At 41.2% G+C, this 56,587-nt stretch carries 64 protein-coding genes, 1 tRNA gene and 1 other annotated feature (2 of these 66 cut by a window edge); of the genes, 16 read left to right on the forward strand and 49 right to left on the reverse strand.

Annotated elements, in window-relative coordinates:
• The 3 genes from OC529_RS00805 to gmk form a co-directional block, all read right to left on the reverse strand.
• Positions 1–602, reverse strand: the beginning of a protein-coding gene (locus OC529_RS00805) for a primosomal protein N' (RefSeq protein WP_262081278.1). Its footprint begins 1,795 nt before the window's first position; the window shows 602 of its 2,397 coding nt (coding positions 1–602); the start codon lies at positions 600–602; the stop codon falls past the left edge of the window.
• Positions 603–667: 65 nt separating this feature from the next.
• Positions 668–982: a DNA-directed RNA polymerase subunit omega gene (gene rpoZ, locus OC529_RS00810; RefSeq protein ID WP_000979235.1), complete on the reverse strand. Its 315-nt coding sequence runs from the start codon at positions 980–982 to the stop codon at positions 668–670.
• Between the two features lie 24 nt (positions 983–1,006).
• Positions 1,007–1,633 (reverse strand): guanylate kinase, encoded by a 627-nt coding sequence (gene gmk / locus OC529_RS00815; protein ID WP_000775041.1) that lies wholly within the window; start codon positions 1,631–1,633, stop codon positions 1,007–1,009.
• A 245-nt stretch (positions 1,634–1,878) separates the two neighbouring features.
• Between gmk and OC529_RS00820 the strand changes: the two genes are divergently transcribed.
• Entirely contained in the window at positions 1,879–2,691 is an 813-nt protein-coding gene (locus tag OC529_RS00820) for a DUF4839 domain-containing protein (RefSeq protein ID WP_173233167.1), read from the forward strand.
• A gap of 70 nt (positions 2,692–2,761) precedes the next feature.
• Here the strand turns inward: OC529_RS00820 and OC529_RS00825 are convergent, their stop codons facing one another.
• From OC529_RS00825 to OC529_RS00885, 13 genes are all read right to left on the reverse strand, one after another.
• The gene (locus OC529_RS00825) at positions 2,762–4,375 is read right to left on the reverse strand and encodes a ribonuclease Y (protein ID WP_049511849.1); all 1,614 of its coding nucleotides are present in this window, start codon (positions 4,373–4,375) and stop codon (positions 2,762–2,764) included.
• Positions 4,376–4,577: 202 nt separating this feature from the next.
• Positions 4,578–4,832, reverse strand: coding sequence for a Txe/YoeB family addiction module toxin (locus OC529_RS00830; protein ID WP_218764346.1), 255 nt, complete (start codon positions 4,830–4,832; stop codon positions 4,578–4,580).
• Positions 4,833–4,835: 3 nt separating this feature from the next.
• The gene (locus OC529_RS00835; protein WP_218764345.1) at positions 4,836–5,090 is read right to left on the reverse strand and encodes a type II toxin-antitoxin system Phd/YefM family antitoxin; all 255 of its coding nucleotides are present in this window, start codon (positions 5,088–5,090) and stop codon (positions 4,836–4,838) included.
• Positions 5,091–5,221: 131 nt separating this feature from the next.
• Positions 5,222–6,319: a nucleotidyltransferase gene (locus OC529_RS00840; RefSeq protein WP_112443863.1), complete on the reverse strand. Its 1,098-nt coding sequence runs from the start codon at positions 6,317–6,319 to the stop codon at positions 5,222–5,224.
• Positions 6,320–6,328: 9 nt separating this feature from the next.
• Positions 6,329–7,069, reverse strand: a complete 741-nt coding sequence (locus tag OC529_RS00845; RefSeq protein ID WP_306416186.1) for a class I SAM-dependent DNA methyltransferase — start codon at positions 7,067–7,069, stop codon at positions 6,329–6,331.
• A 108-nt stretch (positions 7,070–7,177) separates the two neighbouring features.
• Positions 7,178–7,531, reverse strand: a complete 354-nt coding sequence (gene rsfS, locus OC529_RS00850; RefSeq protein ID WP_112443861.1) for a ribosome silencing factor — start codon at positions 7,529–7,531, stop codon at positions 7,178–7,180.
• Entirely contained in the window at positions 7,532–8,125 is a 594-nt protein-coding gene (gene yqeK / locus OC529_RS00855) for a bis(5'-nucleosyl)-tetraphosphatase (symmetrical) YqeK (protein ID WP_112443860.1), read from the reverse strand.
• Complete coding sequence (locus OC529_RS00860) at positions 8,125–8,754, reverse strand: nicotinate-nucleotide adenylyltransferase (RefSeq protein WP_112443859.1); 630 nt, start codon at positions 8,752–8,754, stop codon at positions 8,125–8,127. Before OC529_RS00860 ends, yqeK begins: the two co-directional genes overlap by 1 nt.
• 52 nt (positions 8,755–8,806) lie before the next feature.
• On the reverse strand, positions 8,807–9,118 hold the full coding sequence (gene yhbY / locus OC529_RS00865; protein ID WP_000060169.1) for a ribosome assembly RNA-binding protein YhbY: 312 nt from the start codon (positions 9,116–9,118) through the stop codon (positions 8,807–8,809).
• A gap of 212 nt (positions 9,119–9,330) precedes the next feature.
• Positions 9,331–10,437 (reverse strand): ribosome biogenesis GTPase YqeH, encoded by a 1,107-nt coding sequence (gene yqeH, locus OC529_RS00870; protein ID WP_112443858.1) that lies wholly within the window; start codon positions 10,435–10,437, stop codon positions 9,331–9,333.
• Positions 10,438–10,439: 2 nt separating this feature from the next.
• Positions 10,440–10,967 (reverse strand): YqeG family HAD IIIA-type phosphatase, encoded by a 528-nt coding sequence (locus OC529_RS00875; protein ID WP_112443857.1) that lies wholly within the window; start codon positions 10,965–10,967, stop codon positions 10,440–10,442.
• Between the two features lie 16 nt (positions 10,968–10,983).
• Positions 10,984–11,889: a magnesium transporter CorA family protein gene (locus OC529_RS00880; RefSeq protein WP_112443856.1), complete on the reverse strand. Its 906-nt coding sequence runs from the start codon at positions 11,887–11,889 to the stop codon at positions 10,984–10,986.
• Between the two features lie 63 nt (positions 11,890–11,952).
• Positions 11,953–12,513, reverse strand: a complete 561-nt coding sequence (locus OC529_RS00885) for a mechanosensitive ion channel family protein (RefSeq protein ID WP_172922536.1) — start codon at positions 12,511–12,513, stop codon at positions 11,953–11,955.
• 138 nt (positions 12,514–12,651) lie between these two features.
• Between OC529_RS00885 and sstT the strand changes: the two genes are divergently transcribed.
• The 9 genes from sstT to queF all read left to right on the forward strand — a co-directional run bounded on the left by sstT (position 12,652) and on the right by queF (position 18,675).
• Positions 12,652–13,857 (forward strand): serine/threonine transporter SstT, encoded by a 1,206-nt coding sequence (gene sstT, locus OC529_RS00890; RefSeq protein ID WP_262081279.1) that lies wholly within the window; start codon positions 12,652–12,654, stop codon positions 13,855–13,857.
• 173 nt (positions 13,858–14,030) lie between these two features.
• Positions 14,031–14,984: an aromatic acid exporter family protein gene (locus tag OC529_RS00895; protein ID WP_262081280.1), complete on the forward strand. Its 954-nt coding sequence runs from the start codon at positions 14,031–14,033 to the stop codon at positions 14,982–14,984.
• Positions 14,985–15,126: 142 nt separating this feature from the next.
• Complete coding sequence (locus OC529_RS00900; protein WP_112443854.1) at positions 15,127–15,507, forward strand: MarR family winged helix-turn-helix transcriptional regulator; 381 nt, start codon at positions 15,127–15,129, stop codon at positions 15,505–15,507.
• A 99-nt stretch (positions 15,508–15,606) separates the two neighbouring features.
• Positions 15,607–15,828 carry a DUF4649 family protein gene (locus OC529_RS00905; RefSeq protein WP_000570253.1) on the forward strand — a complete coding sequence of 74 codons (222 nt, stop codon included), beginning with the start codon at positions 15,607–15,609 and terminating at the stop codon, positions 15,826–15,828.
• Between the two features lie 15 nt (positions 15,829–15,843).
• Positions 15,844–16,158, forward strand: coding sequence for a thioredoxin (trxA, locus tag OC529_RS00910; protein ID WP_001029581.1), 315 nt, complete (start codon positions 15,844–15,846; stop codon positions 16,156–16,158).
• A gap of 201 nt (positions 16,159–16,359) precedes the next feature.
• Positions 16,360–17,013, forward strand: coding sequence for a 7-cyano-7-deazaguanine synthase QueC (gene queC / locus OC529_RS00915; RefSeq protein ID WP_112443853.1), 654 nt, complete (start codon positions 16,360–16,362; stop codon positions 17,011–17,013).
• Positions 17,013–17,456, forward strand: coding sequence for a 6-carboxytetrahydropterin synthase QueD (gene queD, locus OC529_RS00920; protein WP_112443852.1), 444 nt, complete (start codon positions 17,013–17,015; stop codon positions 17,454–17,456). Before queC ends, queD begins: the two co-directional genes overlap by 1 nt.
• Positions 17,449–18,165: a 7-carboxy-7-deazaguanine synthase QueE gene (gene queE / locus OC529_RS00925; RefSeq protein ID WP_173277561.1), complete on the forward strand. Its 717-nt coding sequence runs from the start codon at positions 17,449–17,451 to the stop codon at positions 18,163–18,165. Before queD ends, queE begins: the two co-directional genes overlap by 8 nt.
• A gap of 18 nt (positions 18,166–18,183) precedes the next feature.
• Complete coding sequence (queF, locus tag OC529_RS00930; RefSeq protein WP_000082584.1) at positions 18,184–18,675, forward strand: preQ(1) synthase; 492 nt, start codon at positions 18,184–18,186, stop codon at positions 18,673–18,675.
• A 253-nt stretch (positions 18,676–18,928) separates the two neighbouring features.
• Here queF and OC529_RS00935 read toward each other — a convergent pair whose 3' ends face one another.
• Entirely contained in the window at positions 18,929–19,597 is a 669-nt protein-coding gene (locus tag OC529_RS00935) for an MIP/aquaporin family protein (protein WP_262081281.1), read from the reverse strand.
• A gap of 254 nt (positions 19,598–19,851) precedes the next feature.
• Between OC529_RS00935 and OC529_RS00940 the strand changes: the two genes are divergently transcribed.
• Positions 19,852–20,616 carry a (S)-acetoin forming diacetyl reductase gene (locus OC529_RS00940; protein WP_000048147.1) on the forward strand — a complete coding sequence of 255 codons (765 nt, stop codon included), beginning with the start codon at positions 19,852–19,854 and terminating at the stop codon, positions 20,614–20,616.
• Positions 20,617–20,723: 107 nt separating this feature from the next.
• On the opposite strand, the gene OC529_RS00945 is transcribed toward OC529_RS00940, so the two are convergent.
• Together OC529_RS00945 and OC529_RS00950 are read right to left on the reverse strand one after the other, a co-directional pair.
• Positions 20,724–21,515: a DUF2785 domain-containing protein gene (locus tag OC529_RS00945; RefSeq protein WP_262081377.1), complete on the reverse strand. Its 792-nt coding sequence runs from the start codon at positions 21,513–21,515 to the stop codon at positions 20,724–20,726.
• 11 nt (positions 21,516–21,526) lie between these two features.
• On the reverse strand, positions 21,527–21,859 hold the full coding sequence (locus OC529_RS00950) for a winged helix-turn-helix transcriptional regulator (protein WP_000182730.1): 333 nt from the start codon (positions 21,857–21,859) through the stop codon (positions 21,527–21,529).
• Between the two features lie 150 nt (positions 21,860–22,009).
• Between OC529_RS00950 and OC529_RS00955 the strand changes: the two genes are divergently transcribed.
• Entirely contained in the window at positions 22,010–22,399 is a 390-nt protein-coding gene (locus OC529_RS00955) for a nuclear transport factor 2 family protein (protein WP_049511481.1), read from the forward strand.
• Between the two features lie 168 nt (positions 22,400–22,567).
• On the opposite strand, the gene pepF is transcribed toward OC529_RS00955, so the two are convergent.
• From pepF to OC529_RS00990, 7 genes are read right to left on the reverse strand one after another with little or no spacing between them, the layout of a single operon-like run.
• Entirely contained in the window at positions 22,568–24,364 is a 1,797-nt protein-coding gene (pepF, locus tag OC529_RS00960; RefSeq protein ID WP_262081282.1) for an oligoendopeptidase F, read from the reverse strand.
• Between the two features lie 10 nt (positions 24,365–24,374).
• A complete protein-coding gene (locus OC529_RS00965) occupies positions 24,375–25,118 on the reverse strand; it encodes a 16S rRNA (uracil(1498)-N(3))-methyltransferase (protein ID WP_262081283.1) in 744 nt (247 codons plus the stop codon).
• Between the two features lies 1 nt (position 25,119).
• Complete coding sequence (prmA, locus tag OC529_RS00970; protein ID WP_262081284.1) at positions 25,120–26,070, reverse strand: 50S ribosomal protein L11 methyltransferase; 951 nt, start codon at positions 26,068–26,070, stop codon at positions 25,120–25,122.
• Positions 26,071–26,100: 30 nt separating this feature from the next.
• Positions 26,101–26,859, reverse strand: a complete 759-nt coding sequence (locus tag OC529_RS00975) for a hypothetical protein (protein WP_175880548.1) — start codon at positions 26,857–26,859, stop codon at positions 26,101–26,103.
• Position 26,860: 1 nt separating this feature from the next.
• Positions 26,861–27,952, reverse strand: a complete 1,092-nt coding sequence (locus OC529_RS00980) for an AAA family ATPase (RefSeq protein WP_262081285.1) — start codon at positions 27,950–27,952, stop codon at positions 26,861–26,863.
• Positions 27,934–29,418: a DUF262 domain-containing protein gene (locus tag OC529_RS00985; protein WP_175880546.1), complete on the reverse strand. Its 1,485-nt coding sequence runs from the start codon at positions 29,416–29,418 to the stop codon at positions 27,934–27,936. The genes OC529_RS00980 and OC529_RS00985 overlap by 19 nt, the downstream gene beginning before the upstream one ends.
• 35 nt (positions 29,419–29,453) lie before the next feature.
• Positions 29,454–29,924 carry a DUF3013 family protein gene (locus OC529_RS00990; protein WP_049531867.1) on the reverse strand — a complete coding sequence of 157 codons (471 nt, stop codon included), beginning with the start codon at positions 29,922–29,924 and terminating at the stop codon, positions 29,454–29,456.
• Between the two features lie 115 nt (positions 29,925–30,039).
• Here OC529_RS00990 and OC529_RS00995 point away from each other — a divergent pair, with 115 nt between their 5' ends.
• On the forward strand, positions 30,040–31,311 hold the full coding sequence (locus tag OC529_RS00995) for a replication-associated recombination protein A (RefSeq protein ID WP_262081286.1): 1,272 nt from the start codon (positions 30,040–30,042) through the stop codon (positions 31,309–31,311).
• 264 nt (positions 31,312–31,575) lie between these two features.
• A tRNA-Lys gene (locus tag OC529_RS01000) sits at positions 31,576–31,648 on the forward strand.
• A 207-nt stretch (positions 31,649–31,855) separates the two neighbouring features.
• Here OC529_RS01000 and OC529_RS01005 read toward each other — a convergent pair.
• The 6 genes from OC529_RS01005 to OC529_RS01030 form a co-directional block, all read right to left on the reverse strand.
• Complete coding sequence (locus OC529_RS01005; RefSeq protein ID WP_173213093.1) at positions 31,856–33,175, reverse strand: glycoside hydrolase family 32 protein; 1,320 nt, start codon at positions 33,173–33,175, stop codon at positions 31,856–31,858.
• Positions 33,176–33,184: 9 nt separating this feature from the next.
• Positions 33,185–34,030 (reverse strand): carbohydrate ABC transporter permease, encoded by an 846-nt coding sequence (locus tag OC529_RS01010; RefSeq protein WP_000819520.1) that lies wholly within the window; start codon positions 34,028–34,030, stop codon positions 33,185–33,187.
• A gap of 1 nt (position 34,031) precedes the next feature.
• Positions 34,032–34,934: a carbohydrate ABC transporter permease gene (locus tag OC529_RS01015; protein WP_262081287.1), complete on the reverse strand. Its 903-nt coding sequence runs from the start codon at positions 34,932–34,934 to the stop codon at positions 34,032–34,034.
• Between the two features lie 97 nt (positions 34,935–35,031).
• Positions 35,032–36,342 (reverse strand): ABC transporter substrate-binding protein, encoded by a 1,311-nt coding sequence (locus OC529_RS01020; RefSeq protein WP_060628702.1) that lies wholly within the window; start codon positions 36,340–36,342, stop codon positions 35,032–35,034.
• Positions 36,343–36,468: 126 nt separating this feature from the next.
• Positions 36,469–37,464: a LacI family DNA-binding transcriptional regulator gene (locus OC529_RS01025; protein ID WP_173213096.1), complete on the reverse strand. Its 996-nt coding sequence runs from the start codon at positions 37,462–37,464 to the stop codon at positions 36,469–36,471.
• 181 nt (positions 37,465–37,645) lie between these two features.
• Positions 37,646–38,101, reverse strand: coding sequence for a GNAT family N-acetyltransferase (locus tag OC529_RS01030; protein ID WP_262081288.1), 456 nt, complete (start codon positions 38,099–38,101; stop codon positions 37,646–37,648).
• A 69-nt stretch (positions 38,102–38,170) separates the two neighbouring features.
• Here OC529_RS01030 and OC529_RS01035 point away from each other — a divergent pair, with 69 nt between their 5' ends.
• Positions 38,171–38,830: a prepilin peptidase gene (locus OC529_RS01035; RefSeq protein ID WP_262081289.1), complete on the forward strand. Its 660-nt coding sequence runs from the start codon at positions 38,171–38,173 to the stop codon at positions 38,828–38,830.
• On the opposite strand, the gene trpA is transcribed toward OC529_RS01035, so the two are convergent.
• The 17 genes from trpA to OC529_RS01120 all read right to left on the reverse strand — a co-directional run bounded on the left by trpA (position 38,802) and on the right by OC529_RS01120 (position 55,701).
• Positions 38,802–39,578, reverse strand: coding sequence for a tryptophan synthase subunit alpha (gene trpA / locus OC529_RS01040; protein WP_262081290.1), 777 nt, complete (start codon positions 39,576–39,578; stop codon positions 38,802–38,804). The two genes, OC529_RS01035 and trpA, sit on opposite strands and share 29 nt — an antisense overlap.
• Positions 39,571–40,794 (reverse strand): tryptophan synthase subunit beta, encoded by a 1,224-nt coding sequence (gene trpB, locus OC529_RS01045; protein WP_262081291.1) that lies wholly within the window; start codon positions 40,792–40,794, stop codon positions 39,571–39,573. Before trpB (OC529_RS01045) ends, trpA begins: the two co-directional genes overlap by 8 nt.
• Complete coding sequence (locus OC529_RS01050) at positions 40,772–41,371, reverse strand: phosphoribosylanthranilate isomerase (protein ID WP_262081292.1); 600 nt, start codon at positions 41,369–41,371, stop codon at positions 40,772–40,774. Before OC529_RS01050 ends, trpB (OC529_RS01045) begins: the two co-directional genes overlap by 23 nt.
• Entirely contained in the window at positions 41,358–42,125 is a 768-nt protein-coding gene (gene trpC, locus OC529_RS01055) for an indole-3-glycerol phosphate synthase TrpC (RefSeq protein WP_262081293.1), read from the reverse strand. The genes OC529_RS01050 and trpC overlap by 14 nt, the downstream gene beginning before the upstream one ends.
• Complete coding sequence (trpD, locus tag OC529_RS01060; protein ID WP_262081294.1) at positions 42,122–43,126, reverse strand: anthranilate phosphoribosyltransferase; 1,005 nt, start codon at positions 43,124–43,126, stop codon at positions 42,122–42,124. Before trpD ends, trpC begins: the two co-directional genes overlap by 4 nt.
• Before the next feature lie 10 nt (positions 43,127–43,136).
• Positions 43,137–43,703 carry an aminodeoxychorismate/anthranilate synthase component II gene (locus OC529_RS01065; RefSeq protein ID WP_262081295.1) on the reverse strand — a complete coding sequence of 189 codons (567 nt, stop codon included), beginning with the start codon at positions 43,701–43,703 and terminating at the stop codon, positions 43,137–43,139.
• Complete coding sequence (gene trpE, locus OC529_RS01070; RefSeq protein WP_262081296.1) at positions 43,700–45,061, reverse strand: anthranilate synthase component I; 1,362 nt, start codon at positions 45,059–45,061, stop codon at positions 43,700–43,702. Before trpE ends, OC529_RS01065 begins: the two co-directional genes overlap by 4 nt.
• Before the next feature lie 293 nt (positions 45,062–45,354).
• On the reverse strand, positions 45,355–46,533 hold the full coding sequence (trpB, locus tag OC529_RS01075; protein ID WP_262081297.1) for a tryptophan synthase subunit beta: 1,179 nt from the start codon (positions 46,531–46,533) through the stop codon (positions 45,355–45,357).
• A gap of 65 nt (positions 46,534–46,598) precedes the next feature.
• Positions 46,599–46,829, reverse strand: a binding site (T-box leader).
• A 34-nt stretch (positions 46,830–46,863) separates the two neighbouring features.
• A complete protein-coding gene (locus OC529_RS01080; RefSeq protein ID WP_262081298.1) occupies positions 46,864–48,093 on the reverse strand; it encodes a DegT/DnrJ/EryC1/StrS family aminotransferase in 1,230 nt (409 codons plus the stop codon).
• A 42-nt stretch (positions 48,094–48,135) separates the two neighbouring features.
• Positions 48,136–48,828, reverse strand: a complete 693-nt coding sequence (locus OC529_RS01085) for a sugar transferase (protein ID WP_262081299.1) — start codon at positions 48,826–48,828, stop codon at positions 48,136–48,138.
• Positions 48,829–49,011: 183 nt separating this feature from the next.
• Entirely contained in the window at positions 49,012–50,754 is a 1,743-nt protein-coding gene (locus OC529_RS01090; protein ID WP_262081300.1) for an ABC transporter ATP-binding protein, read from the reverse strand.
• The gene (locus OC529_RS01095) at positions 50,744–52,489 is read right to left on the reverse strand and encodes an ABC transporter ATP-binding protein (RefSeq protein WP_262081301.1); all 1,746 of its coding nucleotides are present in this window, start codon (positions 52,487–52,489) and stop codon (positions 50,744–50,746) included. Before OC529_RS01095 ends, OC529_RS01090 begins: the two co-directional genes overlap by 11 nt.
• A gap of 205 nt (positions 52,490–52,694) precedes the next feature.
• Positions 52,695–53,330: a DUF421 domain-containing protein gene (locus OC529_RS01100; RefSeq protein WP_112443820.1), complete on the reverse strand. Its 636-nt coding sequence runs from the start codon at positions 53,328–53,330 to the stop codon at positions 52,695–52,697.
• Positions 53,327–53,782 carry a DUF3290 domain-containing protein gene (locus OC529_RS01105; RefSeq protein ID WP_262081302.1) on the reverse strand — a complete coding sequence of 152 codons (456 nt, stop codon included), beginning with the start codon at positions 53,780–53,782 and terminating at the stop codon, positions 53,327–53,329. Before OC529_RS01105 ends, OC529_RS01100 begins: the two co-directional genes overlap by 4 nt.
• 126 nt (positions 53,783–53,908) lie before the next feature.
• Positions 53,909–54,550: an SdpI family protein gene (locus tag OC529_RS01110; protein WP_262081303.1), complete on the reverse strand. Its 642-nt coding sequence runs from the start codon at positions 54,548–54,550 to the stop codon at positions 53,909–53,911.
• Entirely contained in the window at positions 54,531–54,818 is a 288-nt protein-coding gene (locus OC529_RS01115) for an autorepressor SdpR family transcription factor (RefSeq protein ID WP_262081304.1), read from the reverse strand. The genes OC529_RS01110 and OC529_RS01115 overlap by 20 nt, the downstream gene beginning before the upstream one ends.
• Positions 54,802–55,701, reverse strand: coding sequence for a CPBP family intramembrane glutamic endopeptidase (locus OC529_RS01120; RefSeq protein WP_262081305.1), 900 nt, complete (start codon positions 55,699–55,701; stop codon positions 54,802–54,804). The genes OC529_RS01115 and OC529_RS01120 overlap by 17 nt, the downstream gene beginning before the upstream one ends.
• Before the next feature lie 220 nt (positions 55,702–55,921).
• On the opposite strand from OC529_RS01120, the gene OC529_RS01125 reads away from it, so the two are divergent.
• On the forward strand, positions 55,922–56,587 hold the 5' portion of the coding sequence (locus OC529_RS01125; RefSeq protein WP_119947589.1) for an exodeoxyribonuclease III. 162 nt of this gene lie beyond the right edge of the window; 666 of the gene's 828 nt are visible here — the first part of the coding sequence; the start codon lies at positions 55,922–55,924; the stop codon falls past the right edge of the window.

Below are 56,587 nucleotides of genomic sequence, written 5' to 3' on the forward strand. Positions count from 1 at the left end.
AACTTTTTCTTAGCACGTGTAGAAATCTCTACATCTTCTAATTGAGCAAGATTCACCTCATACCAAGACTGGGTCTTGACCTTCTTTTGATCAATCGCCTGATATTCTAGACCAAGCAAGCCTTTTCTAGTCAAACGCATCATTTCAGCTTGCTTAGCTAAATCTAGAGAAGAAAAGGCTAGCGAATCTTCTGAACCAAACAAGCGCTCTCGGTCTTCCTGACTTAGGCCTGCCAGAGGATAGAGAATCTTGTCATAGCTGGAGTTCAGAAATCCTGGTAACATAGCCTTTAGGATAGAGATTTTGTAGGAGAAGACAGATTTGCGTAACTCCTCAGCCAGCCAGAGTTGTTCTTGCGTGAGAACAGGAGAAAAATCCAGTACCTCGGCAATATCTTTTAAATCTTGCTCAATCTCTTCTTCATCTGATTGGGATTCCAAACCAAGCACAATCCCTTGAATCAGGCGATTACCCTTACCAAAAGGCACATGAACCCGCATCCCAACTTCTAGCATTCCCTCAAATTCCTCAGGAATCCTATAACTATAGGGCTGGTCCGTCTGCATCAAGGGCACATCTACAATAATCTTGGCTATAGCCATCTTCTCACCTCCTCCTTGTCAGTACATTCTTGCAATAGAAAAAATAAGATTGAGTCCCCCCAACCTTAAATTTTTTCACCATCTTCTTTTTCTTTAGCAATTTGCTCTTTGATTTTCTTTTCTTCTTCTTCTTTGCGGCGTTTTTCTTCTTCGATACGGCGACGCACTGCTTCACGTTTTCCTTCTGGATCTGGGTGAATTGTAACGTTTCCTGATTCGATTTCTTCTAAAGCGCGAAGAGTTGATTTTTCAGACTTGAAACCTTGAGTTGCTGGCGCACCTGCTTCCAATTCGTGGGCACGCTTTGCTTCCAAGATTACGAGTGAATATTTTGAAGGAACCTTGTCAAGCAAGGTATCAATAGAGGGTTTTAACATCATTTGCTTGTACCTATTTTCTAAATTTTATCGGGTAGTTGGAGATTTCGGTAACATCTCCTGATAGTGACCAATGACACGATCCACACGGAAGTGCTCTGCTTCGATCACACGTTTGACACGCTCAGCAGCTAGGGGCACCTGATCGTTGACAATCGCATAATCATACTCACGCATAAGAGCAATTTCTTCCTTGGCTTTTTCGATTCGTTGGGCAATTACTTCTGCACTGTCTGTTCCACGTCCTACCAAACGATCTTGCAATTCATCCAAATCTGGTGGTGTTAGGAAGATAAAGACAGCATCTGGAACCTTTTTCTTGACCTGAAGAGCACCTTGAACTTCAATTTCAAGGAAAACATCGATTCCCTTGTCCAAGGTTTCATTGACATAGGTCAGAGGAGTTCCATAGTAGTTGCCGACATATTCTGCGTATTCCAACATCTGTCCTTGACGAATCAGCTCTTCAAACTCTTCACGAGTACGGAAGAAATAGTCAACACCGTCCACTTCTCCAGGACGTTGTGCACGTGTCGTCATCGATACAGAGTATTGAAATTGGTTTTCAGAACTCTCAAAAATCTCTCTTCTAACCGTTCCTTTTCCAACCCCTGAAGGACCAGAAAAAACGATTAGTAAGCCTCGGTCTGCCATTGTGTCTCCTTTTAGTCAGTCTGTGAAATAACATTTCTCTAGAATAATGGCAAAAGCCAGATTATCCTTTACAGTCTTTCTATCTAGTGTAACAAAAAAGCAGTAATTTTTCAACTGCTCTTTCTTATTTATTTAGCATAATCTATGATAATCTATGATTTATACAAGGTAGCCCCCTTAAAAAAGACTTGCCTTTTTATTCCATTTAAGAGATAATGAAACTACTAATATAAAAGGAGAGATTTATGCCAATTTATAAAGGAAAAAATATCGATGAAGCTATTGAAAATGGCTTGTATGAACTCAATCTCAAAAAAAATGAGGTTAAAATCAATATTATTGAAGAAGGAAATGCTGGAGTATTTGGTTTTTTTGAAAAAGAAGCTGAGGTTGAAATTACACCATTAAGCCCACTGGAATTAAAGGTAAAAAAACTAATTCCATATTTAATTGGTGTTGCTGTAATATTTATTATTCTTCTGTTGGTTCTATTTGGAGGAAACTCAGATAAGTCAACTTCTGTTCCTACTTCTACATCTACAGAAACTAGTTCCATTGTGGAAAAATCCGTCGAAAAAACAAATGAGGCATCATCTACATCACAAAGTTCTACATCTATTTCCTCTAGTTCAACTAGTACCTCATCAAGTTCTACCGAATACTCATCAACAAGTCCAGCTCAATCAGCTGTAATCACGACTGAAAATAATGAGGAATTTAAAGCACTATTGCAGACTGAAGATTCAAACACAATAATAGATTTTGTTAAAAAACATAAAAATCAAACTATTGAATTCGATGGAAATATTGCCTATCTATCCAAATTAAAATCAAAGTATGATGTTCTCATACATTCTGGAGATTATCATCCTGATGAAGCTTCAGGTCCTAATTTCAAAATTCCTCAAATTACTATAATATCAAACCCTATATTTAATTCATTTAATGGTGACGATATTAAGATAGGGCAGAATATACATATAAAAGCAAAAATCGGAAATTATAACTCTACTCAAGATTTAATCTATATATCCCCAATTGAGATTTCACCTCGATAATATAACGAATTATTTTCAAATAATTTATTCAAAAAAACTGAAGTCAGATTGCACTGACCTCAGTTTTTTATTATTTAGCATAATCTACTGCACGAAGCTCGCGAATCACGGTTACCTTGATATTTCCTGGGTAATCGAGATTGTTTTCAATTTTCTCACGAACTTTATGAGCCAAGATTGTGACTTTGTCGTCCTTGATTTGTCCTGGATTGACCATGATGCGGATTTCACGACCTGCTTGAAGGGCAAAGCTAGTTTGTACCCCTTCAAAGCCGTTAGCAATTTCTTCCAAATCATGAAGACGCTTGATGTAGCTTTCAAGAGACTCACTACGAGCACCTGGACGGGCTGCACTCAAGGCATCTGCCGCAGCAACGATCACTGCAATGACGCTTTCAGGTTCTACATCGCCGTGGTGACTAGCAATCGTATTCACTACAACTGGGTGTTCCTTGTACTTACGGGCCAATTCCATACCGATTTCAACGTGGCTACCTTCAACCTCGCGGTCAATGGCTTTCCCGATATCGTGAAGGAATCCAGCACGACGGGCAAGAGCCGCATTTTCACCAAGTTCGCTCGCCATGATACCAGCCAACTTAGCAACCTCAATCGAATGACGCAAGACATTTTGTCCATAAGAAGTACGGAACTGCAAACGTCCCATAATCTTCATCAAGTCTGGATGAAGGTTTGGCGCACCAATCTCATAGGCCGCTGCCTCACCGTATTCACGGATCTTATTGTCAATCTCTTGACGGTTTTTCTCAACCAACTCTTCGATACGAGCTGGGTGGATACGACCATCTTTGAGCAACATTTCCATAGTCATACGGGCAATCTCACGACGAATCGGGTCAAATCCTGACAAGGTTACCACTTCCGGTGTATCGTCGATAATGACATCAACCCCTGTCAAACTTTCAAAGGTACGAATGTTACGACCTTCACGACCAATAATGCGTCCCTTCATAGTATCGTCTGGCAGATGAACCGTTGAGTTTGTTGACTCCGCTACATATTCACCAGCGATACGTTGCATAGCTTGAACCAGGATGTCCTTGGCCATTTTGTCAGAACGTTCCTTAACCTCTTGCTCAGCTTCGCGAATACGGCTAGCAATCTCCTTGGTCAAGTTTTCCTCTGTCTGAGCCAAGATAATATCTCGTGCTTCTGCCTGAGACAGGGCACCAATACGCTCTAACTCTGCTTCTTTTTGTCTTTCGACTTCCTCTAATTGCTCTTCACGCGCATCAAGGTTTTTCGCTCTATCAGAAATACTTTGTTCTTTTTGTTCAAGTGTTTGTTCTTTACTCGTCAAATTGTCGTCCTTACGGTCGAGGCTAGTAGCTCTCTCTGTCAAACGACTTTCGATTTGTTTGAGTTCTTGACGTTCTGATTTGAATTCAGCGTCCACTTCTTCACGGTATTTTCTGGCTTCTTCTTTGGCCTCCAATAGTGCTTCTTTTTTAAGAGACTTGCTTTCACGCTTGGCTTCATTAACAAGTAAATCTGCTTCACGCTCAGCTTGTCCACGTAAATTAGTTGCTTCTTGTTCAGCATTTAAAAGCATCAACTCTGCAGCTTCCTGAGATGATTTCATCTTAGCTGAGATGCTGACATATCCAATGACTAAACCAATGATGACGGCAAAAACAGCAATCGCAAGCGACATGATTTCCATGTTTTTACCTCATTTTATTGTTATTCCGAATGACATACATTCTTTTACATTCTACCATAAAAAAGTGATTTTCACAAACCTAAAATAGAATATGTTTTGGGGAAATTGGAGTTTAATTACCTTTAATTTATTAGCGTAATCTCTATTTCTTAGAAATCCTAGTTTAGTAAAGATTTGAGAAAAAGCCTACTTCACAGTAGACTTAGTAATGATCTTTGAAAGACAAGAAAGCCACGCTATCCCCATCCATCATATAAATCAAGCGATTTTCTGCGTCGATACGACGTGACCAGGCTCCTTGGTAGTCATACTTGAGTGGTTCTGGCTTACCTATTTCTGTAAAGGGATCACGTTGAATATCCTTGATTAGTTTATTGATTCTTTTTAACGTTTTCTTGTCCTGAGTTTGCCAGTAGCAATAATCTGCCCAGGCATCTTCTGTAAACTTGAGCAGCATTTCTTACTCCTCAATAACATGGATCTGAGTACTTCCAGCACGGACTTGAGCCATTCCTCGCAAAACCTTATCTGATAACTCCTTATTTTGAGTGATTCTCAAGGTTTCCTGAATACTGTCCCATTCGCTCTTTGAAAGAACTACAATGTCCTCGTTTGGATTTTTATTGACCACCGTCAAAGGCTCAAATTCATCATTTACCTTTTTCATGTAGTCTTTTAAATGATTTCGGAATGTTGAGTAAAGAACTGCTTCCATAACCATACCTCGTTTTACCTCTTTTCCACTATTATACACGAAAAGAAAGAATTTGTCAGGAACTTGTACAAGATTTTCTTTTCTATCTATTTATTCGTAAAAAATCTCAAAAAGTCCACCTTTCAGTAGACTTAGTTTGTTTCTATTCTTATCGGCACTCTTCCAAAATTCTGGTCTGCTATACTTGGATTTCCTAGTTGGTAAATCTGGTCTGCTTTTTGGGTCATAGCATCCCAAGGTTCTCTGCCAATTCGGCTGACTAGATTGACCTGTCCCTTCAAGGACTTGAGGTGTTGCCTGCCTTTTTCAGTAAAGCCAAGGACATGAATGGATTCTGGCAAGTCATTTTCTCTAGCCTGCACCAAGATATAGGTCAAGAGGCGTCTGACACGCGCCTTGGTGTAGCGTTTGGTCGCAACCGCCTCGACCAATTCGTCAACAGACTGAGCTTTTTTGATAGCTTCCTTGATGCGCACTGCCATTTCTTGATTGACCTGATAGATAGTGGTTAGGTCTGGATTGGACAAGATTTGATAATGGAGCAAGGGAAAATAGTCTTCCCAGTTCACCTTACTGGCCTGCTCAAAAAGGGTAACAGAAGGCATAAAGCGTTCTAAGAAATCTTGGTCCTTCTGGTGCTGACGGAGGGCTGTTGCCGAGGCAAAGTCCACATCCTTGTCCACAGAATGATAACCTGCCCCCTGACGCTGAATTGGATGCAGTTTGATTTTACGTCCTGCAACTGCCTTGGCATAGGCCAGAGCAAGGACATGATTAGGCGTATTGCCTGAAAAATCAAGACCTGCAAATTCCTGCCACATGGCTTGGGTTTTCTGTGGATAGGAGAGGGCATCTGGCAGATTTTCCACAAATTTCTCCATCTCAGTAGCTTGCTCTGTGTATAAGTCAGCGATTTTCTGGTAATCCAGAACTTCCTCTGTCCCAAAAGCTAAAGTATCAATGCCCAACCGAGCCAAGATATCCACAGCTCCTTGACCGAAGAAATCCGCAGCCTGAACACTGACTAAAAAGGGCAATTCCACTACCAGATCCGCTCCATTTTCCAGTGCCATCTGGGCCCGTGTCCACTTGTCAACGATAGCAGGCTCTCCACGTTGCATGAAATTTCCAGACATGGCTACGATTTTCAGTCCCTCAGCCTGATCCAGCAGGTATTTATGCCCATTATGAAAAGGATTAAACTCCGCGATAATACCTGTGATGGTCATAGTGATCTCCTACTTCTGCGCGACAAAAAACCAACGGGTACTTGTCTCTGTCGGCTCCTTGTCCTCAAAGTCTGCATAGAGTTTGAAAGACTTAAATCCAGCCTGTTCCAGCAAAATATCATAGGTCAAGACTTCATAGGTCCGCTCCTCATGCACCTCATCGTGACGACTAAAGGAGCCGTCAGCCTCCTTGACAAAGAAAGTCAGCTCATGCACGATGGAGTGAGGCGCCGCGTCCTCATAGGTGTCCCAAAGCATAGCGAAATCTTCCGCATTTTCATGGTAGGAATAGCCTGGAAAAACCTCATCCGTCTGGTAAGTCGAATGCACATCAAAGATGAAAACTCCGTCTTCGTTGAGGGCATTATACACTTCCTTAAAGACGTCCCCTACTTCCACCTCATCCTGCATGTAGCAGATTGAGTCTGAGTAACACGTGACAAAGTCGTATTGACCTGCCTTAGACAAATCCAGCATATTGCCTTCCATAAAATCAATCTTTTGTTTGGCTGAAGAAGCTCTCTTCTCAGCAATCTTCAACATATCCGCACTCAAATCAAGCCCAGTCACATCAAAACCAGCTTGAGAAAAGCGAACAGACTGGATACCTGTTCCACAAGCCAATTCCAAGAGTTTCTTTCTCTCCTTAGTTTTTGGCAAATGACGCAGCGAAAAATCAGTCCATTTGTCGTATAAACTGTCATCCATGACCGCATCATAGACCGCCGCAAAAGTTTCATAAGTTGCCATAATCATGATACCAAGAGCCTACATGGCAAACACCACTCGCCCTCACCTTTCTATCCAATTTTCTAAAATAAGCAAAGAAACCCAGTTGACTACAACTAAGTTCATCTTCTAAGCAAGAGCTTCTGAAATATCTACTGAATTTGCCTCATGCCATAGTTTTTCTAGGTTATAGTGGGCACGCATTTCTTCTGAGAAGATATGCACAACGACAGCACCGAGGTCTAGCAAGACCCATCCCCCAGCTGCATCGCCTTCGATATGGCTGCCTTTAAAACCAGCTTCCGCTACTTTTTCACGGATATTGTCAGCGATAGCATCCAACTGACGGCTATTCATTGAACTAGTAATAACAAAGTAATCCGTCACGCTAGTCAAATCTTGTACATCAAGTGCGAGGATATCCTCCGCACGTTTCTCATCAGCCGCTTTCACGACTAGTTCTAGTAATTCTTTTTCGTTCATTTAGTCCTCTTTCAAATAGTACACAAAGGCGTTATAGGTTTCAAGAGTTTGGGGATAGATGGGGAATCCCTGATGAGCTAGATGCTCTACGGTACGAGATGTTTCATAGGCCACTGCCTTATCAAGCGATAGACTTGCAATCTCACGCGCCACATTTACTCCAGGAAAGGCTCGATTGTGCTCGATATAGTCTGCGACGTAGATGACCTTATCAAGATCTGTCATCTGACCAGCCCCAACTGTATGGATTTCAATGGCTCGTATAATTTCAGAATCATGCAAATCCAAGTCTTCTTGAATCTTGTAAATTCCGACCATACCATGCCAGACATTATTGCCCCAGTTTTTGAGGTCAGGGTCTAGCTGATAACGGTCAATCAAATCCAGAAATTCCTGATCTGACAACTTCTTAGCATAGTCATGAAGAAGGCCTGCTAGACCTGCTTTCTCGGTATCGACTCCAAATCGCTGAGCTAATTCCATAGCGGCACGCTCCACACCTAGACAATGGGTTAGACGTTTCTCAGGTAGAAGCTCTGCCATTTTTTCCAACAAAGCCTCACGAGAGCAGTTGATATGGTCTTGATAGGCCATCAGTAAAGCCCCTCCTTCTCGATATAGTCTAGCACTGGCTGAGGTAGGAGAAAGTTGGGTTTCCGTCCTTGGGCAAGGAAGTCACGCACCATGCTGGATGAGATATCCATGAGAGGTACATCCACCCAGATAACTGGATAGGAAGTCCCTGCCTTGTAGCGTGGGCGCTGAACTCCCACAAACTGAACCATATCTACCAGTTCATCAATTCGGTACCACTTGGGCAGATAGTCCACCATGTCGGCACCGATGATAAAATAATAATCTGTATCTGGATTCTTCTCAGTTAGAAGCTTCATGGTGTCGTAGGTGTAAGAAATGCCCTTGCGCTCCAACTCAATGGTTTCAATGGCTAGTCCTTCAATCCCCTCAATCGCCAACTCAAGCATCTTGAGACGATGGTGTTCAGGGATGGTTTCCTTTTTATCTACATGAGGAGGTTGGTATTCAGGCATGAGCAGAACCTGGTCCAATCCCAACTGCTGGCGTACTTGATCCGCAACAATAAGATGGGCATTGTGAACAGGGTTAAAATTCCCCCCTAAAATCCCAACTTGTTTGCGTTTTTTCTCCTTGATTTCTGGCTCCAACTCTATCTTAGTAAAGGGAGTCAATAATTCGATTGCCATAGGCTAGTCTCCTTTATTTCTCTGTAAAAAACAGTTGTTTGGAGTATGGGGGTCAAATTTCTTTGACTTTTTTAGAAATCTTGCGATTCTCTTTCTTGCTGGATTGTTTAAACAAAATCAAGATGCGTCCGATTTTTTGGACTGTATCCACACCGATTTCTTCTTCCAAAATTTCAGCTACTTCGTGGATATTTTCATCGGTGTTTTGCAAAAGAGTAACCTTGATCAATTCACGGGCATCAAGAGCCTGACGGACGCTGGTTTTGATTTGGTCGTTGAGTCCATTTTTCCCGATTTGGATGATGGGTTTGAGGGTGTGTGCCTGACTGTTGAGGAAGGCACGTTGTTTTGATGTTAATGACATAATTTTCTTCCTTGTTTTTTGATAGTTATTTTAGGTGGTGAGGGACGGTCGGAACTAATTTTCCAAAGATCTCATCTTTGAAAAATGGATTTCCTGACCTCACAATTGAGCCTTGGTCTCAATTATGCCCCTTGCCAATCTACAGATTGGCAAAACACCACGGCAATAACTATCTTTTTATGAGCTCACTTTGTTCGCTCAGTGATTTTGTTTTAAATTATTGCTTTTCGTGTGACGACGGCAACGCCTTCTGGTGCCCAGACGGCGACTTTGGCGGTGCCTGTTACGCGGATCCAGCCTAGGCCTGAGATGACTAGGTCTGTCTTTTCCTTGATATTAAAGACATGTTGGACCAATTTTGGAAAATCTTCTTTTTCCTTGCTATTTGGTGGTGTCAAAAGGCTTCCGACGTGCTTATCGTAAAAGGCACTAGCACCTTCTAACTTGGTACGATGGAGTTTTAATTCATTGTCAAAGAAGGCTGTGAAACCTTGCTTTTCTCCCGCAATGAAATCAAATCGTCCGAGACCACCTAGAAATAGGGTTTGTTCAGGATTGAGCTGATAGGTTTTAGGTTTGATTTCCTTTTTAGGGCTGACATACTTGAGGTTTTTAGCCGTCAAGTAGTGGGCCATCTGGTGACGGTGGATGATTCCCGGCGTATCGTAGATATAAGATCCGTCGTCAAGAGGAATCTCAATCTTGTCCAAGGTTGTCCCTGGGAAGCGTGAAGTCGTGATGACATTCTGGTTACCCGTGATTTCTTGGATGATGGCATTGATTAGAGTTGATTTTCCAACGTTTGTCACACCGACCACATAGACATCGCGGCCCTTACGGTAGTGTTCAATCTTGTCAATGACTTCCTTAATGGCATGTTTGTTTTGGGCTGAAGTTAGGACGACATCGACTGGACGAAGACCTTCTTCGTGGGCACGTTCCATGAGCCACTGGCTAATCTTGCCTGGTTTAACAGACTTGGGCAAGATATCTTTTTTATTTCCCACCAAGAGGACATCATTGCCCGATACAAAGCGTGGCAAGCCTGGGATGACAGAGCCATTAAAATCAAAGATATCAATGACATTGACCACTAAGGCATCGCTGTCTCCCACCTCGTGCAAGAGCTTGAGGAAATCATCGTCTGTCAACTGGACATCCGTGATTTCATTGTAATGACGGAGACGGAAACAGCGTTGGCAATAGACTTCGCCAATCTCCAAACCTTTTTCAAGTGCCGACTGGGGGGTAAAACCAAGACCAGACTTGTCTGTCGTCTGAATGGTTGCTCCACAACCAATACAGAGAATTTCTTCCATAGTTAAATTCCTTTTTTATATGTAATCGGTCCGTACTTTTCAGTGATTTTTCGCATGACACGACGCTCACGAGCTCGGTTAATCTGCGTTTTAATCGAGTCATGTTGGACCAAGGGTTTGACTAAAATCGAGCGAATGCCAGCACGGTGAGCTGCTCGTATATCTGTCATGAGCTGGTCGCCAACCATGACCACTTCACTTTTCTCATAGTGGAATTCCTTCATGGCACGGTCAATTCCAAATGTGAAGGGCTTCAGAGCCCAATAAACGTAATCAATCCCAAACTTCTCAACTGCACGTTGGACCCGTTTTTTGGTGTTATTTGATACCACAATGATGCGAATACCCACGTCCCGAAGGTCATGTAGCCATTGTTTCATCTCTGGCGTACCATCAGGATTGTTCCAAGCAATGAGAGTATTGTCCAAATCGACCAAAACAGCCTTGATTCCCTGCGCCTGCAGGCTTGGGACTGTCAGATCATAAACTGCTTCCACAGCAAAATCTGGCATGTAATTTTCAATCGCCATTCTGGCTCCTTCTCTTTTATTTTCTAGTAATTTTCTTCATCCATTGAGATAAGGCTGCCCATAAAATCAAGCTAGCCATTAAGATATAAATCCAAGCATTTGGCTCTTCTGTAAATGGTAGAGGAACATTCATTCCGAAGAAACCTGTAATAACCGCAAGTACTGCTAGTAAGACGGAGATAATAGTCAAAATTGACAAACTATCATTCAAGTTATTGTTTAGGATGTTGTTGTAAGAAGCTGAGAGTTGTTGCAAGACTTGAGAAATCAAGTCTGTCATAGACACCAACTGATGGGCTTCAATCATGGCATCATCAAACTGCTCTCGTTCGACATCATTAAATCTCCGATAAAGAGCATGGCCCTGGATATGTTCCAAGAGGAGTCGATTTTGTTTTGCTGCTGCTGTCAAGTAAACCATACCAGTCTCCAAGTCAGAGAGGGCGAAGAGATTTTTCTTTGTTGTAGTTTGACGTAGCAAGGCACTAATTTCGTCCTTACTTTTATCCATCTCTTCAATGACAGGATAATAAGCGTTACTGATAATCTCTAAACCAGAAAAGAGAAACTTGTAAATAGAAAGCGACTCATGGCTATCCAGATAAGCTGACATCTGATCAATGACATAAGCATTCTTATGGTTGCTGATGGTAATCATTCGTTGTTTTTCAACGATAAAGGTCATCGGAATCGCTTCATAATATTCTTTGTCTTTTTCTAAATCAAGAACATTATAAATAAAGGTTACCGTCTCCGTTTCACGGTTATAATCCATATGAGCTCGTTCATTTCTATCCAGAGCATACTCAATGGTTTCCTTGTCCAATCCATAGATGTCAGAAAGATCTTCCATATTTTTAATCTTATCCACATCAAGGTCTATCCAGGTACAACCATTGCCCAACTGCTTTTCTAAAACCATCTTTTCTCCTTTATTAAAATTAAACTCTTTCTATTGTACCACAAATTACTTAAAATAACAGGTCTAGTCTGTGCGTGAGAAATTGCTAACAACTGTGATATTTCGGTTAGGGACAAAGTGAAGGGCTTGCTCCTCACTACGAAGCTGGGTCGTACGAATTCCCACGCTGACGACCTTGCCCGATACAGTAATAGGACCATTTGTCAGAACGACCTCATCTCCCACATCCAGTTGACGTTCAAAGAGGATGAAAAAGCCATTAATGACATCAGACAGAAAACCTTGGGCTCCCATCCCAATGGCCACCCCAGCAATCCCAGCTCCAGCCAACAAACTAGATACAGGTAAGCCTAAAATCGACAAAATGCAGTAAAGTAAAAAGAAATATAGCGTATAATTAAACACATTTTCTAGTAAACGCGCAATAGTCTTTTGGCGCCCGACATCATGATGAGACATTTTTAGAGAAGGTTTGACAATTCTCTGAACCATAGTATGAAGCATTTTTTTAGCAATATAAAATACAATCAAAAGCAGTAAAAGAGAAATGACCTTGGTTAGAATATTCTCGATAATGGTTGTCACATCTAGCTTTTCAATATAAGCTTGAATAAATTTTTGCATATAAAACTCCTTTATTTCATTATACCATATTTTCATCAGTCTCATTCTCCATAAATATTCAAAAAATAGACAGAAAATTCTTGATTTTGTCTATCATTTATACTATAATCATAATCACTACATAAAAAGGAGATTATTATGAAAAGAATCATTCATGCTTGGAATAAGGCAAGCCTTGTCAAGCGTATCTTGATTGGTATGCTTTGTGGGGGAATCCTAGGACTGACCCTTCCTAATCTCTCAGGAATTGGTCTACTCGGGGATTTATTCGTCGGAGGTCTAAAAGCTGTTGCTCCTATCCTAGTCTTTGCCCTCGTTGCCAATGCCCTTTCCCAACATCAAAAGGGGCAAGATAGCAATATGAAAACTGTTATTTTCTTGTATATCCTAGGGACTTTCGCTGCTGCTCTTATCGCTGTACTAGCAAGTTTCATCGTACCTGTTGAAATTACCCTAAATAGTGCCAATACTGAAATTGCACCACCAGATGGGATTGGGCAGGTCCTCAGCAACCTCTTGCTCAAACTGGTTGACAATCCAGTCAATGCCCTCATTACTGCCAACTACATCGGTATCCTATCTTGGGCAGTTGTTTTCGGGATTGCCATGAGAGAAGCCAGTAAAAATAGTAAAGAATTACTAAAAACTATCGCTGACGTGACTTCTAAAATTGTCGAATGGATCATTAACCTAGCCCCATTTGGTATCCTTGGTCTTGTTTTTAAAACCATTTCTGACAAGGGAATCGGAAGCCTTGCCAACTACGGTATTTTATTGGTTCTATTAGTAACGACTATGCTTTTTGTTGCCCTTGTGGTCAACCCTTTGATTGCCTTCTTCTTTATGAGACGCAATCCTTACCCTCTAGTTTGGAACTGCCTTCGTGTCAGCGGTGTGACAGCCTTTTTCACTCGTAGTTCTGCGGCTAACATTCCTGTCAACATGAAACTCTGCCATGACCTTGGACTCAACCCAGATACCTATTCTGTTTCTATCCCACTTGGTTCTACTATCAACATGGCAGGGGCAGCGATTACCATTAACGTTTTGACCCTTGCTGCAGTTAATACTCTTGGAATCCCTGTTGACTTTGCGACAGCCTTTGTCCTCAGTGTAGTAGCAGCTATCTCAGCCTGTGGTGCTTCAGGTATTGCCGGAGGTTCCCTCCTTCTTATCCCAGTTGCTTGTAGTCTTTTCGGTATTTCTAACGATATTGCCATGCAAGTTGTCGGAGTTGGTTTTGTGATTGGGGTCATCCAAGACTCATGTGAAACAGCCCTTAACTCTTCTACAGATGTCCTCTTTACCGCCGTTGCCGAATACGCAGCAGCCCGTAAAAAATAACTCATAAAGGCAAGCCTGCTCAGGTTTTGTCTTTTGCTCTTTTATTCTAACTTATACTCTTCGAAAATCAAATTCAAACCACGTCAGCTTCGCCTTGCCGTACTCAAGTACTGCCTACGGCTAGCTTCCTAGTTTGCTCTTTGATTTTCATTGAGTATTATCAGGAAATTTTTATGTCTATTAGCCAACGTACGACCAAGCTCATCTTAGCTACCTGCCTTGCCTGCCTGCTTGCTTATTTTCTCAATCTTTCCTCAGCAGTTTCGGCCGGAATTATCGCTCTCTTGAGCCTATCTGATACGCGTAGAAGTACCTTAAAACTGGCCCGCAATCGGCTCTTTTCCATGCTTCTGGCTCTGGTTATCGGGGTTTTGGCTTTTCACTTGAGCGGATTTCATATCTGGAGCCTTGGCCTCTACCTAGCCCTTTATGTGCCCCTAGCCTACAAGATGGGCTGGGAAATTGGTATCACACCAAGCACGGTTTTGGTTAGCCATCTCTTGATTCAAGAGTCAACCTCTCCAGACCTTCTAGTCAATGAATTCCTTCTCTTTGCTATCGGTACAGGATTTGCCTTACTGGTCAATCTCTACATGCCTTCACGAGAAGAGGAAATCCAGCACTACCACACGCTGGTAGAAGAAAAGCTAAAAGATATCCTCCAGCGCTTCAAATATTATTTATCCAGAGGGGATGGACGCAACCGAGCACAGCTGGTGGAAGAATTAGACACGCTTTTAGAAGAAGCACTCAGACTGGTCTATTTGGATCACTCTGACCACCTCTTTCACCAAACCGACTACCATATCCACTACTTTGAGATGAGACAGCGACAAAGTCGTATCCTGCGAAATATGGCCCACCAAATCAACACCTGTCACCTAGCTGCCAGTGAAAGCCTGATTTTGGCCCAACTCTTTTCAAAAATTGCTAGTCAACTAAGCCAGACCAATCCTGCTTCTGATTTGCTAGATGAAATTGAACGCTATCTGGAAGTCTTCCGGAACCGCAGTCTGCCCAAGACAAGAGACGAATTTGAAACCCGTGCCACCCTTCTTCAACTCCTACGTGAAGCCAAAACCTTCATCCAAGTAAAAGTTGATTTTTACCAAAAATATGGACAGTAAAAAAGAAAACCACTAAAAAACAGAACTTGCTAGCTCTTTTGAAAAGTAGTATAATTATTGCATGCACAATCATCTTGTGATGCAGAGACTGTCCGTAAATGGACTTTCTTCTATTTACAACTCTAAAAAGAAAGGAGATACTATGACCTATTTGGAAAAATGGTTTGACTTCAATCGGCGTCAGAAAGAAATTGAAAGTCTCTTGGAAGAGACCATTGCCCAGAAGAGCGAGCAAAGTCTGACCTTGAAAGAGTTTTACCTGCTCTACTATCTGGACTTGGCTGAAGAAAAATCTCTACGCCAGATTGACCTGCCAGATAAGCTTCATCTGAGCCCGAGCGCTGTTTCTCGGATGGTGGCTCGTTTGGAAGCTAAAAATTGCGGTCTGCTCAGTCGCATGTGTTGCCATCAAGATAGACGCTCTAGTTTTATCTGCCTGACAAGTGATGGGCAAAAGACACTGACCTCGCTACAAAAGGCTGTCGAAGCAAGCTTGGAAACTGGTTTGGATTTCTTGATTTGAGATGATTTTAGAAAAAAGTTGCGTGCGCAATCATTTTTCTTGACATTCTCTTCTACAAGGAGTAAAATAAAGTCATCATTAAACAAAGGAGTTTTAAACATGATTGAAATCACCTATTTAGATGCCAGCAAGAACGAAAGAACTGTGACTTTCGAGTCTTATGAAGACTTTGATCGTTCGCAGCAAGCTTGCCTTATCGGCGTCGCAGACTACTACCCTGTCCAAAAATTGACTTATAAGGGTCATGATTTGGACTACCATGGGACTTATGGAGACATCTTCTTCTATCTCAAGAAACAAGATTTAAGCCAATATAACTAAAAAAGGAGAAATACAATGGCAAAAGCAATTACAGATGCAACATTCGAACAAGAAACAAAAGACGGTTTGGTCTTGGTAGACTTCTGGGCAACTTGGTGTGGTCCATGTCGTATGCAAGGTCCAATCTTGGATAAATTGTCTGAAGAACTTTCAGAAGATGTCTTGAAAATCGTTAAAATGGACGTTGATGAAAATCCAAACACAGCTCGTGCTTTTGGAATCATGTCTATCCCAACTCTTCTCTTCAAAAAAGACGGCCAAGTTGTCAAACAAGTTGCTGGTGTTCACACAGCAGAACAAATCAAGGCCATCGTTGCTGAATTGAGCTAATCGCACTAGAGACCAAGTACTTTCTTTGGTCTCTTTTTTCTTGCCCTTTGCCATTTTTCAAAAAATATGCTAGACTGTAGATAGAATATTACGATGTTTGGGACACGCCATCGCTAAAAAAAACCTTGACTTGGTATTTTTTAGCTCCCTCATGGGAGCTTTTTGCGTGCTCTGAACATTTCCCATTTTGGAAGGAGTACTATGAAACGTCAATCTGCCTTGGTCGTCTTTAGTGGCGGTCAAGATTCTACAACCTGCCTCTTTTGGGCTAAAGAACACTATGAAACAGTCGAAGCCGTTACCTTTGCCTACGGCCAACGCCATCATCTCGAAATTCAAGTCGCTAGAGAAATCGCTAAGGAACAAGGGATTCGTCATCATATCCTAGATATGTCTCTGCTGGGGCAAATCACTGAGAATGCCTTGACCTCTGATTTGGAAATCGAACAAAAAGAGGGTGAGGTTCCCAATACCTTCGTTGACGGTCGCAACCACCTCTTTCTGTCCTTTGCGGCAGTCCTTGCTAAGCAACGAGGCATTACAGACATCGTGACAGGTGTCTGCGAGACAGACTTCTCAGGCTACCCCGATTGTCGGGATGTCTTTATCAAATCTCTCAATGTTACCCTCAACCTTGCTATGGATTACGACTTTGTTATCCAAACACCTCTCATGTGGCTAGACAAGGCTGAAACTTGGGAATTAGCCGACCAACTCGGTGCCTTTGACTATGTTCGTGAAAAGACCTTAACCTGCTACAACGGGATTATCGGAAGTGGCTGTGGAGATTGCCCAGCCTGCCACCTACGTCAACATGGTCTGGATGTTTATCTCTCACAGAAAGGAGAGGCCTAATGTTTTTTGCACCCAAAGAAATCAAACAGGAAACCGGGGAGTCTCTTGTCTACAATCCTCACAGAACCTTGGTATCAAAAGAATTTACCTTTGATGCTGCCCACCACCTCTTTCACTATGAGGGAAAATGCAAATCCCTGCACGGCCACACCTATCATCTGCAGATTGCTGTCAGTGGATTTTTAGATGAACGGGGTATGACCTACGATTTTGGAGACATCAAAGCCATCTACAAGAACTACTTAGAGCCCCACTTGGATCATCGCTATCTCAATGAAACCCTGCCCTATATGAACACGACTGCTGAAAATATGGTTTACTGGATTTTCCAAACCATGAACCAAGAGTTGCCAGACGAGCGCGGTCTCCATTTGGAATACGTTCGCCTCTATGAGACTCCGACTGCCTTTGCGGAGTTTAGACGGGAGTGGTTAGATGACTAGGGAACGTGTCCTCAAACTACCAGTTCTGGAAATTTTTGGTCCAACCTTTCAAGGCGAAGGCCGTGCTATCGGGCAGAAAACCATGTTTGTCCGCACTGCAGGTTGCGACTACCACTGCGACTGGTGCGATTCTGCCTTTACATGGGATGGCTCTGAAAAACCGACTCGTATGACAGCTGATGAGGTCATTGCTGCCTTGGATAAATTGGGGAGCTACGACTATGTAACCCTATCTGGGGGAAATCCTGCTATCCTAGCAGCTAACATGGCCGAACTCGTCACCAAACTCAAGGAACGCGGTGTCACCCTTGCTGTCGAGACTCAAGGTTCTCGCTGGCAAAATTGGTTAAAAGATATTGACCAGGTCACTCTGAGCCCCAAACCTCCTTCATCCAAGATGGAAGTCAACTTTGAGACCTTGGACTTTATCGTTTCCCAACTGGATCCAGATAAGGTCACCTTTAAAATCCCTGTCTTTGACGATGCAGATTTGGCCTTTGCCAGAGGAATACAAGAACGCTACCAACCAGATGTTCTCTTTTTATCAGCAGGAAATCCTGAACCCAAGACTAGAGGCAATATTGTCCAAGACCAACTGGACCGCCTCAAAGAACTCTGGGAACGCATCGCTGCCGACGATAGCTGGGGCAATGTCCGCGTCCTTCCTCAACTCCATACCCTCCTCTACGATAACCAACGTGGTGTTTAAGATTAGAAAGAAAAAATTATGTCACAACAAGAAGAAATGAAAAACCTCAGCCTACTAGGCAACAAAGAAACCAACTACATTTTCGAGTATCAACCAGATGTCCTCGAATCCTTTGACAATCGTCATGTGGAAAATGACTATTTCATCAAGTTCAACTGCCCTGAATTTACCTCACTTTGCCCCATCACTGCTCAGCCAGACTTTGCAACTATCTATATTTCCTACATCCCTGACAAGCTCTGTGTTGAGTCAAAATCCCTCAAACTCTACCTCTTTAGTTACCGAAATCATGGAGATTTTCACGAAAACTGTATCAACACCATCGGTAAAGACTTGGTCAACTTGCTAGACCCTCGCTATTTGGAGGTTTGGGGAAAATTCACTCCTCGCGGTGGCATCTCAATTGACCCCTACTACAACTACGGTAAGCCAGGAACTAAGTATGAAGGCTTGGCAGAACAACGCCTCTTCCAACACGATCTTTATCCAGAGAAAATTGACAATCGTTAAACTCATACTCAATGAAAATCAAAAAGTAAACTAGGAAGCTAGCCGCAGATTGCTCAAAGCACTGCTTTGAGGTTGTAGATAATACCGACGAAGTCAGCTCAAAACACTGTTTTGAGGTTGTAGATAAGACTGACGAAGTCCGTCACATATATAATCCAAGGTGAAGCTGACGTGGTTTGAAGAGATTTTCGAAGAGTATCATACGAAAAAACCCTGTTCCTCAAGATGAGGAGCAAGGCTTTTTGAGTTTCAATTATTCTTCTGTTCCAAGGAAGTTTTTCGCAACGAGGGCTGCAAGAACTCCACCAACAATTGGTGCAAGGATGAAAATCCAAACTTGTTGAAGGGCTGCACCACCTACCAAGACAGCTGGTGCCAAGCTACGTGCTGGGTTTACTGAAAGTCCAGTGATGTTCAAGCCAGCTAGAATCAAAGCTGTCAATGACAAACCAATCACCAAACCAGCGATTGCGCCATTACCTTTGCTTGCTGATGTTACAGTCATGATAACCAAAACAAACAAGAAGGTTGCGATTGTTTCAAACAAGAAACCACCAAAGACAGTTACACCGTTTGCCAAGGCATTTTCACCAAGACTTGCAGTTGACATACCTGAATTTGCCAAGAGGAAGAGTACAGATCCAGATGCAAGGAAAGCTCCAACTACTTGTCCAAGGATGTAGTTGACAAGGTCTTTTGATGACAAACGTTTGTTAACAAACATAGCAATAGAAACAGCTGGGTTCAAGTGAGCACCTGAAACAGTTCCGATTGAGTAGGCTGCAACTACGATTGCCAGACCAAAGGCAAAGGCGATTCCAAGGTGTCCAAGACCTTCAAGACCATTTCCAAAAACAACAGCTCCTGTTCCGATGAACACAAGCATGAACGTACCGATTAACTCAGCAACAAATTTTTTCATTTTCTTTCTCCTTTTTTCAAAAACTAGATACTAGTCTATCAAAAGAGGGAAAGGGTTTCAAGAAAATTGATTGGAAATTTTCAGGATAGAATTCTATAAAAACGGTAGCATTTATTTGAAACATTTTTTCTAAAGTTATATAATGTCAATATAGTTCTAATTAGTTATTCATTCCCTAATTTGAACTAATTTTACAACTTTGCTGTTCTTTTATGAACGTTTGAATGGTATCGTGGATACCAAGGAGGAATCATATGTCTAAAGTTGCTATTGTCACAGGTGCAGGTCAAGGAATCGGTTTTGCAATCGCAAAAAGATTGGTTCAAGATGGCTTTAAGGTAGGAGTCTTAGACTACAATCCCGAAACAGCTGAAAAAGCTGTTGCCGAATTATCAGCTGAAAATGCCTTTGCTGTCGTGGCCGATGTTTCGAAACAGGCCGAAGTTGCACAAGCATTTCAAAAGGTTGTTGACCATTTTGGTGATTTGAATGTTGTCGTAAATAACGCTGGTGTTGCTCCCACTACTCCTCTTGATACAATTACTGAGGAACAATTTACACGCACTTTCGGTATCAACGTTGGTGGTGTCATTTGGGGTTCACAGGCTGCACAAGCACAATTTAAAGCACTTGGCCACGGAGGTAAAATTATCAACGCAACCTCTCAAGCTGGTGTAGTCGGTAATCCAAATCTAACTGTTTATGGTGGGACTAAATTTGCTGTCCGCGGAATTACGCAAACATTAGCACGTGATTTAGCAGATTCAGGCATCACTGTTAACGCCTACGCACCAGGTATTGTGAAAACACCAATGATGTACGATATCGCTCATGAAGTCGGTAAAAATGCAGGAAAAGATGACGAATGGGGTATGCAGACATTTGCAAAAGATATTACCCTAAAACGTCTATCTGAACCAGAAGATGTGGCTGCTGCTGTCAGCTTCCTTGCAGGACCAGATTCAAACTACATTACAGGACAAACCATTATCGTTGATGGTGGTATGCAATTCCATTAAGATACAGGAAAAGAGGTTGGAAAATGATTCAACCTCTTTTATTAGTTTTCATTATTAGTTAGGAGGATACAATAGAAACTCTTTCAATAAATAATATTAGCTTATCCCTAGTATTGAAAAGACTGGATAGCTTCTTTCAAGTCATCTTGTAAACTATTTCTCTGGTCAAGTTGGACATAAACTTCCAACAGACAGGATCTGAAGTTGGAAAATTTATAAAAATCCTCCCTTTCTTCTATCGGAAAGTCAACAGCTTTTATCCAAGAAGCTACTTGCTCTTGCTCCAACTTCCCTTGTAAAATAGGTTCATAGACCACTCTTGCTAAACGCCAATCTTCATCATCTGTAAAGCGAATCGAAACTCTTTTAAATAGTTGGCCAAGTATCTCAAATACTTCATGAACTCTGTTTTTAGGAAAGTTTGGATGACAAACCACCTCTGTCAGTAAATCAGCTCCATGTGCAAAAGCATGAACCCAACCATACTGACTTGAAAAACCCCTTGTATCCTTTTCTTTTGAAAGATAGTACAAACCTTGATTTAAAAGGACATTACGAATCTCTGCCTTTAATCCCTGATAAAAAATCGATTGCTGGTTGGCATCTGCAGACAAGAGATTTGCATAAATAAGCGCCCTAAAAGAACGTTCAAGGGTTGGCAGACCTACCTTATCAATTTCTTTATCTAGTCCTCCATCAGCTAAGACAACCTCAGCAATGAAATGAAATTGTTCCTGTGTAAATAGCTCTTCCTGAATCCCTCTAGCAAAGCTTGTAAAAACAAGGTCATCACGAATTTCTGGAGAAGGATCTCCCAAATGGTCAAGCAACCACTGGATTTCTTCATCACGATAACTTGGTTTTTCTTCTGCTATTTTTCTAAGTAACTCTTGATACATGGTCAATACCTCTACATTTCTAGCAACTTGATATAATCTAGACCCCATTTCTCGACAGCATCTAAAACAACTCTGAATTCCTGCCCCATTTCGGTTAAGCTGTACTCAACTCGTGGGGGAACTTCGGCATAGACCTTTCGTTGAACAATCTTATCCTTTTCTAATTGACGGAGATGACGGGTCAAAATAGTTTGAGTAATCCCAGGCAATAATCTCTGCAATTCTTTAAATCGTTTGGTACCCGTACTCAACTGATAAATGATTACCAGTGCCCATTTCCCCGTTAAAACCCTCTGCGTTGTCGCAAATGGACAAATACCATACTCACTCACTTTATTTGTCATAAAATATCTTCTTTCTATTTTTTTAAAAAAATTTATCTTTTAGTATCAATAAAAGTACCACTTTTGATACTAGCTATCGAAAAAGTGTCTACTTGTTTTTTTGTTTGTAACTGTTACAATTATATCATAAAAAAGAAATGGAGAATAGATATGTCAACAAACTTAGAAATTTTCAACGCTTATAACCAAGCTTTAATTGCTGGTGACTTTCCTGGTGTCTTTGAAACGATGGCAGATGATATTATCTGGCATCAACCTGGTACTCATAGTATATCTGGTACAGTTGTTGGTAAGGACAAGCTAGGACCTCACTTGGCTACATTTGCTGAGAAAACTAATGGAACTTTTAAGGTGGTAACAAATTGGGTTTCTGACAATGAGGATTTAATCGCAGCTAATGTTACTTTTCTTGGAACACGTGCTGATGGTACTGAACTCAATATGAACGGGATTGACCTCTTCCGCATTGAAGACGGAAAAATCAAAGAAGTTTGGCTCTTCTCTTCAGATCAAGCTGAAGAAGATAGCTTTTGGGGATAATTTAAGAGGCCAGGACAAAAAATTTTGATTTTAGGAATTCTTTATTATAAATTTTTAAAATCGATAGATTAGAAAAAAAGCGAACAAGACAGAATTCTGAATGTCAGATAACTCGTTTTGTTCGCTTTTTATATTTAAGGTTAGACTTTTGTCCCAGACTCTTTTAATTTACTCTCCCAACTGGGTACTGTAGGCGATGATCTGATCAACTGTGTCAGACAAGAACTGGATAGTATCACGGAGTGGTTTATCTGTTGAAATATCAGCTCCGATAATCATGGCTGACTCAAGCGGTGTCTTGCTACCACCTGATTTAAGGAGATTTAGCCAGTCTTCAGCTCCAGTTTCTGAATGTTTCAGATGAAGGTAACCTGCAGTCGAAATCACAAGTCCAGCTGAGTAGGTGTAACTATACAAGCCCATATAATAGTGAGCTTGGCGCATCCAAGTCAAAGCTGCATCGTCGTCAATTTCAATGGCATCGCCCCAGAAGTCTGTCAAGACTTCCTTCATAATGCTGTTGAGCTTGCTTGCTCCAAAGGTCTCCCCTTCTTCAATCAATGTATACACCTTACGCTGGAAGGCTGCTTCCAAGAGGTGGGTGATGAAATTATGGAAGTAGGTATCTGTCAAACGGTGAGCCAGAGCGAAGCGTTTTTGACGAGGGTCGTCAGACTGGTGCTCCAAGTAGTCACTGAGGAGCAATTCATTTAAGGTTGACGGCGCTTCAACATAGTAGGTCGACATGTGGGCATTAAAGTAGCTTTGATGATTATCTGAAAAGATGAATTGACCAGAATGCCCGATTTCATGAATCAAGGTATAGACATCGCTCAAACGGCCTGTCCAGCTCATGAGGACATATGGATGAACGCGATATGGGTCCGCTGCATAGCCACCAGAATCCTTGCCACTATTGGCAGCAAAGTCCACCCAGCGCTCTTCTTGATAGCGAGCAACTTCCTGACAATATTCTTGCCCCAAAGGTTCTACCGACTTCATGACCAAATCATAGGCATCGTCAATAGTCACTTGAGGATTAAGGGCGCTATCCAAGTCCAATTTCCAGTCTGCAAAGGTCATCTTTTCAAGACCATTGACCTTAGCAACATGCTTGAGGTATCTCTGAGCAACGGGCGCAAAGTCCTTCATGATAAGGTCAATCTGGCGGTCAAACATAGCACGGTCCACTTCCTGCTCAGCTAGAAGATAATCAAAGACTGAGTCGTAGCCCTTCATATCAGCTAAAAGTTTTTCAGACTTAACCTGAGCTAGATAGGCTGCTGCAGCTGTATTCTGGTGCTTACGGAGTCCTTCTGAGAAGGAACGGAAAGATTTCTCACGAACCCCAGCATCCTCGTGGTTTTGGTAGAAATTCTCATAGGTCACAAAGCTGTTTTTGTAGGTCTTGCCATTGACTTCAAAGTCGGCCATTTCGAAATCCCCAGCTCGCATCTTAGTGTAAATGTCCTGTGGACTGTAGAAAACTTCACCGAGATTGGTCAAGGCCTTCTCCACATCAGCCCCTAGATAGTGGGCTTTTTTGATTTTGGCCTGACGAATGGCTGCCGTCAAGTGAGGTAATTCACCCAAACGGTCTAAGACTTCCTCATCAGCTTCCACCAAGGCATCGTCAAAGAAGGTCAAGGCTACACTGGCATCTGTTTCAAATTCCATCCCAGCTTGGGCAATGTTGGCAAATTCGTCATTGCTATAGTCTGTCGTCTGAGGCATAAATCCATAGTTACCAATATGGCTCATCTGAATGTAGATTTGTTCCAATTCCCCAAAGGCCTTTTCAAAATCCTCAAAAGTATGAAGATTGCCCGTGTAATCACGGCTAAACTGGTTGATGTCTTCACGAGCCTTCTCGATCGCACGTAAGAAATCCTCACGATCTTGGTATAGGGCTGTTAAATCCCAAAGTTCCTTCTCTGGAAATTCTGAACGGTGTTTTTGTTCCATTTTCTTCCTCTTATTTCTCTAATTCTAATAAAACACTAAGGGCTGATAAGGCGTAAAGTGGTGCTGTTTCTGCTCGCAAGATACGAGGGCCAAGTCCTGCCAAGACTGCTCCCTTAGCTTCAAAACTCTCAATTTCTGCAGGTGAGAGACCACCTTCTGGACCAAAGATAAAGAGCAGTTTGGCTCCTTTTTCAAGACCAGTGACTGCTTGCAGAAGCGCAGCGGCTTCTCCTTCTTTGGCCGACTCTTCATAAGCCACTACGATAGAGTCAAACTGGTCTAGTTGGACTAGAAAGTCAGCTTTGTTCTCGAAAAGCTGGATACTTGGAACAACATTACGCTTGCTTTGTTCTGCTGCTCCAAGGGCAATTTTTTCTAGTTTTTCAACCTTTTTACCCAATTTCTTGCCATCCCACTTAGCAACGGACCAATCGGCAGGGAAGGCCCAAATCTGGCTGGCACCCAGTTCGGTAACTTTTTGAGTGATAAACTCCAGCTTGTCCCCCTTAGGAAAGCCGGATGCGATGGTCACTTGGACCGGCAGTTCCACATTGTCAGCCAATTCTTGGACCAACTCAAACTGACGAGCTTCCACATCCAGCACGCGCGCCAAGCGCTTGATGCCATCCTCAAAGACTAAGGTTACCTCGTCATCTTCTTTCAAGCGCATAACCTGAAACATATGCTTGCTAGTTTCCTTGTCCTCGATGGTGACAGGAGAGACTGCACTACCCTTGACAAAATACTGCTGCATGCTAGCCTCCAATCACACCGGAAATATCCTTGGTTTTCTTAAAGACACAGGCATTCCATTCCCCTTGAACCATGTGAGTTTCGAGGAAGAATCCAGCTGACTCAGCTGACTCGCGCACCATGTCCCACTTGTCCTTAATAATTCCACTCATGATGAGGTAGCCTTCATCCTTGACCAAGCGATAGGCATCATCCGTCAGATGGACGAGGATATCCGCCAAGATATTAGCTACAATCACATCTGCCTCAATCTCAACACCCTTAAGCAAATCACCTGCAGCTACATGGATATTTTCCATGCCAGGGTTGAGCTCAATATTTTCCTGAGCAACTCGAACTGCTACATCATCTAGGTCATAGGCGAAAATTTCCTTAGCACCAAGTAGCGAGGTAGCAATGGAGAGGACGCCTGAACCAGTCCCCACATCTAGCACCGTTTCGCCACCTCGAAGAACCTGCTCCAAGGCAAAGAGGCTCATCTTGGTAGTTGGGTGGGTCCCTGTCCCAAAGGCCATACCTGGATCCAGCTTGATAATCTTTTCTCCCGCAGTCGCCTCATAGTCTGTCCAAGATGGCACGATAGTCAAATCATGAGTGATGCGAGCAGGTTCATAGTATTTCTTCCAGTTGTCTGCCCAGTCTTCCTCAGCCAAGGCAGTCGTCCCCATCTTGACCTCACCCAAATCCATAAAATCTGTTAATTCTGCTAGGAGAGCCTGCAAGTCTGCCTCAACCACTGCCACATCCACCGTTTCAGGGTAGTAGGCGGTCACAACGATTTCTTCTTGCTGCTCGACCTCTGGGAAAATCTCACCGAAGCGGTCTACATTTCCCACATAGTCCATGCTATCTTCAATCGCAACACCTTGCGCTCCCAGCTCAATCAAGAGATTGGAAACTAACTCCTCCCCCTCACGCTTAACTGTAACTTTTAACTCTTGCCATGTTTCCATGATAATCTTCTTTCTAAAATCCTAAATTACTTATAAGTGATATCCAATCTTTCCCAAAACAATCTTATTAGCTGATTCATTAAAATCGAAATATATACGCACACTACTATCAGGTCGAAATAATTTAAAATGCATTATATAATGATGATTTCCAATTTTATATTTTTCTTTTATCTCTCCACTTCCCATGCCTGAACAATTTGCTACGGAAGATTTTAAACTATTAATTAATTCATTTCTATGCCCAATAAATGAATCTAATTTATTACCATAACAAAAATCATTCAAATCATATAAAACTCGTATGATTTCTTGTTTATAATCCTTTGCTGAATAACCTTTAACAAATTCAAACTCAAAATCTTCCTCTGCTAATAAAAAATTATCAAAATAAGGCATTTTGAGCGTTGATTCAAATTCACTCATCGGCATCGATAATATGAACTCTTTTTCTAGTTCCATTGCTTCCGCATCATTAATTACTGAATTTTTTATCTCTCTATCTGTTAAAAATTTATAATAACAATCACTCTCAATTTCTTTATATGTTTTTCGACTTCTTATTTCAATATTTTTATATAATTCTGGTAACAGAAGATTAAGAAATTCATTTGATACATTAATTATGAGGTTCCTATTTTCATCTTCCGCACAATAATATTCATCGGGAATTTTACAAGAAGAATTTTCAATATTCTCCTTCAAATAAATAGAGTAGTCACTCTCCATTGTAATCGCTCCAAAATCACTAGGAGTATGTACATACAATTCACCAATCTTATGTTTCATTCTATCTTCCTAATCTATGTTTCATCATTTCAAATAAATCAATTTTAGCTTGATCAAAGAAACCTTTTGGCCAATCAATAATTTCTCCTGATTCATTGACTCCGATAGAAATTATTTCATGTCTTCCATCTTGTTTATTAAAATAATATAATCTAAAATCGGATTCAACACACTTTTGTCTTAAACTATATAATCTCATACCATTAATTACATGATCACTATGTGTTTCAACGATTACCTGGACCCCACCTTTATGGCTTAATTCAGCTAAAAATTGTCCAATTTGAGATTGTCCATACGGGTGCAAATGTGCCTCTGGATTCTCAACAATGAGCACTCTCTCTTTTTTATCTTCATTATTTAATACCGATAAATAAAGCCCTTGAACTATGATTGGAAGAATATAGGATATCCCAAAACCAACATTAGTTGGTAATACATCTATTCCATTTTCTTTAAACCTCAATGAAGACACTCCTAAGTCATCATTGACAGAAACTTCAAATTGAACATCATCAATAATTTTATTTACCCAATACTCACACTCATTTTTAAATCCACCATTGCTCTTTTTCATTACTGTCGGAAATTTTAAAGCTCTATACTTAACATTAACTCTCTCCAAAACAAACAACGTATTCTGACCAAAACTTCCTACATCTTCTACATCTGTTTTTTCAATCATTTGCGAAACTCTAGGGCCAAACCTTTCAGCATTGATATAATAAAATGTTTTCTCATTTCTTTCATTTGCTACCGTTGATAAGTAATTTTCAGAAAAACGTTCCTCTTCAATAGAGAATTTAGAAATTGTATCATCAATAGCAATTTGAAATTCCTGTCCACTACTATCTATGTCTAGGTTACTATCATTAAAATTAATTAACTTAGACGGTAAACCTAAATTTAAACCACATACATTATTTGTATAAATTTTCTTTTTTTCTCCAGCTAATTCATATAATAGAAGACTTTGAATAAATGAAGATTTACCAGCTGAGTTTCTACCAGTTAATACTGTCAACTTGGATAAATCTATACTTTCATCTCGAAAACACTTATAATTTTTAATTTTTATATTTCTGATAGACATTCGTCAATAACCTCCTGACACATTCTAAAATAATTTTCTACTTTACTTTTACTGTTCGTTGAAGTTGATATAGACATAAAATTATTAGGATCTTTTAATTTTTGCGAGAGTTTAGCTAGGGCAATATGACTGTAATTTTTAAAGTTATACTCTTCATATTTTCTATTTGCTAAAATAACACTAAAGGCACTAAAAAGTGGTTTGTTAATTAACATAGAATATTCATACTGTTCTATCTCTTCATTATAGCTAAGCTTCACAAATCCTTTATCCCCAAATAACTCAAAACATCTACTCATTGAATTTTTAAAAATTTCTAAATATTGACTAAGGGTTTCTTGAGAAATTATCTTATTCAACTTTTCATTTTCATCATTTAATAAATCAACAATGTTAGAATTCTGATAATTTACTTTTTTTTCTTCAAAATCATAGATTCTATAAAAGGCAAAAAATCTCAATACTAATTCATGATGATCTAATCTCAATGTTTTAACACGTCTGTTAGTCGCAGATAGAAATTCTTCAGATTCTGTACATAAATTCAATAATTTTCTAGTATTATTTGTACTTACTGCATTTCTCATTTCCTGATTATTAAGAGCTTTACCTCCTGTGTTAATTCGTTTAAAAATATCATAAATGATTCGGTGTGGAGAATCATAACTAAGTATATTCAAAGATAATTGTGTTCTGTTTATTCGACTTTTTATTTTGGGAGGAAGTTCCGAAAATTTCATTCCGTTGTATGGAGTACCCAGATACTCTAATGAAGATAACCGAAACTTATCGTCTAAAAAATCAAAAATGGTTGTTAAGCGTTGTTGACCATCGATAACAGAAAATTCATAATCTTCACTGCTATCCGCACCAGTTTCATACAAGTAAAATGCAGGTATAGGTATGCTTAACATTAATGATTCAATTAAATGTGATTTTCTCTTGTTCTCTTTCCAAACATAGCCGCGTTGAAAATCTGGACTTAAGTTGATTGCATCTTCCGTATGAAGTTCATGCAAATATTTAACCGACAGCAACTGTTGTTGTATGCTGATATCTTCTGGGTTAAACGGACTACTAATATCCTCTGTAATCTCTTCCTCTGTATTTTCAACTCCTAAAAAATTATTTTCCGCTTTTTCAATGGTTAGTTCTTGAAGTGATTCCTGAAACTCAATAAAATTCAATGGCTCCTCATTAAGAGACTTATAAAAGAATAACTCTCCATCTTCGATTACCACAACGAACGCTGGAACTTGAAAATACGATTCGATACGCTCTAGTATATCATTATCTTTTTTATACGTTTCTTTATACTCCAATATTACAAATGGCTTCTCAGAGTGGAAAATAGCAAAATCTACAAATAAATGATTATGGTTATCTTTACTAATTTCATGACTTCTCCGAATGTCATAGCCTACAAATTTTTCATTTAATTTATCAAAAATCTGTTGTTCTTTCATAATATATTCTCCTTTTTGGCTTTATTTTTTATTATTTAATATCTCGGATAAGGATAAAACTCCCCCTCTTCCAAGCCGACTTTTCCTTCTTCAAAGACTTCTTGGTTCCATTCCATGACGAATTCTTCTGCTTCTGGGTCTTCCAAAAAGTCCATGAGGGCATCTAGTCCAACCTCGGCAGTATCTTTGAGGAATAGCGCAAAATAAGCTAAAAATTCGCGAGAAAATCCTTTTTTAGGTAGGTAAGGAATGACCGTCAAATAGTCTTCTGCATTGACTGTTGATTTGGCAGGATTGTAAAAAAGCACTGCTTCTTCAAAGAGAATGTCATCTGATGAAACCTCTCCATCTTCATCCACCATCTCCACACCTGCAGCATTTTGCGCTTCCAATAGAAAACTCACTTCAACCGCGTGGTTACGCTTGTCCCAACTAATCTCAAAGTCAAAGGGAAAGTTCTTCTCCAACTCTTCCTCTAAAACATCTAAAAATCCATATGTTGCCATTTTGTCCTCTTTCTATGCGACTCTTAAATCGCCCCGATTGCTCGGAAATATGCTAAAATAGATACTACCATCTTACCACATATACATCAGAAAATCCACGTTAGAAAGGACTGCTATGCCAGACAATCTCGCGCTTCGCATGCGCCCTAAAACCATCGACCAGGTAATCGGTCAGGAGCATCTGGTCGGACCTGGAAAAATCATCCGCCGCATGGTGGAAGCCAACCGCCTGTCCTCCATGATTCTATATGGCCCTCCGGGAATCGGCAAAACCAGTATTGCCTCTGCCATCGCTGGAACGACCAAGTATGCCTTTCGAACTTTCAATGCGACAGTTGATAGTAAAAAGCGACTGCAAGAAATTGCGGAAGAGGCGAAATTCTCTGGTGGTCTCGTCCTATTACTAGACGAGATTCATCGACTGGATAAGACCAAACAAGACTTCCTCCTGCCACTCTTGGAAAGTGGACTAGTCATCATGATTGGCGCTACGACTGAAAATCCTTTCTTTTCTGTCACTCCTGCCATTCGTAGTCGTGTTCAAATTTTTGAGTTGGAACCTCTGTCTAACCAAGACGTCAAAGAGGCCCTTCATATAGCTCTAAGTAACCCTGAGCGTGGTTTTGATTTTCCAGTAGAACTAGATGAGGATGCGCTGGATTTCATCGCAACCTCTACAAACGGAGACCTGCGTTCTGCCTTCAACTCGCTGGACTTGGCTGTTCTTTCTACCCCTGAGAATGACGAGGGCATCCGCCATATCACCCTCGACATCATGGAAAATAGCCTGCAGCGGAGCTACATCACTATGGATAAGGATGGAGATGGCCACTATGATGTTCTCTCAGCTCTGCAAAAGTCTATCCGTGGCTCAGATGTGGATGCCAGTCTTCACTATGCTGCTCGCTTGATTGAGGCTGGGGATCTGCCTAGTCTCGCACGTCGCTTGACTGTTATCGCCTATGAAGATATCGGCTTAGCCAATCCTGAAGCCCAGATTCATACCGTGACTGCTCTGGATGCTGCCCAGAAGATTGGGTTCCCAGAAGCCCGCATTCTCATTGCCAATGTCGTGATTGATTTGGCCCTTTCTCCAAAATCCAACTCAGCCTATGTAGCTATGGATAAGGCACTTGCTGACCTCAAAACATCAGGGCACTTGCCTATTCCGCGACACCTGCGTGATGGACACTACAGCGGAAGCAAGGAACTAGGGAATGCCCAAGACTATCTCTATCCACACAACTATCCTGGAAATTGGGTCAAGCAAGACTATCTGCCAGAAAAAATTCGCAATCATCACTATTTCCAAGCAGAAGATACTGGTAAATATGAACGGGCTTTGGCTCAAAGAAAGGAAGCTATCGACCGTTTGCGAAAAATCTGAAATCCTTTTCAAAAAATTGCACTTTCCTCTTGATTTTTTTCGAAAAAGTGGTATCATATAAACATAGAAACGCTGTGGTGTACGACTTCACACTTAAGTGTTGACCGACTATTTTTTGTATTATTAGGGAAACAAAAGTCTTCTAACAGCATGTAGGCCGTCTCACACGGAAACAGCTTCAGTTAGAGCGAGTTGCCCACCTGCTTAATTGCGCGGGTTCAATACAAACCGTGAAGTTTCGGCACCAATACAGCTTTTTTCTTTGCCTCCTTAGCTCAGCTGGCAGAGCAGCGGACTCTTAATCCGTGGGTCACAGGTTCGATCCCTGTAGGGGGCATCTAAATACAACAGGAAAAGCCTTGGAACCAAGGTTTTTTTGCTTAAATAAAATTTTTTTCAAATTCTTTAGAAAACTAGCTTAAATCATAATCCAACACCAATTTTACAAATACTATAAACTAAGCTTATATACCCAAAACACAAAAAGTTCTCTTTCCATTTTGCTAGAAAGAGAACTTTTTCTTTAGGAGAAATAACTTAATTTTTAATCGATTCGTGATAGCTTAGCTGGCACTGTTAAGTAATAAGTTGCAGTCAAGCTTGCTTCGCCTTGATTGACAAAAATCTCGATGGAATTTTTATCTAAAATAACATCCAATTCTTTAGCTTCAATATCTACATACCGTCGACTAGTGTCCTGTTCTTCTTCACCTAGAATTTTTTGAACAAGATGGCTACGATCAATGTAAACTTGCTGCGCATTACTGTCATAACCAAATTCAAGATAATCTGTATCATTTCCTAAGTGGTAATGACAATCTTTATCTATTTGGATTTGATATTGGCCTTTTTTAACAGGGAATTGTCTTAGTTTGCCATCTTCCAACCTTAGAATTCTAGGTAAAGTCATGGCACATGCCCACTTGTGTTCTTGGTCATGGGTTGGAAGGGTACGCCCCCATGTCTGCATCCAAGCAATCAGGATACGACGATTTTGATCGTCCAACAATGTTTGAGGCGCATAGAAGTCTTGCCCATGATCAATTTCTTGAACTGATTCTGGGATAAAACGTTTTTCTCCCCAATCTACCTTACCCGTAAACAAAACCGATGAGTTGATGTTATGATATGAGTCTCCCTCACGCTGATAACGCATGGGTGACATAATAAGGCAATCCTTCCCATCTAACTCAAAGTAATCTGGGCATTCCCACATAAAGCCTTGGTGTTCTACCCCTTTTAAAAAGATGGATTCGAACCGCCATTCTACTAGGTTATCGGATCCTAGTAGAACGATACAGCCCACATTATCCTTGTGTTTGGCAGCTACTACGGAGTAATAGCGTCCATCTTTTTCAAAGAGTTTTGGATCACGGAAATCAGCAGCAATCAACTCATCTGGCAAGTCTGCTCCAGTTGCAACTGGATTTTGTTCAATCTTTTCAAAGTGAATCCCATCGTCTGAAAATGCCATATTTTGCACTTGACGAACACCTGTTTCTTCTTCGATATGTCCAGTGTACATGAGCCAGAGGCGATCATCCTTGACAATGGCAGAACCTGAGAAACATCCATTGCGGTCATAATCTTGGTCAGGAGCAAGTGCCACTGGCAAGTGCTCCCAAGTCACCAAGTCCTTACTTTTAGCATGACCCCAGTGCATAGGTCCCCAAACACTATCATAAGGATAGAATTGATAAAAGAGATGGTATTCTCCACGAAAATAGACAAATCCATTTGGATCATTGATCCAACCAATCTCAGCTGAAAAATGTTCTTCAGGCTTATATTGAGTATTTACGAGACGTTTATTTTCTGCTATAAAACGATTGGCTTTTTCTACTGTAAATGTTTTATTTATCATAAGTACATCCTATTTTATTCCAGTTCCGGAACCACCCAGACCTTGAACAATATATTTCTGAGCGACTACATAGACCAAAATCAACGGAATCGTTGAAATAGTTAATACAGCCATTACCTGATTGATATAAACTGGTTGAGTTGTATTAATAGTTGTAATTGCAACCTGCATTGAAAATTTAGAAGAATCTGTCAAAACCATCAATGGCCAAATATAATCATTCCAGCTTGAAATAAATGATAAAACGCCAACTGTAGCAACTGCAGGTTTAGACATTGGAAGCATAATTCTAAAGAAAATTCTAACGATACTTGCTCCGTCCATCTTTGCAGACTCAAGAATCTCTTCTGGAATTGCAATAAAGAAATTCCTAAATAAGTAAATATTAAATACACTCGCCAATCCTGGAATAATAACTGCAAGACGATTATTGACCAAACCTAAGGAATTGATAATGGTAAATTGTGGAATTAACACAGTTTCTACTGGAATAATAAGTAAAGCAAGTAAGAAACCAAATAAAATTTTCTTACCTGAAAAATTGACTTTTGCAAAAGCGAAACCGGCCAGTGCATTGACAATAATAGAACCAATAGCAAACGTTCCAGCATAAAAAATGCTGTTCCCTAGATATGTAAAAATACTAAAGCGCTCAAATACTTCCTGATAAGGTTTAAACCAATCAGCGGGATTTAAACTTGGTAAGAAGGCTTGCCAACTAGTCAAATTTTTATAAACATCCGCTTCTGGCTTCATGGCTGAAACTACCATCCAAACCATAGGAAAAAGGAAGAGTCCTGCCAATAGCGTTAACAGAATATATTCTAAGATTGTTGTTGGTTTAAATCGTTTCATCTTAGTCATCCTCCTTCAGAACGCGACGTTGCACTAAGCTAATCATACCAATTAACGTTGTAAATACTAAAGCGATTGAGCTAGAATATCCTACAAGACGATCAGTAAAACCTTGTTGATAAATATAGTACACCATAGTAATTGTTGAGTTTAATGGCCCACCTTGCGTCATAACCATTGGTTGTACAATTAGCTTAAAAGCAGAAATTAAAGTTGTTAACAATACAAACAGGGCTGTTGGTTTTAGTAGGGGCATCGTGATATAACGAAACTGAGCCCATTTTGAGAATCCATCTAATTCAGCAGCTTCATAGACATCTTGTGGAATATTCTGCATTCCTCCTAAAAATAAAAGCATCTGATAACCTGCACCCTGCCAAGCAGAAACAAAAACAATTGCATACATAGCTTGTTTAGGACTAGTCAAGAAAGGTTGAGAAGCAATACCTACCTTATTTAAAATAGCATTTAATAAGCCACTATTTGGATTTAAAAGATAAAGCCAAAGAATAGAAATAACTACCAAGGACATGACAACTGGAGCAAAAAAAGCCACTTTAAAAAACATATTCCCTTTGCGCTTTTTATTAACAATCAAAGCCATTCCTAAGGCTGCTCCCAATTGAACTGGAATAATCCAAACCACAAATTTCAAAGTATTCAAGAAGCTCTTTAAGAAAATCGGATCCTTTATTAATCGAATAAAATTCTCAAATCCAACAAATTTTCTTTCATCTGGTGTCAACAAATAATAATCTGTAAAAGCGTAATAAATGACCATTCCAACTGGAATTACCAAAAAGATACCTAATAAAATTAAAGCTGGAGCTAAAAAACTATAACCTAGTATGTTATCTTTTATTTTTTCACGTCTTTTTGTATCCACAATAGTTTTTTTACTCATATTCATCTCCTTTAGTCATATATATATCAAACTAATCTACTAACAAGAAAGGGGAAGGTAGTTCCAAACGTTTTCCTTCCTCCTTCCTTTTTACAGATTATTTGAGTGACTGATCAATAGCAGTTTGCATTTCTTTTGTACGAGTATCCAAGACTTTTTGCACATTTGGATTTTCTTCATAATAGCTAATATCTTGCATTGCTTGTTGAAAAGCTCGAGAAACCTGAGGATATGCTACGACAACTGGGCGAGCATGAGCTGTTTTTGAATTTTGTTCCATCAAGAAACGCATTGGTTCGGATACTTTATCTTTGATATTTTCAATTGTAGATTTACGAATTGGAAGGACCGAATTCCCCAAGCTAATAATTTCACTTGATTCTGTATTTGTAGCAAATTTAACAAATTCAGATGCTGCTTCTTTTTTATCAGATTTTGTCGTAACAGCTAATTGCCAACTACCTGAAGGGGATACTAATTTTTTCGTCTTACTAGATACTGGGTAAGGAAGGATACCAAAATCAATATCTTTGTAGTTTGTATTCATGTCAGCAATCGTCCAAGAACCACTCAAAAGCATTGGATACTCTCCTGTTTCAAAACCTTTTTCGACTGGACTAACAGTTGTATAACCTTCTTTTACAAGATTTTGAATGAATTGAACTGCTTCTACACTCTCTTTGGAGTTGAAGTATCCTTCTGCCTTTGTTCCATCTTCGTTTACGACAGAACCATTATTTGACCAAATCAACGGCATATAAGCATATGGCAACATTTCATCGTTTGAATTAATACGAAAATCAATTGCCGGTTTGTTATAATGATCTTTCAATTTTTTAGCAATCGTATTAAATTCGTCCCATGTCCATGGCTTTTCTAGCGTTGGAAGCTCTGATTCCGCAATTCCGGCCTCTTTGAACATTTTTTTGTTGTAATAAACACCAACATTCGATTCAGAAAATCCAAATGCATAGAATTTGCCATCATAAGTTCCTTGTTGTTTAATACTGTCCAAAACATCATCCATATTATTATCTTTTAGATAATCATCTAGCGGAGTAATCACTTTAGATTTTGCATAAGCTGCCGTATTTGGTCCATCAAGGGTAATAACATCTGGAAGACTATTAGTCGTGATAGCAGCATTAACCTTGTCTTCATATCCTCCACCACTACCACTACGAGGAATATACTCAGTTACAACTTTGTACTTACTTTTTCCTGATTGATTAAAGTTGTCAACAACTTTTTGCCAAGCTTTTCCTTCATTGGTTTCGTCAGAGAATTGTACCCAGACTTTAATATCATTTGAAGAACTAGCTTGTTTTGAGTTAGTTCCTCCACTACAACCTGCAAGTATAGCTAACGATAGCCCCGCAACAACAGATAACATTGTACCTTTACGCATTATTTTCCTCCTTTTTGAAACGTTTCATTTTTTATTTATTTTTTAAACAAGCTTCTAGCCTGTTTTTGAAACGTTTCATTTGATGATTATATTATAACAGCGCTTTCATTAATTGTCAAGCGCTTTTTAAATTTTTTTTGTTGTTTTATCTCCCCAAAAATATGTGGGAATTACGATTCGTTTTTCTAGAATCTCTTCCCGCTTAATCATTTTCAGTATCATTGCAACAGATTCTTTTGCCATCATACCAATATCTTGAACTATTGTAGACACTAGATAAGATTGATCGACAGAAGTTTTTAAACCATCAAACCCAATTATCTGGTAATCATCAGGTGCTATTTTCCCCAGTTCTTTCATAACACTAATAACTCTCAGAGCCATCATATCATTTATTGTAAATATACCATCAATTTCTTTATGAGATTGCAAAAAAACTCTTATCTGATCTTCAGGATTTATTAAAGGTTCTTTCATTTCAAAATTATAGACATCTACTCCTAATTCCTTAGCTTTTTCTCTGAATCCTTTACTTCTGAGTATAGTCTCATTCTCATACATATTAATTGAACCAATAAAAGCAAGGTGCTTATTATCCCTTCTAACCAGTTCCTCTGCTGCAGTTTGTCCTCCTTTGTAATTTGCTGAAGTAACATAGCATACATTTTCCGAAAAATGTCTATCTATACTTACAAACGGTAAATCAGATAAAATATATTTGTCAATATCAGAATATGTAATACCAATAATTCCATCCACTTTATTTTGTTTCAACATTTCGATATATTCGATTTCATTTTGTGAATCGCTATCAGCGTTACAAATAAATAATTTATAATTATATTTTAATAACTCTTTCTCAACATGATAGGCAAACTCCGAGAAAAACGGATGCCATATGCTCGGAATAATCAAAGCGATAGTTTCTGTTCTATTCTTTTTCATACCTCGAGCATAATTATCAGGGATATAGTCCAATGTTTTTATAGCCCTTTGAACTTTCCTTAAGGTTACTTCTTTAATGCCTTTTTCTTTATTAATCACACGTGAAACTGTTCCAACACTAACTCCTGCTTCTAAAGCAACATCTTTCATGGTAATTGATTTTCTTTGTTCTACCATCTTATCACCTCCTTTCAATATATAGTATCATGCAAACGCTTTTTTAGCAACTATTTCTCAATCATTTTTGTCCAGACCCTTTTTCCCATCATGAATAAAATCACTCCAATTAGCTTTTGAAAATACTTCAATTTTCATATGTAAACATCTACATAAAACAGGAAAAGACTTTTTTTACTTTCTATCTACTCTTTTTCATGATGTATTTTCGTACAGGTGCTTCAACTATTTGAACGATTTCAAATCCTTCTTTTTGGTAAAGATTCTGAGCTCTTTGATTTGCCTCGAAGATATTTAGAGAAATACTATCTATGTCTCCATTTTCAAAGACCAAACTAACAAATTTCCTTAAAGCCTGCCTACCTAAGCCTTGCCCCTGTTTCTGGGGGTTGATAAAAAATCTCCCGATATGAAGATTCCTGTCTTCTAGCCTGATTTTCTGGATAAGCCCCACAAACTCTTGTCCATCAAAGATTGAAAAGATTCCTTCCAACTCTTGCAAAACTTGAATGGTCAAGGGAAATGAAATCCTTGGTCCCATCCATTGTTCTTGAAATGATTTGCCTAGGGAGTTGGACCATTGGCATACGAGCTGAGCATTTTCTGTACTCACCTTTTCTTCAAAACGAATTGTCATCTTTGCCTCACCATCTTATCTATATTTCTCCATTATACTACTTCTCCCATTTTTTACGAATAGATAAGTATGATTGATTTTTATTTTTTTCTTGTCGGGAGCATTCTCGCTTCCTTTCTTGGTTTGGTCATTGACCGTTTTCCAGAGCAATCCATTATCCAACCTGCTAGTCACTGCGATTCCTGTCAGACTCCCTTGCGTCCCTTAGATTTGATTCCGATTCTCTCGCAGGTCTTCAATCGCTTTCGCTGTCGCTACTGTAAGGCTCCTTATCCTGTCTGGTATGCCCTCTTTGAACTAGGCTTAGGTGTCATCTTTCTGGCTTGGTCTTGGGAATTGCTTTCCTTGGGACAAGTCGTCCTAATCACCGCTGGTTTGACCTTGGGCATCTACGACTTTCACCATCAGGAATATCCCTTACTGGTCTGGATGACTTTCCACCTAATCCTCATGGCTTCCTCTGGCTGGAATCTAGTCATGGTCTTCTTCCTTGCTCTTGGAATTGTGGCTCATTTTATCGATATTCGCATGGGCGCAGGGGATTTTCTCTTTCTAGCTTCTTGTGCTCTCATCTTTAGCGCAACCGAATTACTCATCTTGATTCAGTTTGCTTCTGCGATGGGAATTCTAGCCTTTCTCCTGCAAAAGAAAAAGGAAAGACTTCCTTTCGTGCCTTTCCTCTTACTTGCTACTTGTGTGATTATTTTTGGTAAGCTACTGCTTGTTTGATAAAGTCCTCAATCGGCTCTCCTTCATGGAGAGCTTTTACGATTTTTGAACCGACGATAACGCCATCTGACACCGCATTAAAACGTTCTACATCGTCTTGACTAGATACGCCAAATCCTGTCAAGACTGGAATGTCGGCCACTTGATGCAATTGTGCCAAGTGCTTGTCCAAGTCTGCACGGTAATTGCCAGATTTCCCTGTCACCCCATTGATGGCAACGGCATAGACAAATCCTTCTGCCCCTTCAATCAACTCTTTCTGACGCTCAAACCCTGTGGTCAAGCTTACTAAAGGAATCAAAGCAATGTCTGTATCTACCAAAAATGGTTCTACAAAGTTGGCATGCTCATGAGGCAGGTCTGGAATAATCAAACCCTTAACCGCTGTATCTGCTAAATCTTTGACAAAGTTCTCCACACCGTACTGAAAGAGGGGGTTGAAGTAGGTCATGATGACCAGCGGAACCTCTGTTTCAATGACTTTCAAGGTTTCAACCAAAGCCTGGGTAGAGGTCCCGTGGGCTAAACTACGCAAGCCAGCTTCTTCGATCACAGGTCCATCTGCAACAGGGTCTGAAAAGGGAATGCCCACTTCAATTGCAGAGACACCCAAATCTTCTAAAAAGTGGATTGTTTCAGCGAGTCCATCCAAACCTTTTTCGTGGTCACCAGCCATGATATAGGGAACAAAAATTCCTTTTCCAGCTGCTTTAATAGCGTTCAATTTTTCTGTTAGTGTCTTAGGCATGAGCTTCTCCCTTCTTTGCTGCATCTGCTTCCAAGCGGTCCTTGACTTGAACCACATCCTTGTCCCCACGACCTGATAGGCAGACAATCATAGACTTTTCTGGTCCAAGTTCTTTGGCCAATTTCACCGCAAAGGCAATAGCGTGGCTAGATTCCAAGGCTGGGATAATCCCTTCCACACGAGACAAGAGTTGGAATCCTTCCAAGGCTTCTTCGTCTGTCACAGGGACATAGCTGGCACGTTTAATATCGTGGTAGTGAGAATGTTCTGGACCGATACCAGGATAGTCCAAACCTGCTGAGATAGAGAAGGCTTCAAGAATTTGACCATGGGCATCTTGGAGCACATCCATGAGGGAACCGTGAAGGACACCCGGACGACCCTTGGTCAAGGTAGCTGCGTGGTGCTCTGTATCCACACCAAGTCCTGCTGCTTCAGCTCCATACATAGCTACTGACTCATCTTCTACAAAGGGATGGAAGAGACCGATGGCATTCGACCCACCACCAACACAAGCTACTAGGGCATCTGGCAGATCTTGACCTGTCATATCGCGATACTGTTGTTTAGCTTCTCGACCAATGACACTTTGGAAGTCACGAACGATTTCTGGGAATGGATGAGGTCCCAAGGCAGAACCAAGGATATAGTGGGTATCATCGATATTAGCCACCCATGAACGAAGGGATGCATTGACCGCATCCTTGAGCACGCGCGAACCGTCTGTCACTGCCTCAACCTTGGCTCCCAAAAGCTCCATACGGAACACATTGAGGGCTTGGCGTTTGACATCTTCCTCACCCATGTAGATGGTACATTCCATGTTAAAGAGGGCTGCAGCAGTTGCAGTTGCCACACCGTGCTGACCAGCACCTGTTTCAGCGATAATTTTCTTTTTACCCATGCGTTTGGCAAGCAAAACTTGTCCCAAGGCATTGTTAATCTTGTGGGCCCCTGTATGGTTGAGGTCTTCACGTTTGAGATAAATCTTGGCTCCGCCGATATGCTGGGTCAAGTTTTTTGCGTAGTAAAGAGGAGTTTCACGCCCCACATACTGGCGCAAAAGTTGGTTTAATTCCTCTTGGAAACTTGGGTCTGCCTGACTTTCACGATAGGCCTTCTCCAACTCCAAAACTGCTGTCATCAATGTTTCTGGGACGAAACGTCCACCGAATTTTCCGTAAAATCCATCTTTATTTGGTTCTTGATATGCCATTCTTTACCCTCTCTATAAATCTTCTAATCTTTTCATGATCTTTTTGTCCATCTGTCTCCACTCCGCTCGATACATCTACTGCATAGGGAGTAAAGTGTTGAATTGCTTTTACTACATTGTCTTCGTTAAGCCCACCTGCGATAAAGAAGGGCTGTGCTATTCCTGTCGTATCCAATTTCCCCCAGTCAAAGGTCTGACCACTCCCAGCCACAGGGGCATCAAAGAGTAGATAGTCTGCCTGAGAATTGGGCACATGACCCTCTCCATCCACCTGCACAGCCTGCATACTGGCACAAGGCAAATCCTCAAACAAATCATCCGCTACCTGACCGTGAACTTGAACCAAGTCCAAGCCAACCTTGTCAATCGCTTCTAGCAGTTCTGCCCGACTCGGTGAAACAAATACACCAACCTTTTTAACGTTCACTGGAATGAGCTTTGCCAGCTCAGCAGCCTGATCCAAGGTCACCTGTCTTTTACTAGGTGCAAAGACAAAACCGATATAGTCTGCTCCTGCTGACACGGCTGTTTCTACCGCTTCTTTAGTAGATAATCCGCAAATTTTAACCTTTGTCAATCTGCAACTCCTTGATTCTCTGGGCTACATCTTCTGCCTGCATGAGAGCTGTCCCTACTAAAATTCCGTTAAAGTATGGTGCTACTCGTTCCGCATCCTGCCCTGTGAAAATAGCAGATTCAGAAATGTACAAACAATCATCTTTGAAATGTTTAGCCAAATCTACACTGGTTTGCAAGTCAACTTCAAAGGTGGTCAAGTTGCGGTTATTGACCCCGATAATCTGGGCACCAAGTCTGTGAGCCACTTCTAGTTCAGCTAGATTGTGGGTCTCCACCAAGACTTCCAGACCAAGCTCTGTCGCGTAGTCATACAGTTCCTTGAGACGTTCTTCTGACAAGGCGGCCACAATGAGCAGAATGACTGTTGCACCTGCATTGCGAGCTCGAATGATTTGCTTTTCATCGATGATAAAGTCCTTGTTGAGCGTTGGAATCTGTACCTGACTGGAAATCTCCCGTAGATAATCCAAATGTCCTTTAAAGAAAACTTCATCTGTCAGAACAGAAATCATCACTGCTCCGTTCGCTTCATAAGTCTGGGCCTGTTGCACAATATCCACATCTAGATTGATATCTCCCAGACTAGGGCTAGCTTTCTTGACTTCAGCGATTACCTGTAAACGGTCTTGGTGATTCTTCAAAAATTCTGCCAAACGATAGGTCTGGCGCAAGGGCTGGATTTCCTCCAGCTCCATCTGCTCAACCTCACGCGCCTTCTGCTCCAAAATTCGTGATAAAAATTCCTGACTCATTTTTGGTACTCCTGTAACAGTCTGAGTTTTTCAAGGGCCTTGCCACTAGCAATGACTTCGCGGGCCAAGGCAATTCCTTCCTTGATGCTATCAACCTTACCATTAGCATAGAAACCAAGACCAGCATTCAAGACTGTAGTTTCCAAGAATGGACTTGGTTCATTTTTAAGAACGCTGAGCAAAATTTCTGCATTTTCCTGAGCATTGCCTCCACGAATATCGTCGATAGCGTAGCCTTCCATTCCCAAATCCTCTGGAGTAAAGCTTGACAAGCTGATTTCGCCATTTTCAAGCAGAGCAATCTTGGTTGTTCCATTCAAACCAGCTTCATCCAATCCTTCTGGCCCAGCAACCACGATGGCACGTTTGCGACCCATATTTTTCAAAACCTGAGCTGTACTTTCTAGAAGCTCTGGACGACTAATACCAAGAAGCTGTGTTTCCAAGGCCATTGGGTGAATCAGTGGACCAGTCAAGTTCATAATCGTTGGAATTCCCAATTCCAAACGAGCTGGCATGATGTATTTCATAGCTGGGTGCATATTTTTAGCAAAGAGAAAAACGATGCCAGTTTTATCAAAAACCTTACCTAGTTCAGCTGGTTTGAGGTCTAGGTTGATGCCCAAGGATTCGAGGACATCTGCAGAACCAGATTTAGAAGAAATCGAGCGGTTACCGTGCTTGGCCATGTGAACACCGCCACCAGCCAAGACAAAGGCTGCAGTTGTGGAGATGTTAAAGCTGAAAGACTTATCCCCACCAGTACCACAGTTGTCCATGGCATCATGAATCTCAGTTGGAATATGTTGGGCATGCCCTCTCATGACCTGTGCAATGGCTGTGCGTTCTTCAGGTGTTTCCCCCTTCATCTTAAGCGCCAAGAGAAGAGAAGCAATCTGTGCCTCTGTTACACGCCCAGTTACGATACGCTCAATGACATCCGTCATTTCCACACCTGATAAATTTTCAAATTTTGCTAGTTTTTCAATAATCTCTTTCATCCTAGTTTCCTCACTTTACAACCTTCTCGATAAAATTCCGAATAGAAGACAAGCCATCTGGCGTTCCAATGCTCTCTGGATGATACTGGAAGCCATAAATCGGTAGGATTTTGTGTTGAATCCCCATGATGGCTTGGTCATCAGTCGAACGAGCTGTCACTTCAAATTCTTCTGGCATTTCTTCAATCAAAATACTATGGTAACGCATGACCGCACGGCCATCCTCGATACCTTGATACAAAACAGATGGCGCTTCAAAGCTGATATTGCTCTGTTTCCCATGCATGACTTTTGGAGCCAAACCTAACTTACCACCAAAGACTTCGGCAATGGCTTGATGGCCCAAACAAATCCCAAGAATCGGCTTCTTGCCAGCAAAATCACGAATCATGTCTTCCATCTTACCAGCATCAACTGGCCAACCAGGACCAGGAGAAAAGACCAGACCATCTGCTTTTTCAGCTTCTTCATACAGCTTGGGATCATCATTTCTCAAGACCTGCACTTCTGCGAAATTCCCAATGTATTGGGCCAAGTTATAGGTAAAAGAATCATAGTTGTCAATCAATAAAATCATGGTCTTAGTTCTCCAATTCTAGTCATAGATTTAGCCTTGTTAATGGTTTCTTGGTATTCATTTTGGGCGATAGAGTCGTAGACAATCCCTGCCCCAGCCTGCACATAGGCTCTTTTATTTTTGAGAATCATGGTTCGGATGGCGATGGCCAAATCCATATCACCCGTTGCAGACAAGTAGCCGATTGCTCCTGCGTATACGCCACGTTTTTCTGTTTCCAGTTCATAGATGCGTCTCATCGCTCGAATCTTTGGTGCTCCAGAAACGGTTCCAGCAGGAAGTGTTGCTTTCAAGGCATCCATGGCAGTGAGTTCTGGAAGCAAACGCCCCTTGACTACACTGGTCAAATGCATGACATAACGGAAAAGCTCCACTTCCATATACTTAGTGACTTGGACACTGGCCGTTTCAGAGATGCGGCCAATATCGTTACGTCCCAAGTCTACTAACATCCGATGCTCTGCTGTTTCCTTCTCATCCGAAAGCAGTTCTGTCGCCAAAGTCTTGTCTTCTTCATCCGTAGCGCCTCTTGGTCGTGTCCCTGCAATCGGATTAGTTGTCACGATGCCATTTTTAACTGAAACTAAACTTTCTGGACTGGCACCGATGATTTGATAATCACCAAAATCATAGAAATAAAGGTAATTAGAAGGATTAGTCACGCGGAGATTTCTGTAGAAGTCAAATGGATTTCCAGTAACTTCTGCTGAGAAGCGCTGACTGAGCACGCATTGGAACATATCGCCATTACGAATCAAGTCACGAGCTGTTTCCACCATTTCTTCAAACTTCTGAGGAGCGATATGCGGTTTGAAGTCCAGCGGAGATAGATCCAAGTCTTCAAATTCATTTGGAGCAGGAATGCGTAATTCCTCAAGCACTTGGTTCAAGGCTTTTTCCAAGTTTTCTTGACTGCGCTTGCTATAAAGAGCATCCTCGATGACATGGATTTTTTCCTTCTTGTGGTCAAAGACCATGTAACTCTCATAGACGAAGAAATGCATGTCTGGCGTTCCAATTGTATCTTCAGGAATTTGACCAATTTCTTCATAAAGCGAAATCATATCGTAACCCACAAAGCCAATTGCCCCACCACCAAAAGGTAGGTCTGAATGGTGCTGGCTCTTATGAGTCACTTCATAAAGGAAATCCAAGGGATCCCGATCAATCACTTGACCATTTTGATAGAGAACTCCATTTTCAAACTTAATCTCAAAAACTGGATTATAAGCTAAGATAGAAAAACGAGCTGTTTCCTTGTCTCTCGGAATACTTTCTAAAATAACCTTGTGTTGCCCCTTTAGACGCATATAAGCCAAGATTGGTGATAAGACATCTCCATGAATGATTCGTTCCATTGTAATTTCCCTTTCAGTTCTACTTCTAGTCCGTGGCGACTGTATGAAAAATCCCCACGCAAAATAACTTGCGTGAGGACGAAATTCGCGGTGCCACCTCAATTATAGGATTTCTCCTATCTCTCATGCCTGTCTCAGAAACCTCCTGTAACAGGCTGTGCGATAAAGGGCACTCCCTTGAGAATTATGTTTTCTTCTCTCGTTTCAGATGGACCCAACCTTACAGCTTTCTCTGCTTGTTTCCAGCAACCACAAGCTCTCTGGGAAAGAAATAACTGTAATTTTTCCATCTATTATTTTTTAGCTTCTAGGTAGTCTGCAATCGCAGCTACGTCCTTGTCTCCACGACCAGAGACATTGATGAGGATAATGTCGTCTTTACTTAGTTTCGGTGCACGTTTAACTGCTTCTGCGATAGCATGCGAACTTTCAATCGCTGGGATAATTCCTTCAGTCTTGCTGAGAAGGAGGAGAGCCTGAACAGCTTCTTCGTCTGTCGCAGCCACATATTCCACGCGACCTGAATCTTTGAAGTAGGCGTGTTCTGGGCCAACCCCTGGATAGTCCAATCCAGCTGAGATAGAGTAAACTGGAGCTAGCTCTCCATCTTCCTTAAAGACTGCATAAGTCTTCATACCATCAACAATTCCGATACTACCTTTTGTCATAGTAGCTGCGTGCTTGTCTGTGTCAAGTCCGTGACCAGCAGCTTCAACCCCAACCAATTTGACTTCTTCATCAGCCACATACTGAGAAAAAGCACCGATGGCATTAGAGCCACCACCTACACAGGCAATAACGTAGTCTGGTAAACGACCTTCTTTTTCTAAGATTTGACGGCGAGATTCTTCACTGATGACCTTTTGGAACTCGTGGACAATTGTAGGATAAGGGTGAGGACCCACAGCAGATCCCAAAACGTAGAAGGCTTCCAAATCATTCATCCAGGCTCCAAAGGCTGCATCAACAGCATCTTTGAGGGTACGAGTCCCTGTTTCAACTGCATGAACAGTTGCTCCCATCATCTCCATACGGAAAACATTGAGACGTTGACGCTCCACATCCTCTGCCCCCATGTAGACATCACAGGCCATACCAAACTTGGCTGCAGCCGCTGCTGTCGCAACACCGTGCTGACCAGCTCCTGTTTCTGCGATTACTCGTTTTTTGCCCATACGTTTAGCCAGAAGAATCTGTCCTAAAACGTTGTTGAGCTTGTGAGAACCAAGGTGGTTAAGGTCTTCACGTTTGAGATAAATCTTAGCGCCACCTAAGTGATCTGTCAAACTTTCTGCAAAATAGAGCGGTGTTTCGCGACCGGAATAGTCCTTTAAGTAATGGCGAAATTCTGCCAAAAATTCTGGATCATCCTTGTACTTGTCAAATGTCACTTCCAACTCATCCAACAAAGCCTGAATCGGCTCCGGTACAAAACTACCACCAAATTGTCCAAAATAACCTTTAGTTGTCATAAATTTTTTCCTCTTTCAGTATTAATTCCAAGATATGAAAAAGCCCTCACACAGATTGAATTCTGTGTGAGGGCGTTAGTAACGCGGTGCCACCTCAATTATAAAGGAACTATCCCCTTTACATCTCTACCTTGTCTAACAACAAGTTGCACTGTAAGGTGTGCGCACCGAATTTTCATTGTTTCAAATTCATTTTTAAAATCAGCCCACTTTCACCACTTCCAACCACCTGTTCACAATCACCACAGGCTCCCTGAAGATCAAAAATAGTTACTTTTCTGATTTGTTGAACTTATTTTAATACTTTGTTTTTTCTTTGTCAAGACTTTTTTACGATTTTTTTGATAAAGCTAGCACTTTTTCAGAAACTGTTTTGAAAGTCTCAATGATATAGTCCACTTCTTCATCGCTTAATTTAGTGTGAAGAGGGAGCGTAATTTCATTTTCAAAGAAGGCATAAGCCTTAGGATAATTCGCCATATCAAAGCCAAGATTCTTATAGGCTGTTAAGAGCGGAAGCGGTTTGTAGTGGACATTACTTGCAATTCCTGCTTTGGCCAATTCTTGAATGATAAGACTGCGTTCTTCTAATCTCGCTCCTTCTACATGGGTGATGTAGAGGTGGCGTGAAGATTCGACAGTATCAGTCTTATGTGCCAATGGATGGATACGAGAACCTGAAAAACCACGATCATAGCGGTCCACTATCTCCTTACGACGTTCTAGTAAACCAGGGTAACGGTCCAATTGTACCAAACCAAGGGAAGCCATGATATCGGTCATATTGCACTTGTAGGCTGGTGTGACGATATCGTATTCCCATGACCCCAGTTGCATCTTGGCAAGAGCATCTTTGGTTTGACCATGAAGGGAAAGGATTTGAAATTCCTTGTACATCTCTTCGTCATCAATCGCTGGATTGGCCTTCCAAGTCGCACTTCCACCTTCTGCCGTTGTAAAGTTCTTAACGGCATGGAATGAGAAAGAAGTAAAGTCAGCGATAGAACCAGCTGGTTGTCCTTTATAAGTAGATCCCAAAGCATGGGCACTATCAGAAACAATCACGATACGGTTAAAGGCCTTTTGCCACTTGCTTGAAGCGGTAAAGAGATCACGTTTCTTCTCCACTACTTGGAACAAACGGTCATAATCGCAAACAATCCCCGCGAGCTCTACTGGGATGATCACCTTAGTTTTCTCAGTGATAGCTTGCTCCAGCAAGTCATAGTCCATCTCAAAAGTATTTGCTTGAATATCCACCATGACAGGTGTTGCTCCTACGTGCGTGATGACACTACATGAAGCTGTATAGGTCATGGCTGGAACGATGACTTCATCACCAGGTCCAACTTCCAAGACGCGCAAAATCAACTCAAGAGCGGCAGTCGCAGAGTTAAGACAGACAGTCTTAGGCGTCTGTGTGTATTGAGACAAGCGACGCTCCAGTTCTTTTGTCTTAGGACCTGTTGTGATCCAACCAGAACGCAGGGTATCCGCTACCTCAGCAATTTCTGCTTCTGTAATATCGGGTGGTGAAAATGGAATATTGTAATTTGGCATTGATTTGCTCCTTTTATCTGTACTCATTCTCTCGTGACTACTTTATTTTAGCACTTCAAACACGGTTTGAAACATGATTTTGATGTCTCCAAGGAAACTAAACTCTCGGAGATAGGCGAGGTTATAGTGCATCTTTTCAGGAAGGACGTGTTCAACATAGGCTTGGTCAACTGACAGACCTTTCTCCGTCATTTGACTGATGATGGTGTCCTCATCCTTGTAGTGAATGCTGGCTGGAGAGGTAATCCCTGCTGGCAAAAGCAAGGTTGCCATCATTTCAGGGCTATACTGCTCTGTGTAGCGTGGCACTTCAGGTCGTGTACCGACAAAGGACATTTCGCCTTTAAGGACATTGACCAGCTGAGGCAGTTCATCCAAACGCACACGGCGGATGAAATTGCCAACCTTGGTAATGCGGCTATCGTTAGCAGAAGTCACCAGACTTCCTTTTTTGTCCGCATCCGTCACCATGGTACGGAACTTCCAAATCTTGAACCGACGGTTGTACTGGGTCACGCGCTCTTGCTTGTAAATCACTGGTCCCTTGCTATCCAACTTGATCCAAATGCTCAAAATGAGAAAGATGGGAGAGGTTAGAACCAGTACAACCAAGGCCAAAACCCAGTCCAAGCAACGCTTGAAAATCAGCGAACCCTTCCTTTTAGAGACAAGCTGGTAGTAAGACTCAACCTCGCTTGATTTCATTTCCACGGGCAAGTCTTCCCATTTCAGCATGCTGTTTCTCCTTTGTTTTTATTATACTATTTGTCAACATTTTTCATTATACCACAAAATGGAAAAGGCGGTGAAAGAAATCTGTAATTTGAAGGATTTCCTTCTTATGCTCAATGAAAATCAATGTACAGCTTTGAGATTGCAGGTAAAGCTGACCTAGTTTGAAAAGATTTTCAAAGAGTATTAGGCCATGGCCCCTGCCTGCAAACTATACATCTTGTGATAGGTTCCTCCCAAGGCCAAGAGTTCCTCATGGGTTCCGCTCTCGATGATGCGCCCCTTGTCCAAAACATAGATGCAGTTGGCGTCTTGGATAGTAGAAAGGCGGTGGGCGATGGCAATGGTTGTCCGCCCCTGTCTCATCTTAGCCAGTGAAGCTTGAACCAAACTTTCTGTTTCAGAGTCAATATTGGCGGTCGCTTCATCTAAAATCAGGATTTTAGGCTGACTGGCGACTGTTCTAGCAAAGGCCAGAAGCTGACGCTGACCAGTTGAAAAACTCAAACCACGCTCGGAAACAGGGGAATCATAACCCTGCGGAAGTTCTTGAATAAAGGAATCTGCATCCACGAAGCTAGCTGCAGTCTGGACCTGCTCATCACTGATTTCTTGGTACATGGCGATATTGGACTTGATTGTTCCATGATAGAGGAAGGGTTCCTGCAAGACCAGCCCAATATTTTTTCTCAGTTCTTCCTGACTGTAATTCCTAATATCCACATCATCCAAGAGAACTAGGCCTGACTGAAATTCATAAAAGCGCATGAGGACATTGATAATAGACGATTTTCCAGAACCTGTATGACCCACAAAGGCAATGGTTTCACCCTTATTAACGGAGAAGGAAATGTCATCCAGAATCGGATGTTTGCCATCATAAGAGAAACATACATGTTCAAAACGGATATTGCCTTCTTTGATCACGGCCTGTCCATTTTCTTGAAGAGGCTCATAGGTTCTCTCGTCAATCAAGGCAAATACACGGCCTGCAGAAACCATAGAGGTTTGAAGAGTTGAAAAGTTTTGCGTCACCTCAATCAAGGGATCAAAGAGGCGATTGATATACTGGATAAAGGCATACATGGTCCCTGCTGTTATTCCCAGATAAAGGCCACGATAGCCAAAGTAAGCCATCAAGACAGTATAGCCTAGGAGTTTCAGCAAACTCATGGCAGGGCGCAAAAAGAGGGCATCCAAGGCTACAGAACGGTTGGCGTAGACCAAGTGTTCTTGGTTGATTTCATCAAATTCTGCCTGCAGGCGCTTCTCTTGATTAAAGGCCTGGATTATTCTGATTCCCTCGATGTTTTCAGCCAGCTTACTATTGATATCTGACAAGAGACTTCTGGTTTTCTCAATGATTTTCACTGATTTTTTCCGATAGAGATTGACCAAAAGGAAAATCAAGGGGAGAAAGAGCAAGACTAATGCTGTCAGACGAAAATCCAGAACCAACATGGTATAAAGGGTTGTCAGAAAAATGAAAACTGCTGAGATAAAGCTAGATAAAATCCCCGAAAACATATCACTGATAGTCTCGGTGTCGTTTGTCAAACGAGAGACGATAGAGCCTGCTGGCGTCTTGTCAAAGTAAGACATGCCTAGTTTCTCCATATTGGCAAAGGCATCCCGACGAATATCCCTAACAATACTGTAGGACACGCGCGCAAAGAGAAGATTGCCGACATACTGAACTAGAGTTTGTAGGATATAGAGGCCATAGTAGACCAGCAAAACGGTCACAGCGAGTTGGTTGAGATTGCTGAGATACTGGTCGATAAAGTGGGAAGCTACAAGGGGAATAACACTTTTAATGACCGTAGTCGCTAGTAGAAAACTGAGTGCCAAAAAGGTCAGGAGCCCATAAGGCTTGAGATAAGACATCAAGCGCTTCAATACAGCCCATTGTTCTTTCTTATTCTGCATCTTCTTCTCCCTTCATTTCCAGCTGCTGAGACTGGTAGGTTTGGGCATACCAGCCATCCATGGCTAGTAGGTCTTCGTGCCTGCCTCGTTCGATAATTTGACCATTTTGCAGGACTAAAATCAAATCTGCATGGACAACTGCACTGAGGCGATGAGCTGTGATAATGGTTGTCTTGTCCTTACGCGTTTCCTTGAGGTTGTCAATAATAGCATACTCTGTCTTGGCATCCACAGCTGACAAGGAATCATCTAGAATCAAGATATCAGGGTCTAAAATCATCGCCCGACTCATGGCCAGACGCTGCTTTTGACCACCAGAAAGACTGACTCCTTTTTCACCAATCAACGTATCAAATCCCTGTGGCATGGCTACAATATCTTGGTAAACTTGAGCTAGCTTGGTCGCTTCCTCGACCGCTGAAAGGGGCAAGTTAGGATTGCCAAAACGGATATTGTCTAAGATCGAAGTCGCAAAGAGAAACTGGTCCTGAGGAACATAGCCCATGAGACTGCGAAGGTCTGTCAAACGATAATCGCGAATATCGTGACCGTTTAGATAAATGGCCCCCTTGTCAACATCATACTCACGCAAGAGAAGCTTGATCAAAGATGTTTTCCCAGAGCCTGTTTGCCCAACCAAGCCCAGTGTTTGCCCTTTTTCCAAACTAAAGTGAATATCCGTCAGTGTTTCCTCATTTTCAAAGGCAAAAGAGTCAATGGCATACTGCAAACACCCGTTTTCAATTCCATCTAAAGGAAACTCAGGGTCTTGTACAGGTGATCCCTGAGACAAAAGTTCCTCAATCCGCTGGTAAGAAACCTTTCCTCGCTGAGTAATATTAAAGAGGAAGCCGATGGCCATGAGAGGCCAGACCAGCATATCCAAGTAGCTGATAAAGGTAACCAGATTCCCAACTGTAATCTGCCCTTCCTGAACCATCAAGGAACCAACAAAGAGCGTTAAGACATAGGATGAACCAACAAATAAGAGAACCATAGGGTCAAAGAGACTATCGTATTTCATGGTTTGCAGGTTCTTTTGGAAGGTCAATTCATTGACTGCCTGGAAAGACTTGAGCTCATCCGCCTGGTAACCGAAAGACTTGGTCACCTTGATACCTGATACAGACTCCTGTACCTTGTTATTGAGTTCGGAAAAGGCTGCCTGTGACTCACCAAAGGCCTTATGGGTCTTTCTCCCTAGACGACTAGTCGCATAAGCCATAAAAGGCAAGGGAAGAATGGCAACTAGAGTCATCTGCCAAGAAATGCTAAAAAGCATGGTCAGCAAGGTCACTAAAGCCGTGATAGAGGCATCCACCGCAGACATAACACCGCCTCCTGCCAGACGCGTTAGGGCATTGATATCATTGGTTGCGTGTGCCATCAGGTCCCCCGTCCGATAGGTTTGATAAAAGGCTGGAGACATTTTTGTGAAATGCTCAAACAAGCGAGACCGCATAATCTGTCCCAGACGGTAGGAAGTCCCAAGAATATACATACGCCAAACATAGCGCAGATAGTACATCCCAAAGGCCGCAAGAAGTAAATAAAATAGGTCAAGAAGGAGGTCCTGCTGGGTTAATTGCTCCGATGTGATGGCATCAATCACCCGCCCCATAACCATGGGGGGAATAAGATTTAGGACGGAAACCAAGACCAAGGCCACAATCCCGACTAAATAACGGCGTTTTTCTAACTTGAAAAACCACCAAAGTTTTTGAATAATGGACATAAAATCCCTTTCTGATTGCAAATGGAAACCTGAGGCCAATACTCAATAAAAATCAAAGAGCAAACTAGGAAACTAGCCGCAGGCTGCTCAAAGCACTGCTTTGAGGTTGTAGATAGAACTGACGAAGTCAGTAACCTACATACGGCAAGGCGACGTTGACGCAGTTTGAAGAGATTTTTGAAGAGTACAAGACCTCAGGTTTTTCTTATTCATAGGTTACGACTGTAACAGCACCCTTGTCATACTCAGCGATAAAGATGTTTGCTACATTGTCATGTCCTTGTTTGCTGAGATTATCAAGCAGCCACTCTTCGCTACGACCAATCGATTCCAAGACGTCCACTTGGATCACACCGTCAGTCACAACTGGATACTTAGGATTTTCATCTCCCATTTGGACCACGATGAGTTGGCCATTTTGCTCTTGCACAGCTCGTTTAACTTGCTTCATCTGGAAAATCCCTTGGCTACGAAGTTTGAGAGCTACATCCGCTGCAGACAAACCAACTGAACGACAGGCTTCTGGGTCAATCTTCCCATTTTTGATGAGCAGAGTCGGTTTCCCATCAATCAAGCGTTTGACAAAACGAACATTGTTATTGAGCCACTTGAGGGTCAAAACCAAAATCGTCCACATCATCAAAATCACTGCGTATTGCAGAATACTGATTGAACTATTGTAAATCACCCCACCGATGATACCACCAAGAACATAGTTCTGAATTTGATCTGTCGCAGAGTTAGGTGCTAGGTTTCCTTTTCCTGTCACATTGATAACAAAAACAAGCGAGAAGAGCCCCAAGGCCAGTTTGATTAAAATTTCCATATAGTTGAGTGTCATTTGTTTACCTCCACCAATTCAATAGCGTCTGTTTGATGCAATTCTATTTTCTCTAAAAGATACTTGTCTGGGTCACTTCCGTTTATAGCACGGTAGAAATTTGAACCGACCTTGACAAGCGCTCCATCAGTGGCAGCTGAAGTATTGACGTAAACTTCTGATTTATCCACTCCCAAGTCTTTGGAAACAACCTCTATGAAATGAAGGGAGGTTTGAAATTGATTGTTAGAGGCTTGATTGGTCTGGTATTTTGAAATTGTCACCAAAAGCATGGCCACTAAGGTCAAGGCCAAAATCATGACCAATTCCCGAAACTTAGTTCCCTTTTTATCTCGATAGGCTTTAAAAGCAAAAAATCCTGTGATGGCTAGGATAACAATCCCAAAACCAATCATGATTCCATTTTGCTGACTGATTTGGCTAAGCACATAGTCATATGAGTAAAATTTCATTTATTTTCACTCCCTTTCATAAAATCATTCTTCATTATAAACAAAAGAGGGTGATTTTTCAAACCATACGTTGGGGAAATAGACTTATCAGACCGACTTCTCTAACTAATGACTCAAATACCTGTTTCAAGATTCTAATTTTGATAATTGATAAGAATAGACACTAGGAATTATCACTACAAAGAAAAGTGTCAAGAAGAATACCCAGTAAACATATAGTTGCAAAAAGGAATTTAGAAACAATAACAATCCTCCTAATACCCAAATTTTTCCAGCTAGGCGATGCGTTTTTCTCCAGTTTTTATCACTCTCCAAGGTCCACGGTAGTCGAATACCGATTATATAATTTCGGTGTGTTTTTGGTAGATAATTTCCAATTACGATCATCACGACTCCCATAAAAATCTGAGCTAGTAGCCCACTCATCATGGAATAACCCAAATATTCTCCGAAGATAGAAATCATTGATAGACAAGATACAAAAGGAATAATCCAGTAAATTAAAACTTGTATTTTTGAACTGATATTGCTAGATTTAGGATCCTTAACCATTAAAAATAGAAGCAACCAATACATCAAAAGCATGAGAGTAGGTAATCCAAAGATAGCAAACATTTTATGATTGTAGCCATCTGCTTGACCCAGTAGATTAAAATGAGTGGGTATCTCCTCTGGTAATTGATTCCAGAAAACACAACCTACAAGGGAAGGTAGTAGGATGAGAATGCTCGTAAATAATACCAATTTCTTATTGATTTTTATCTTCATCAAAATGATCTCCTTTCAGATCTGCTAACCAAACCATTATATCCTCTAAAACCGATGTATTTAACTCATAATAAATAAAGTTTTTTTCTTTCATTTCATGAATCAAATCCGCTGCTTTCAAAATCGTGAGATGGTGTGAAATCGTTGCACCTGTCAACTCGAAATAACTGGCAATTTCTCCTGCAGATAATCTGCCTGCTTTGAGTAAATTTAAAATGTCTCTCCTAACTGGATGAGATAAGGCTTTAAAACTATTTGCAAAACTCATAATGACTCCTTTCCCTTTGTAATATTAGTAGGGCTAGGACTAAGCAAGGTAGAACTGATAGCATTCCTGTCGGTGATGGGCCTAAAATCAAGAGGCTTGAAATTTTTTCTCCTGGTAATTGAAAGAGTAACCCAAGACCTGCAGTTGCATTGATTGCCCCATGAAATAGGGCAGAAGCCCAGATAGAACCTGTCTTTTCCAACAACCAGCTCAACAATATTCCTAGGCTAAAACAAGATAGAAACATAGCAACAACTCCCAAAACGGGATAAGCAAAATAAGTAAGGCCATAATTATATCCTTGCAAATTGATTGGTAAATGCCATAGACTCCAAATGAGAGCAAGTAAGACATGAGTCTGGACTAGTGAAAAGCGTTCTCTTAGCACTGGGTAAAGATAGCCACGCCAACCAATTTCCTCTCCCAATGCAAAGAAACTATTAAGAAAAGGAGCGTAGGTCAAACTAGATAGGATTTGAATCAAAGCCAAGAAAGATAAGGGAATCGGTGATTGAAGGACTCCTTTTTCTTCTAAAATAGCTTGAATAGATTCAAAACCAAGGCTAAAATTGCTAGGGAATACAAGAAAATAAAGTCCCGCTCCTAAAAAACTGATGACTGCTGGTAACCAGATAGCTAGTAAGTAAAAGCGCCAGTTGCTCTTGAGATTCACAACTAATTTAGATTTGATTCCACTAGGTTGATTCGTGATTTTCCCTAAAATAAAGACTGCAAGTGCAGGCACCCACATGGCTACAATACTAGCAAGTTGACTCCATGGAGAATTTAGACCAACACCACTTAGCCATAGTGCCAACCATATTATCCAAGCAAGGGCATAAGCCAAGACCACAAAAAGAAGGATTGTTCTCTTATTTGACATATTTGTACACTTCACTTTCTATTTAGATGTTTTTCTAAATAACATTATACACCTTTCCATTCTAAACACAAGATCTATTTAGATTTTTTTCTAAATAGTTTAGGGAATTTTTATTTTCTCAGAATAAAGTCTAAAGAGTGATTTTTCAAACCATACGTTGGGGAAATAAACCTTTTTTTGGTATAATAAAATCTATAATCTGAATGAAAAAGGTAACTTTATGAAACTTATCTCATGGAATATTGATTCCCTCAATGCTGCCCTAACTAGTGACTCAGCTCGCGCGAAATTGTCCCAAGAAGTCCTACAAACCCTTGTGGCAGAAAATGCTGATATCATTGCTATCCAAGAAACCAAGCTTTCTGCCAAGGGTCCTACAAAAAAACACTTGGAAATTTTAGAAGAACTCTTCCCAGGCTACGAAAACACGTGGCGTTCTTCTCAAGAGCCTGCCCGTAAAGGCTATGCTGGAACCATGTTCCTTTATAAGAAAGAACTCACACCCACTGTCACTTTCCCAGAAATCGGTGCCCCTTCTACCATGGACTTGGAAGGCCGTATCATCACTCTAGAATTTGATGAATTTTTCGTAACTCAAGTTTACACTCCAAACGCTGGCGATGGCCTCAAACGCTTGGAAGAACGTCAAGTCTGGGATGTCAAATATGCGGAGTATTTGGCTGAACTAGACAAAGAAAAACCAGTCCTTGCGACCGGTGATTACAACGTTGCCCACAATGAAATCGACCTTGCAAATCCTGCTAGTAACCGCCGTTCACCAGGATTTACCGACGAGGAACGTGCTGGATTTACCAACCTTTTGGCAACTGGATTTACCGACACTTTCCGCCACATTCACGGCGATGTTCCAGAACGCTACACTTGG

Origin of the sequence: Streptococcus sp. Marseille-Q5855 (assembly GCF_946901985.1) — a bacterium.
Taxonomy (GTDB): domain Bacteria; phylum Bacillota; class Bacilli; order Lactobacillales; family Streptococcaceae; genus Streptococcus.

Coding starts and splice junctions, on each gene's coding strand:
- OC529_RS00820 (WP_173233167.1), top strand. CDS start 1,879: ATGCCAATTTATAAAGGAAAAAATATCGATGAAGCTATTGAAAATGGC.
- rsfS (WP_112443861.1), bottom strand. CDS start 7,531: ATGAACGAAAAAGAATTACTAGAACTAGTCGTGAAAGCGGCTGATGAG.
- OC529_RS01090 (WP_262081300.1), bottom strand. CDS start 50,754: ATGCAGAATAAGAAAGAACAATGGGCTGTATTGAAGCGCTTGATGTCT.
- OC529_RS00875 (WP_112443857.1), bottom strand. CDS start 10,967: ATGGCGATTGAAAATTACATGCCAGATTTTGCTGTGGAAGCAGTTTAT.
- trxA (WP_001029581.1), top strand. CDS start 15,844: ATGGCAAAAGCAATTACAGATGCAACATTCGAACAAGAAACAAAAGAC.
- trpB (WP_262081291.1), bottom strand. CDS start 40,794: ATGGCATATCAAGAACCAAATAAAGATGGATTTTACGGAAAATTCGGT.
- OC529_RS00975 (WP_175880548.1), bottom strand. CDS start 26,859: ATGAAACATAAGATTGGTGAATTGTATGTACATACTCCTAGTGATTTT.
- OC529_RS01105 (WP_262081302.1), bottom strand. CDS start 53,782: ATGAAATTTTACTCATATGACTATGTGCTTAGCCAAATCAGTCAGCAA.
- OC529_RS01005 (WP_173213093.1), bottom strand. CDS start 33,175: ATGATAAATAAAACATTTACAGTAGAAAAAGCCAATCGTTTTATAGCA.
- OC529_RS00935 (WP_262081281.1), bottom strand. CDS start 19,597: ATGAAAAAATTTGTTGCTGAGTTAATCGGTACGTTCATGCTTGTGTTC.
- OC529_RS00995 (WP_262081286.1), top strand. CDS start 30,040: ATGCCAGACAATCTCGCGCTTCGCATGCGCCCTAAAACCATCGACCAG.
- gmk (WP_000775041.1), bottom strand. CDS start 1,633: ATGGCAGACCGAGGCTTACTAATCGTTTTTTCTGGTCCTTCAGGGGTT.
- trpD (WP_262081294.1), bottom strand. CDS start 43,126: ATGAAAGAGATTATTGAAAAACTAGCAAAATTTGAAAATTTATCAGGT.
- queD (WP_112443852.1), top strand. CDS start 17,013: ATGTTTTTTGCACCCAAAGAAATCAAACAGGAAACCGGGGAGTCTCTT.
- OC529_RS01115 (WP_262081304.1), bottom strand. CDS start 54,818: ATGAGTTTTGCAAATAGTTTTAAAGCCTTATCTCATCCAGTTAGGAGA.
- OC529_RS01080 (WP_262081298.1), bottom strand. CDS start 48,093: ATGCCAAATTACAATATTCCATTTTCACCACCCGATATTACAGAAGCA.
- OC529_RS01020 (WP_060628702.1), bottom strand. CDS start 36,342: ATGCGTAAAGGTACAATGTTATCTGTTGTTGCGGGGCTATCGTTAGCT.
- OC529_RS01010 (WP_000819520.1), bottom strand. CDS start 34,030: ATGAAACGATTTAAACCAACAACAATCTTAGAATATATTCTGTTAACG.
- OC529_RS00990 (WP_049531867.1), bottom strand. CDS start 29,924: ATGGCAACATATGGATTTTTAGATGTTTTAGAGGAAGAGTTGGAGAAG.
- OC529_RS00835 (WP_218764345.1), bottom strand. CDS start 5,090: ATGGAAGCAGTTCTTTACTCAACATTCCGAAATCATTTAAAAGACTAC.
- OC529_RS01100 (WP_112443820.1), bottom strand. CDS start 53,330: ATGACACTCAACTATATGGAAATTTTAATCAAACTGGCCTTGGGGCTC.
- yqeK (WP_112443860.1), bottom strand. CDS start 8,125: ATGGCCTATCAAGACCATATCAACTGCTCTCGTGAGGCTTTGTTGGAA.
- OC529_RS00825 (WP_049511849.1), bottom strand. CDS start 4,375: ATGGAAATCATGTCGCTTGCGATTGCTGTTTTTGCCGTCATCATTGGT.
- OC529_RS00840 (WP_112443863.1), bottom strand. CDS start 6,319: ATGACCATCACAGGTATTATCGCGGAGTTTAATCCTTTTCATAATGGG.
- OC529_RS01025 (WP_173213096.1), bottom strand. CDS start 37,464: ATGGTAGAACAAAGAAAATCAATTACCATGAAAGATGTTGCTTTAGAA.
- OC529_RS00965 (WP_262081283.1), bottom strand. CDS start 25,118: ATGCAGCAGTATTTTGTCAAGGGTAGTGCAGTCTCTCCTGTCACCATC.
- OC529_RS01085 (WP_262081299.1), bottom strand. CDS start 48,828: ATGCTGAAATGGGAAGACTTGCCCGTGGAAATGAAATCAAGCGAGGTT.
- OC529_RS01035 (WP_262081289.1), top strand. CDS start 38,171: ATGATTGATTTTTATTTTTTTCTTGTCGGGAGCATTCTCGCTTCCTTT.
- yqeH (WP_112443858.1), bottom strand. CDS start 10,437: ATGGAAGAAATTCTCTGTATTGGTTGTGGAGCAACCATTCAGACGACA.
- queF (WP_000082584.1), top strand. CDS start 18,184: ATGTCACAACAAGAAGAAATGAAAAACCTCAGCCTACTAGGCAACAAA.
- trpE (WP_262081296.1), bottom strand. CDS start 45,061: ATGGAACGAATCATTCATGGAGATGTCTTATCACCAATCTTGGCTTAT.
- OC529_RS00830 (WP_218764346.1), bottom strand. CDS start 4,832: ATGCTGCTCAAGTTTACAGAAGATGCCTGGGCAGATTATTGCTACTGG.
- OC529_RS01110 (WP_262081303.1), bottom strand. CDS start 54,550: ATGAAGATAAAAATCAATAAGAAATTGGTATTATTTACGAGCATTCTC.
- prmA (WP_262081284.1), bottom strand. CDS start 26,070: ATGGAAACATGGCAAGAGTTAAAAGTTACAGTTAAGCGTGAGGGGGAG.
- OC529_RS01065 (WP_262081295.1), bottom strand. CDS start 43,703: ATGATTTTATTGATTGACAACTATGATTCTTTTACCTATAACTTGGCC.
- OC529_RS00845 (WP_306416186.1), bottom strand. CDS start 7,069: ATGGCAACTTATGAAACTTTTGCGGCGGTCTATGATGCGGTCATGGAT.
- OC529_RS00900 (WP_112443854.1), top strand. CDS start 15,127: ATGACCTATTTGGAAAAATGGTTTGACTTCAATCGGCGTCAGAAAGAA.
- sstT (WP_262081279.1), top strand. CDS start 12,652: ATGAAAAGAATCATTCATGCTTGGAATAAGGCAAGCCTTGTCAAGCGT.
- yhbY (WP_000060169.1), bottom strand. CDS start 9,118: ATGTCATTAACATCAAAACAACGTGCCTTCCTCAACAGTCAGGCACAC.
- queC (WP_112443853.1), top strand. CDS start 16,360: ATGAAACGTCAATCTGCCTTGGTCGTCTTTAGTGGCGGTCAAGATTCT.
- OC529_RS00985 (WP_175880546.1), bottom strand. CDS start 29,418: ATGAAAGAACAACAGATTTTTGATAAATTAAATGAAAAATTTGTAGGC.
- OC529_RS00940 (WP_000048147.1), top strand. CDS start 19,852: ATGTCTAAAGTTGCTATTGTCACAGGTGCAGGTCAAGGAATCGGTTTT.
- OC529_RS01030 (WP_262081288.1), bottom strand. CDS start 38,101: ATGACAATTCGTTTTGAAGAAAAGGTGAGTACAGAAAATGCTCAGCTC.
- queE (WP_173277561.1), top strand. CDS start 17,449: ATGACTAGGGAACGTGTCCTCAAACTACCAGTTCTGGAAATTTTTGGT.
- trpB (WP_262081297.1), bottom strand. CDS start 46,533: ATGACAACTAAAGGTTATTTTGGACAATTTGGTGGTAGTTTTGTACCG.
- pepF (WP_262081282.1), bottom strand. CDS start 24,364: ATGGAACAAAAACACCGTTCAGAATTTCCAGAGAAGGAACTTTGGGAT.
- trpC (WP_262081293.1), bottom strand. CDS start 42,125: ATGAGTCAGGAATTTTTATCACGAATTTTGGAGCAGAAGGCGCGTGAG.
- OC529_RS00980 (WP_262081285.1), bottom strand. CDS start 27,952: ATGTCTATCAGAAATATAAAAATTAAAAATTATAAGTGTTTTCGAGAT.
- OC529_RS01120 (WP_262081305.1), bottom strand. CDS start 55,701: ATGTCAAATAAGAGAACAATCCTTCTTTTTGTGGTCTTGGCTTATGCC.
- OC529_RS00945 (WP_262081377.1), bottom strand. CDS start 21,515: ATGTATCAAGAGTTACTTAGAAAAATAGCAGAAGAAAAACCAAGTTAT.
- OC529_RS01015 (WP_262081287.1), bottom strand. CDS start 34,934: ATGAGTAAAAAAACTATTGTGGATACAAAAAGACGTGAAAAAATAAAA.
- OC529_RS00905 (WP_000570253.1), top strand. CDS start 15,607: ATGATTGAAATCACCTATTTAGATGCCAGCAAGAACGAAAGAACTGTG.
- rpoZ (WP_000979235.1), bottom strand. CDS start 982: ATGATGTTAAAACCCTCTATTGATACCTTGCTTGACAAGGTTCCTTCA.
- OC529_RS00880 (WP_112443856.1), bottom strand. CDS start 11,889: ATGGTTTTAGAAAAGCAGTTGGGCAATGGTTGTACCTGGATAGACCTT.
- OC529_RS00955 (WP_049511481.1), top strand. CDS start 22,010: ATGTCAACAAACTTAGAAATTTTCAACGCTTATAACCAAGCTTTAATT.
- OC529_RS00885 (WP_172922536.1), bottom strand. CDS start 12,513: ATGCAAAAATTTATTCAAGCTTATATTGAAAAGCTAGATGTGACAACC.
- OC529_RS00950 (WP_000182730.1), bottom strand. CDS start 21,859: ATGACAAATAAAGTGAGTGAGTATGGTATTTGTCCATTTGCGACAACG.
- OC529_RS01095 (WP_262081301.1), bottom strand. CDS start 52,489: ATGTCCATTATTCAAAAACTTTGGTGGTTTTTCAAGTTAGAAAAACGC.
- OC529_RS00860 (WP_112443859.1), bottom strand. CDS start 8,754: ATGGCAATCGAATTATTGACTCCCTTTACTAAGATAGAGTTGGAGCCA.
- OC529_RS00895 (WP_262081280.1), top strand. CDS start 14,031: ATGTCTATTAGCCAACGTACGACCAAGCTCATCTTAGCTACCTGCCTT.
- trpA (WP_262081290.1), bottom strand. CDS start 39,578: ATGCCTAAGACACTAACAGAAAAATTGAACGCTATTAAAGCAGCTGGA.